This window comes from Blautia sp. OM06-15AC, from assembly GCF_003481425.1.
Classification (GTDB): domain Bacteria; phylum Bacillota; class Clostridia; order Lachnospirales; family Lachnospiraceae; genus Fusicatenibacter; species Fusicatenibacter saccharivorans.
In genome coordinates, this window is the sequence record NZ_QULD01000005.1 from 173015 (window position 1) to 216843 (window position 43829).

53 protein-coding genes and 2 tRNA genes (1 of these 55 cut by a window edge) are annotated in these 43829 nt (G+C 45.7%); 50 read left to right on the forward strand and 5 right to left on the reverse strand.

The window, feature by feature from the left end; genetic code table 11:
* The 11 genes from DXB83_RS08905 to DXB83_RS08955 all read left to right on the forward strand — a co-directional run.
* A protein-coding gene (locus tag DXB83_RS08905) for a phosphotransferase (protein ID WP_117509466.1) crosses the window boundary here: on the forward strand, positions 1-703 show its 3' portion. 275 nt of this gene lie to the left of the window's left edge; only the last 703 of its 978 coding nucleotides appear in the window; the start codon falls outside the window, past its left edge; it ends in the stop codon at positions 701-703.
* 241 nt (positions 704-944) lie between these two features.
* Positions 945-1217: an HU family DNA-binding protein gene (locus tag DXB83_RS08910; protein ID WP_022462103.1), complete on the forward strand. Its 273-nt coding sequence runs from the start codon at positions 945-947 to the stop codon at positions 1215-1217.
* A gap of 10 nt (positions 1218-1227) precedes the next feature.
* Positions 1228-1467, forward strand: a complete 240-nt coding sequence (locus tag DXB83_RS08915) for an RNA-binding S4 domain-containing protein (protein ID WP_022462104.1) — start codon at positions 1228-1230, stop codon at positions 1465-1467.
* 87 nt (positions 1468-1554) lie between these two features.
* Positions 1555-1833, forward strand: coding sequence for a sporulation protein YabP (gene yabP, locus DXB83_RS08920; RefSeq protein ID WP_330410109.1), 279 nt, complete (start codon positions 1555-1557; stop codon positions 1831-1833).
* A 2-nt stretch (positions 1834-1835) separates the two neighbouring features.
* A complete protein-coding gene (gene yabQ / locus DXB83_RS08925; RefSeq protein WP_118697472.1) occupies positions 1836-2243 on the forward strand; it encodes a spore cortex biosynthesis protein YabQ in 408 nt (135 codons plus the stop codon).
* A gap of 100 nt (positions 2244-2343) precedes the next feature.
* Positions 2344-2673, forward strand: coding sequence for an FtsB family cell division protein (locus tag DXB83_RS08930; protein ID WP_022462107.1), 330 nt, complete (start codon positions 2344-2346; stop codon positions 2671-2673).
* A gap of 74 nt (positions 2674-2747) precedes the next feature.
* Positions 2748-4229, forward strand: coding sequence for a SpoIIE family protein phosphatase (locus DXB83_RS08935; protein ID WP_055218705.1), 1482 nt, complete (start codon positions 2748-2750; stop codon positions 4227-4229).
* Between the two features lie 15 nt (positions 4230-4244).
* A complete protein-coding gene (gene tilS / locus DXB83_RS08940; protein WP_055227252.1) occupies positions 4245-5666 on the forward strand; it encodes a tRNA lysidine(34) synthetase TilS in 1422 nt (473 codons plus the stop codon).
* Entirely contained in the window at positions 5663-6199 is a 537-nt protein-coding gene (gene hpt / locus DXB83_RS08945; RefSeq protein ID WP_022462110.1) for a hypoxanthine phosphoribosyltransferase, read from the forward strand. The genes tilS and hpt overlap by 4 nt, the downstream gene beginning before the upstream one ends.
* 9 nt (positions 6200-6208) lie before the next feature.
* The gene (gene ftsH / locus DXB83_RS08950; protein ID WP_055227250.1) at positions 6209-8071 is read left to right on the forward strand and encodes an ATP-dependent zinc metalloprotease FtsH; all 1863 of its coding nucleotides are present in this window, start codon (positions 6209-6211) and stop codon (positions 8069-8071) included.
* 418 nt (positions 8072-8489) lie between these two features.
* Complete coding sequence (locus tag DXB83_RS08955) at positions 8490-10580, forward strand: glycoside hydrolase family 13 protein (RefSeq protein WP_118659192.1); 2091 nt, start codon at positions 8490-8492, stop codon at positions 10578-10580.
* Positions 10581-10706: 126 nt separating this feature from the next.
* Here the strand turns inward: DXB83_RS08955 and DXB83_RS08960 are convergent.
* Positions 10707-10792 (reverse strand) — tRNA-Leu (locus DXB83_RS08960).
* A gap of 3 nt (positions 10793-10795) precedes the next feature.
* A tRNA-Tyr gene (locus DXB83_RS08965) sits at positions 10796-10877 on the reverse strand.
* A gap of 180 nt (positions 10878-11057) precedes the next feature.
* Here DXB83_RS08965 and DXB83_RS08970 point away from each other — a divergent pair.
* The 17 genes from DXB83_RS08970 to guaA all read left to right on the forward strand — a co-directional run bounded on the left by DXB83_RS08970 (position 11058) and on the right by guaA (position 25560).
* Entirely contained in the window at positions 11058-11867 is an 810-nt protein-coding gene (locus DXB83_RS08970; RefSeq protein WP_118666350.1) for an FAD binding domain-containing protein, read from the forward strand.
* A complete protein-coding gene (locus DXB83_RS08975; protein ID WP_022462114.1) occupies positions 11867-12337 on the forward strand; it encodes a (2Fe-2S)-binding protein in 471 nt (156 codons plus the stop codon). The genes DXB83_RS08970 and DXB83_RS08975 overlap by 1 nt, the downstream gene beginning before the upstream one ends.
* Complete coding sequence (locus DXB83_RS08980; protein ID WP_118697473.1) at positions 12334-14673, forward strand: xanthine dehydrogenase family protein molybdopterin-binding subunit; 2340 nt, start codon at positions 12334-12336, stop codon at positions 14671-14673. The genes DXB83_RS08975 and DXB83_RS08980 overlap by 4 nt, the downstream gene beginning before the upstream one ends.
* Positions 14664-15251, forward strand: a complete 588-nt coding sequence (locus tag DXB83_RS08985; RefSeq protein ID WP_118697474.1) for a nucleotidyltransferase family protein — start codon at positions 14664-14666, stop codon at positions 15249-15251. Before DXB83_RS08980 ends, DXB83_RS08985 begins: the two co-directional genes overlap by 10 nt.
* Positions 15252-15378: 127 nt before the next feature.
* Entirely contained in the window at positions 15379-15960 is a 582-nt protein-coding gene (locus tag DXB83_RS08990) for a xanthine phosphoribosyltransferase (RefSeq protein WP_055218716.1), read from the forward strand.
* 12 nt (positions 15961-15972) lie between these two features.
* Positions 15973-16224 (forward strand): hypothetical protein, encoded by a 252-nt coding sequence (locus tag DXB83_RS08995; RefSeq protein ID WP_022462118.1) that lies wholly within the window; start codon positions 15973-15975, stop codon positions 16222-16224.
* Complete coding sequence (locus tag DXB83_RS09000) at positions 16221-16631, forward strand: ATP-binding protein (RefSeq protein WP_117804143.1); 411 nt, start codon at positions 16221-16223, stop codon at positions 16629-16631. The genes DXB83_RS08995 and DXB83_RS09000 overlap by 4 nt, the downstream gene beginning before the upstream one ends.
* 66 nt (positions 16632-16697) lie before the next feature.
* Entirely contained in the window at positions 16698-16874 is a 177-nt protein-coding gene (locus DXB83_RS16445; protein ID WP_158581100.1) for a hypothetical protein, read from the forward strand.
* On the forward strand, positions 16867-17964 hold the full coding sequence (locus DXB83_RS09005) for a glycoside hydrolase family 172 protein (RefSeq protein WP_118697475.1): 1098 nt from the start codon (positions 16867-16869) through the stop codon (positions 17962-17964). Before DXB83_RS16445 ends, DXB83_RS09005 begins: the two co-directional genes overlap by 8 nt.
* A gap of 278 nt (positions 17965-18242) precedes the next feature.
* Positions 18243-19016, forward strand: coding sequence for a polyphosphate polymerase domain-containing protein (locus DXB83_RS09010; RefSeq protein WP_118697476.1), 774 nt, complete (start codon positions 18243-18245; stop codon positions 19014-19016).
* A 224-nt stretch (positions 19017-19240) separates the two neighbouring features.
* Positions 19241-19474, forward strand: coding sequence for a hypothetical protein (locus DXB83_RS17375; protein ID WP_330422975.1), 234 nt, complete (start codon positions 19241-19243; stop codon positions 19472-19474).
* Positions 19446-19694 (forward strand): hypothetical protein, encoded by a 249-nt coding sequence (locus tag DXB83_RS17380; RefSeq protein ID WP_330410107.1) that lies wholly within the window; start codon positions 19446-19448, stop codon positions 19692-19694. Before DXB83_RS17375 ends, DXB83_RS17380 begins: the two co-directional genes overlap by 29 nt.
* The gene (locus DXB83_RS09020) at positions 19694-21727 is read left to right on the forward strand and encodes a carbohydrate-binding domain-containing protein (RefSeq protein ID WP_118697477.1); all 2034 of its coding nucleotides are present in this window, start codon (positions 19694-19696) and stop codon (positions 21725-21727) included. The genes DXB83_RS17380 and DXB83_RS09020 overlap by 1 nt, the downstream gene beginning before the upstream one ends.
* A gap of 150 nt (positions 21728-21877) precedes the next feature.
* Complete coding sequence (locus DXB83_RS09025) at positions 21878-22378, forward strand: GreA/GreB family elongation factor (protein ID WP_022462124.1); 501 nt, start codon at positions 21878-21880, stop codon at positions 22376-22378.
* Positions 22379-22406: 28 nt separating this feature from the next.
* Entirely contained in the window at positions 22407-22886 is a 480-nt protein-coding gene (locus DXB83_RS09030; RefSeq protein WP_022462125.1) for an S-ribosylhomocysteine lyase, read from the forward strand.
* Between the two features lie 90 nt (positions 22887-22976).
* Entirely contained in the window at positions 22977-23855 is an 879-nt protein-coding gene (locus DXB83_RS09035; protein WP_118697478.1) for an aldose 1-epimerase family protein, read from the forward strand.
* A gap of 160 nt (positions 23856-24015) precedes the next feature.
* The gene (gene guaA, locus DXB83_RS09040) at positions 24016-25560 is read left to right on the forward strand and encodes a glutamine-hydrolyzing GMP synthase (protein WP_117801446.1); all 1545 of its coding nucleotides are present in this window, start codon (positions 24016-24018) and stop codon (positions 25558-25560) included.
* A 113-nt stretch (positions 25561-25673) separates the two neighbouring features.
* On the opposite strand, the gene DXB83_RS09045 is transcribed toward guaA, so the two are convergent.
* Both DXB83_RS09045 and DXB83_RS09050 read right to left on the reverse strand, forming a co-directional pair.
* Entirely contained in the window at positions 25674-26261 is a 588-nt protein-coding gene (locus tag DXB83_RS09045) for a helix-turn-helix domain-containing protein (protein ID WP_117639246.1), read from the reverse strand.
* Between the two features lie 143 nt (positions 26262-26404).
* Entirely contained in the window at positions 26405-26947 is a 543-nt protein-coding gene (locus DXB83_RS09050) for a helix-turn-helix domain-containing protein (protein WP_117650635.1), read from the reverse strand.
* A 166-nt stretch (positions 26948-27113) separates the two neighbouring features.
* Between DXB83_RS09050 and DXB83_RS09055 the strand changes: the two genes are divergently transcribed.
* The 12 genes from DXB83_RS09055 to DXB83_RS09110 all read left to right on the forward strand — a co-directional run bounded on the left by DXB83_RS09055 (position 27114) and on the right by DXB83_RS09110 (position 34434).
* Positions 27114-27308, forward strand: a complete 195-nt coding sequence (locus DXB83_RS09055; RefSeq protein ID WP_081017244.1) for an ICEBs1 excisionase — start codon at positions 27114-27116, stop codon at positions 27306-27308.
* 20 nt (positions 27309-27328) lie between these two features.
* The gene (locus DXB83_RS09060; RefSeq protein WP_055066092.1) at positions 27329-28384 is read left to right on the forward strand and encodes a site-specific integrase; all 1056 of its coding nucleotides are present in this window, start codon (positions 27329-27331) and stop codon (positions 28382-28384) included.
* A 2-nt stretch (positions 28385-28386) separates the two neighbouring features.
* Positions 28387-28764, forward strand: a complete 378-nt coding sequence (locus DXB83_RS09065; protein WP_004611807.1) for a plasmid mobilization protein — start codon at positions 28387-28389, stop codon at positions 28762-28764.
* A 102-nt stretch (positions 28765-28866) separates the two neighbouring features.
* On the forward strand, positions 28867-29847 hold the full coding sequence (locus tag DXB83_RS09070) for an AAA family ATPase (RefSeq protein WP_117639242.1): 981 nt from the start codon (positions 28867-28869) through the stop codon (positions 29845-29847).
* Between the two features lie 104 nt (positions 29848-29951).
* Positions 29952-30185 carry a complexin-2 gene (locus tag DXB83_RS09075; protein WP_118697479.1) on the forward strand — a complete coding sequence of 78 codons (234 nt, stop codon included), beginning with the start codon at positions 29952-29954 and terminating at the stop codon, positions 30183-30185.
* Between the two features lie 109 nt (positions 30186-30294).
* Positions 30295-30522 carry a hypothetical protein gene (locus DXB83_RS09080; RefSeq protein ID WP_243108892.1) on the forward strand — a complete coding sequence of 76 codons (228 nt, stop codon included), beginning with the start codon at positions 30295-30297 and terminating at the stop codon, positions 30520-30522.
* A gap of 185 nt (positions 30523-30707) precedes the next feature.
* Positions 30708-32138 (forward strand): MobA/MobL family protein, encoded by a 1431-nt coding sequence (locus tag DXB83_RS09085; RefSeq protein WP_055066095.1) that lies wholly within the window; start codon positions 30708-30710, stop codon positions 32136-32138.
* Between the two features lie 17 nt (positions 32139-32155).
* Positions 32156-32533, forward strand: coding sequence for a TnpV protein (locus DXB83_RS09090; RefSeq protein ID WP_117650634.1), 378 nt, complete (start codon positions 32156-32158; stop codon positions 32531-32533).
* Positions 32534-32656: 123 nt separating this feature from the next.
* Positions 32657-32920, forward strand: a complete 264-nt coding sequence (locus DXB83_RS09095) for a hypothetical protein (protein WP_117650633.1) — start codon at positions 32657-32659, stop codon at positions 32918-32920.
* Between the two features lie 152 nt (positions 32921-33072).
* The gene (locus tag DXB83_RS09100; RefSeq protein ID WP_117650632.1) at positions 33073-33480 is read left to right on the forward strand and encodes a DUF6941 family protein; all 408 of its coding nucleotides are present in this window, start codon (positions 33073-33075) and stop codon (positions 33478-33480) included.
* Between the two features lie 2 nt (positions 33481-33482).
* Positions 33483-34067, forward strand: a complete 585-nt coding sequence (locus tag DXB83_RS09105; RefSeq protein WP_117650631.1) for a hypothetical protein — start codon at positions 33483-33485, stop codon at positions 34065-34067.
* The gene (locus DXB83_RS09110) at positions 34060-34434 is read left to right on the forward strand and encodes a hypothetical protein (protein WP_117650630.1); all 375 of its coding nucleotides are present in this window, start codon (positions 34060-34062) and stop codon (positions 34432-34434) included. Before DXB83_RS09105 ends, DXB83_RS09110 begins: the two co-directional genes overlap by 8 nt.
* Positions 34435-34815: 381 nt before the next feature.
* Here DXB83_RS09110 and DXB83_RS09115 read toward each other — a convergent pair whose 3' ends face one another.
* Positions 34816-35376, reverse strand: a complete 561-nt coding sequence (locus DXB83_RS09115) for a helix-turn-helix domain-containing protein (RefSeq protein WP_118697480.1) — start codon at positions 35374-35376, stop codon at positions 34816-34818.
* 361 nt (positions 35377-35737) lie between these two features.
* Between DXB83_RS09115 and DXB83_RS09125 the strand changes: the two genes are divergently transcribed.
* The 10 genes from DXB83_RS09125 to DXB83_RS09170 all read left to right on the forward strand — a co-directional run bounded on the left by DXB83_RS09125 (position 35738) and on the right by DXB83_RS09170 (position 43538).
* The gene (locus DXB83_RS09125) at positions 35738-35917 is read left to right on the forward strand and encodes an HTH domain-containing protein (protein WP_118697482.1); all 180 of its coding nucleotides are present in this window, start codon (positions 35738-35740) and stop codon (positions 35915-35917) included.
* A 15-nt stretch (positions 35918-35932) separates the two neighbouring features.
* Positions 35933-37024, forward strand: coding sequence for a site-specific integrase (locus DXB83_RS09130; RefSeq protein WP_118697483.1), 1092 nt, complete (start codon positions 35933-35935; stop codon positions 37022-37024).
* Positions 37009-37332, forward strand: coding sequence for a plasmid mobilization protein (locus DXB83_RS09135; protein WP_118697484.1), 324 nt, complete (start codon positions 37009-37011; stop codon positions 37330-37332). The genes DXB83_RS09130 and DXB83_RS09135 overlap by 16 nt, the downstream gene beginning before the upstream one ends.
* On the forward strand, positions 37329-38483 hold the full coding sequence (locus DXB83_RS09140) for an AAA family ATPase (RefSeq protein WP_118697485.1): 1155 nt from the start codon (positions 37329-37331) through the stop codon (positions 38481-38483). Before DXB83_RS09135 ends, DXB83_RS09140 begins: the two co-directional genes overlap by 4 nt.
* 115 nt (positions 38484-38598) lie before the next feature.
* A complete protein-coding gene (locus DXB83_RS09145) occupies positions 38599-38832 on the forward strand; it encodes a complexin-2 (RefSeq protein WP_118697486.1) in 234 nt (77 codons plus the stop codon).
* Positions 38833-39160: 328 nt separating this feature from the next.
* Complete coding sequence (locus DXB83_RS09150) at positions 39161-40675, forward strand: MobA/MobL family protein (RefSeq protein ID WP_442857933.1); 1515 nt, start codon at positions 39161-39163, stop codon at positions 40673-40675.
* 9 nt (positions 40676-40684) lie between these two features.
* Positions 40685-41125 (forward strand): TnpV protein, encoded by a 441-nt coding sequence (locus tag DXB83_RS09155; RefSeq protein WP_118697488.1) that lies wholly within the window; start codon positions 40685-40687, stop codon positions 41123-41125.
* A gap of 184 nt (positions 41126-41309) precedes the next feature.
* Entirely contained in the window at positions 41310-41789 is a 480-nt protein-coding gene (locus tag DXB83_RS09160) for an MGMT family protein (RefSeq protein ID WP_118697489.1), read from the forward strand.
* Positions 41790-41819: 30 nt separating this feature from the next.
* Positions 41820-42407: an MBL fold metallo-hydrolase gene (locus DXB83_RS09165; RefSeq protein WP_158581101.1), complete on the forward strand. Its 588-nt coding sequence runs from the start codon at positions 41820-41822 to the stop codon at positions 42405-42407.
* Positions 42408-42512: 105 nt separating this feature from the next.
* Positions 42513-43538: a PDDEXK nuclease domain-containing protein gene (locus DXB83_RS09170; protein ID WP_118697491.1), complete on the forward strand. Its 1026-nt coding sequence runs from the start codon at positions 42513-42515 to the stop codon at positions 43536-43538.
* Positions 43539-43829 lie beyond the last annotated feature (291 nt).

Genomic DNA, 43829 nt, shown 5'->3' on the forward strand with positions numbered 1-43829 from the left:
CCCGGGCCGGGAATGTGAGACGGGAAACAGTGAGGATCTTATCCGCGCCTCGGACGCGCTGGCGCGGCTACATACGGCAGCTCATCTGCCGGTGAAAATGGAATACCGGAGGGAATCCATCGTGGAGGAGTGCATCCGCCACAATGTGGAAATTCGAAAGATCCGAAAGTATTTGCAGACAAAAAAGAAGAAAAATGAGTTTGAAAAACTGCTGCTGGCAAGCGCCGGTCCGTATCTGGAACAGGGAGAGCGGGCGGCCGCGGAAATGAAAGCTTCTTCCTATGAAAAACTGCGGCAGCGGGCGGACGAAGAAGGCGCCGTCTGCCACGGGGAATTCAGCCAGCACAATATTCTGCTGGAAAACGGCAGAGGCGAAACGGCGGTCAATTTCGACAAGTGGAACTTCGATCTCCAGGTGGCAGATCTTGGCTATTTTATGCGGAAAATTCTGGAAAAACACGGCTGGAGCGAGCGCGCGGCAGAACGGATCTTAAACGCCTACAGCGCCAGACGGCCGCTCGATGAGGGGGAAATCGAGACACTCCGCCTCTATCTTTCCTATCCGTGGAAATACTGGAAACTGGCAAACCGCTACTACGGAAGCAGAAAATCGTGGATATCCGGGCGGAATACGGAGAAACTAAAAACACTCAATGCGCAGCAGGCAGACTGGTTGCGGTTTGTTAAGGGATCCTTCTTTTAACCGTGCGGTGGAAAAGAGTCTGTTTTGGGCAGAAATCGCCATAAAACCGCTGGTATGGGGGACTTTTTTCTTGACAAGAGAGACGCATTAGTATATAAATATATACAGCTACGCGAAAAAGCCGGTCAACGTAACAGACTGATCATCCGGAAGAAAAACAGCCGGCAGGGCAGGTCGTGTGTATCAGCGGGCCCGCGTACCATGTAAAAAACAAATGTAAGATACAGGAGGAGTAAAACTCATGAACAAAACAGAATTAGTTGCAGCTATGGCTGAGCAGACAAATTTATCCAAAAAAGATGCAGAGGCTGCTTTAAAAGCATTTATCGATGTAGTATCTGAAGAATTAAAGAAAGGTGAGAAAGTTCAGCTGGTAGGCTTTGGTACCTTCGAAGTATCCGAAAGAGCAGCAAGAGAAGGAAGAAATCCGCAGACTGGCGAGACCATGGAAATCAAAGCTTCCAAAACTCCGAAATTCAAAGCAGGAAAAGCTTTAAAGGACATGATGAACTAAGTAAAAATCTATGCGCTTAGATAAATTTTTAAAAGTATCAAGACTGATCAAGCGGCGTACCGTAGCCAATGAAGCCTGTGATGCAGGCCGTGTCCTCGTCAACGACAGACCGGCAAAAGCATCCGCACAGGTCAAGGCAGGAGATGTACTGGAAATTCAGTTCGGAAGTAAATCCGTCAGGGTAGAAGTGCTGAATGTGCAGGAAACCGTGAAAAAAGAAGAAGCACAGGAGCTTTACCGCTACTTATAAGAAGTGCGGCAGGATTCATGTGCAGCGAATAAAAAGAGAAAACCTTCATATAATGGGTGTATAGACCATTGTATGGAGGTTTTTTGTATGGGGGAGATGAACGAACAGGCGCACCGCCTTTTGCTGGAACAGCGGAAAACACTTTCTCTTGGCGGAGTGCAGGATGTGAAAAGCTTTGATGAGAACGAAGTTCTGCTCGTGACCGTCTGCGGTGTTCTTACCATCCGCGGAAAAGAGCTGCATGTGGGCCGCCTGGAGCTGGAAAAGGGAGAGGCGGATATCGAAGGCAGCATCGACAGCCTGGTCTATACGGAACATGGGCCGCTGCAGAAGAAGGGGTCTGCGCTTGCGCGGCTGTTCCGGTAAAAATGAGTGCGTATGTCACCCGGGAGCTGATTCTGTTCGCCTGTTCCATCTGGCAGGGGGCAGTCCTGGGGTTCTGGTACGATCTGATCAAGACAGTGCGGAAACTGATCCGCCACAGCCATGCGGCGGTATCTGCAGAGGACCTCTGCTACTGGATTGCGGCAGCGCTGTATCTGTTTGTACGGATTTACGGAGAGAACAGCGGCGTTCTCCGCGGGTATCTGTTTGGCGGCATCCTTGGGGGCGCTGCATTGTACCACGCATCGTTTGGACGCTTTCTTCCGGAACTTCTGGCAAAGGAAATCAAAAAAGCAGGGCGAATCCTCGCTTTTCCAGGAAAATGGCTGGTAAAAAGTATGAAAAAACGGAGAAAAAGGTTGAAATTTCATGGGAAGAACGGTAAGATGTAACTACACATGTAAGAACAAAAGAAACAAGTCTGCGGACGAAAAACAACAGATAGTTTGGCTGCAGACGGTTGGAAAATAGAAAGCAAGGGTAAAGAAAAGAATGAAAGAAAGGGAAGAAAAGAATTCTGGCCGAAAGAAAAAAGTCAGAAAGAAGAGCCGTACAACAGAGTTCTCAATTACCGTAGTCCTGTGCTGCCTGGTTGCAGTCCTTACCGTAAAGGGAATCAGCCTTCAGCAGAAGGTCAATGCAAATGCATCCCGTCTTTCCAGTCTGGACAGCCAGATTGAAGAGGAGAAGCAGCGCACCGATGATATTACCGCCTTGAAAGAATACATGCAGACCGATGAGTACATAGAAAAAACGGCAAGAGAAAAACTTGGCATGGTAAAGGATAATGAGATTTTATTTAAAGAATCCCAGTCGAAATAAACAAAACAGATAAAGAAAGGGCATGATTTCGCAGTCCCCTTTGAAGTCCAGAACAAAGAGAGGAGGAGCGGAACATGCCGGAGTGGATCATTGCCATGTTCCTGATCGGCGCATTGCTGTCAGCAGGGGACATGGCTAAAATTTTTTTGGAAGCCAGAAGAAGCCGCCGGGAAGCGGCCGTCTATGACAATCATCCGCAGAAACTGCAGATGGAGCACTACGCCGATTCGTTCCGCGTTCTGGCAGAGAGCTTTTACCAGATGCCGTCAAAAAGTGTGATGCCGGAGACGGGCCGGGTGGACAAGATTCTGGAAAAAGAACAGCAGGAAGTCTGTAGCCGCTGTGCGAAGGCGTCGTGGTGCTGGGAGCAGTACGGAAACCTGACGCGCGAGCGGTGCCAGGAACTTCTTCAGACAATCGCCGACGGGGATGAGGACGAGATCAGCCGTGCAAAAGGCGAATGGAACGCCTCCTGCCTGAACGGCTCCCGCTTTCTGGAACTGTTCTGGAACCGCTACCAGCAGGAACGCCAGACGGCGCTCTGGTCGGGGCGTGTGGCGGAGAGCCGCCGCGTGGTGGCAGAACAGTTAAGTGAAGTCGCCGGGATTATGGACCGCGCCGCGTGTGATCTGTACAGCCTCAACAGTCTGCCGGACGAGCTCTCGGAAAAAATCTGCCGCCAGATGAAGAAAAACGGGGCTTTCGTCCAGAAAATCTGGCTCCAGGAGCGGCCGAAAGAGCATTTACAGATCTATATGACGGTCAAAGCGGGCCGTCACTGCCGGATCACGCTTCGCCAGACGGCGGAACTGATCGGTTCCCTGTGCGGAATCCCGATGGTTGCGGTACGCGACGGGGCACAGGTCTTAAGCGGAGAATACCAGACGGTGCTGTTTCAGGAGGATGTGAAATTCCAGGTTCTCTACGGTGTGGGACGCATCACCAAGGAGCAGGAGAGTATCTCCGGGGACAATTACAGTGTGCTCTGCGAAAACGGCCAGTTTGTCCTCTGCCTGTCGGACGGCATGGGTTCCGGGATCGAGGCAAACAGGGAGAGCGAGACGGTGGTGGAGCTGTTTGAACAGTTCCTGCGCGCCGGATTCCCGCGGATCATGGCGGCACGGATGATCAATTCGATGCTTCTGCTGCAGCCAAAGGAAGGGATGTTTTCCACGTTTGATGTTGCTTCGATTAATCTCTACACAGGCGTCTGCAGCTTTTTGAAAGGAGGTGCATCGCCGACGTTCCTTAGGCGGGATACGTGGGTGGAGGTTGTGGAGTCGACCAGTCTTGCCGCAGGTCTCGTTTCCCAGACGGATTTTGATACCACAACGAAAAAGCTGTACGACGGTGATTACCTTGTGATGATGACGGACGGAGTGCTGGACGCGCTGCCCGGGGACAGGACGGAGCAGATGAAGCAGCTTCTTCTCGAAGTGAAAAACAGCGAGCCGCGGGAATTTGCCCGGGAGCTTTTGGAACGCGTGCTGCGCCTCGGCGGCTGCCGCGCACGGGATGATATGACGGTTCTGGTCGCCAGAATCTGGAAAAAATAGGAGTAAAAACGAAGGATGCGAGAGAAAGTAAGAGCCTTTATGGAACAGTATCATATGGTAACGGCAGGCGAACGCGTGCTGCTCGGCCTTTCCGGCGGCGCGGATTCCGTCTGCCTGTTTCATCTGCTGCGGGAACTGCAGGAGCCGCTTGGCTTTTCGCTGCTGGCTGTCCACGTCAACCATAATCTGCGCGGCGCGGAAGCCGGGCGGGATGCGGCATTTGCAGAAAATCTGTGCCGGGAATATGATGTTCCGTTCTATCTCTATTCCTGTCCCGTGGAGAAGATCGCAAAAGAAAAGCATCTCTCGACGGAGGAGGCGGGACGCGCGGCGCGGCAGGAAGTTTTTGCAGCGTGCGCAAAGGAGCAGAGGGCAGTGAAAATTGCGCTCGCCCATCACCAGGATGACGTTGCGGAGACGATGCTGCATCACCTGGCACGGGGAACGTCGCTGGCCGGACTTGCCTCCTTACGCCCCGTGCGGGGGAATGTGATCCGTCCGCTTCTCTGCGTCGGACGAAAAGAGATCCGGCAGGAACTGGAAAGCCGTAAGTGTTCCTGGTGTGAGGACAGCACGAATGCAGAGGATGCTTACACGAGGAACGGAATCCGCCACCATGTGCTGCCGTATCTGACCGAAGAGGTCAATCCGCGTGCCGCCGCGCATATGGCACAGACATCGCTGGACCTGCTGGAAACGGAGGAATATCTGGAGCAGCAGACGGATCAGCTGATGGAGCGGTATGCATCCGCAGAGAAAAATGCGGTTGTGCTGCGTGATGCGGTGAGCAGCGAAGCGCCTCTTCTGCAGCGCTACGTGATCCGGCGCGTTCTGGAACAGCTGGCGGGAAAACGGAAGGATCTTACCAGGGAGCATCTGGAATCTGTGCGGGAACTTTTTGAAAAGCAGGTCGGAAAAAGTGTCTGCCTGCCGTATGGAATCACCGCCGTGCGCGGATACGAGACGCTCCGCCTGGAAAAGCAGGGAGTGCATTTAAAAGAAGAACGGAAAAGGAAAAGCGGCGAAGAAGTTCCAATTCCGGTTCCGGCCGGGTGGGAAGAGGAAAAAAGTCTCGCATTTGCAGAAAATCCAGTCACGATTGTGAAAAAAACATCGGTTTTTCCCGAAAGAATTGAAGAAAAAAAGTATACGAAATGCTTTGACTGTGATAAAATAAAAGACGGTCTTGTCCTCCGCACGAGAAGAAGCGGAGATTATCTGAGAGTAACCGCAAAAGGCGGGAAAAAGAAACTAAAAGATTATATGATTGATGCCAAGATACCGAAAGAGGAGCGGGATTCCATTCTGCTGCTCGCCGACGGACCGGAGATCTGGTGGGTCGTGGGGTATCGCAGAGGAGAGAGCGGCCGTGTCGGGGAAGACACGAAAGCAGTTCTGCAGATACAGATTGGCGTTGGTAAGGAGGAAAACAGATGAAAGAGACAATCAGAGTATTATTAAGCGAAGAAGAAGTAGACAGACGAATTAAAGAAGTAGCAGACCAGATCAACCGCGATTACGCAGGAAAAGAAGTGCACCTGATCTGCGTTTTAAAAGGCGGCGTATTCTTTATGTGCGAGCTGGCAAAACGCATCACAGTGCCGGTAAGCCTTGACTTTATGTCCGTATCAAGTTACGGCGATGACACCAAGTCCAGCGGAGTTGTCCGTATTGTAAAAGACCTGGATCAGCCGCTGGAAGGAAAAGACGTTCTGATCGTGGAGGATATCATCGATTCCGGAAGAACGCTTTACTATCTGATCGACATCCTGAAAAAGAGAAATCCGAAATCCGTACACCTGTGTACTCTGCTCGACAAGCCGGAGCGCAGAGTGCGCGATGTCAAAGTAGATTATACCTGCTTTAATATCCCGGACGAGTTCGTCGTAGGCTACGGTCTGGATTACGCACAGAAATATCGGAATCTTCCATACATCGGAGTAGTGGAGTTTCACGAAGACGAGGAGTAAAAAGAAAATATGAACAGACAGCGCAGTGGATTTGGACTCTACGCGGCGTTTATGGTGATTATCGTGCTTGCCATGTTCTATATCACCGGAAAAATCAGCGCAGGCAGCAGCCCAAGTCAGCAGAAATTTGAAACCGCCGTAAAAGACGGCAAAGTGACATCCGCGCAGATTGTCCAGAACAAAGAAGTGCCGACCGGCTCCGTCGTGGTACAGGAGCAGGGCGGTGACAGTTATACGGTCAATGTGACCGACGTAAACGCAGCTATCAGCCTTCTGGAGGATGCTGATGTAACGTACACCGTGCAGAATGTCCAGAGAGACAGCATTTTCATGACATCCGTCCTGCCGGCCCTGCTGCTCGGTATGATCCTTCTTTTCGGCATGTCGATGATGAACCGCTCCATGGGCGGCGGTGGAGGCGGCGGAAACAAAATGATGAATTTTGGAAAAAGCAACGCCCATATGTCCACCGACAAAGACAAAAAAGTCCTGTTCCGCGATGTTGCGGGCTTAAAAGAGGAAAAAGAAGACCTTGTTGAGGTGGTCGATTTCCTGAAAGCACCGGAGAAATATACACAGGTCGGCGCAAGAATCCCGAAAGGAGTTCTTCTTGTGGGCCCTCCTGGAACCGGTAAAACCCTTCTGGCGAAAGCTGTTGCAGGAGAGGCAGGCGTGCCGTTCTTCAGCATTTCCGGATCGGATTTCGTGGAAATGTTCGTCGGCGTCGGCGCTTCCCGTGTCCGCGACCTGTTTGAGGAAGGAAAAAAACATGCGCCGTGCATCATCTTCATCGATGAGATCGACGCCGTGGCAAGACGAAGAGGCACCGGCATGGGCGGCGGCCACGATGAGAGAGAGCAGACATTAAACCAGCTTCTCGTTGAGATGGATGGTTTCGGCGTCAATGAGGGCATCATCGTGATGGCAGCGACGAACCGTGTCGATATCCTGGATCCGGCGATTCTCCGTCCGGGCCGTTTTGACCGCCGCGTGGTTGTAGGACCGCCGGATGTCATGGGCCGTGAGGAAATCCTGAAAGTCCATGCAAAGAACAAACCGCTGGCCGAGGATGTGGATCTGAAACAGATCGCGCAGACGACCGCAGGCTTCACCGGCGCAGAGCTGGAGAACCTGCTGAACGAGGCAGCGATCATGGCGGCAAAGGACCGCAGAAGATTTGTGCGCCAGTCCGATATCAAGTCTGCTTTCATCAAAGTGGGCATCGGTGCGGAGAAGCGCAGTAAAGTCATTTCGGATAAAGAAAAACGGATCACCGCATACCATGAGACAGGCCATGCGATCCTGTTCCATATGCTGCCGGATATGGAGGCGGTTTACACGATCTCCATTATCCCGACAGGTCCTGGCGCAGCGGGCTACACGATGCCGCAGCCGGAGAATGACGATATGTTCCAGACGAGAGGCAAAATGATGCAGTACATCACCGTATGCCTCGGCGGCCGTGTGGCAGAGGAGTTGATCTTCGACGATATCACAACGGGCGCATCACAGGATATCAAACAGGCGACGGCTACCGCGCGTTCCATGATTACGAAGTACGGTATGTCTGAGAACCTTGGTCTTGTCGCTTACGATTCCGACTCGGATGAGGTCTTCATCGGCCGCGACTGGGGCCATACGAAGAGCTACAGCGAGAATGTAGCCGCAGCCATCGATGAGGAAGTCCGCCAGATGATCGAGAAATGCCACGATCAGGCGAAACAGATTATTCTGGAGCATTCCTATGTGCTGCATGAGTGTGCAAAGCAGCTGATGGAAAAAGAGAAGCTGAGCCGTGCTGAATTCGAAGCCATTTTTGAGCAGGAAGCACAGATGACAGGAACAGCACCGGAAGTTTCTGGAGAAATCTGATATCTTTTTATTTGCAATAGAAAACCTGCAGAGAACAAAAAAAGTTTTTTGCAGGTTTTTTTCTGTGATTTTACGGGCGTTTGTGCAAATTAAAACAGAAAATCCGAAACGCCGGAAAAATTCATCGTTATTTTGAATAAGAATCAAATGAAAAAAAATCGCGATTTGTGCAGACTTTTCGAGGGACGTATGGTACTATAATAACTGTAAAAACCCCCCAATACATTATATAGTTTTTGCTACACCCCATAAGAGAAATACCTTCTCCAAAAGAGCCAGCGTACCCCGCTGGCTCTTTTACTATATAAAAATCCAATAAACACAATCGTTACATGTGTTCAGAAAAAGGTTGTATTACATGGCGGTGTGGGGTAAAATATAAGGAATGAATGATTGAGAAAGACAGAGGCGTTAGTTCATGGATAAAACAAGAATGCAGCAGTATATGTCACAGATGCGGGCGATGTTCAACAAGCATGCGCTCTACAGCGATGAATCCCCGCAGTATCAGATTCCGTTTGAGCCGAACCCGGGCGACACGGTGAAGATCCGGTTCCGTACCCTGAAAAATAATGTAGATGCGGTTTATTTCATCAGCGGTTCCACCCGTGCACAGATGCAGGTCGGTTTGGTCCGGAACGGTTTTGATTATTACGAGATCGAGATTCCGGTCGGAAATGAGCCGATCCGCTATTTTTTTGAGATTCAGGCAGGCCGCGTGGTCTGTTATTACAACAAGCTCGGCGTGACAAGAGAGCTTCAGGAGATGTATTCGTTTGGTATTATTCCAGGTTTCCATACGCCGGACTGGGCGAAGGGCGCTGTCATGTATCAGATTTTTGTGGACCGCTTCTGCAACGGAGATCCGTCCAACGATGTGCTGACGGGAGAGTACAGCTACATCGGTGAGCAGGTCAACAAGGTGGATGACTGGAACCGCTTCCCGGAGCAGATGGATGTCCGCAATTTCTACGGCGGCGATCTGCAGGGCGTCATTGACAAGATGAATTATCTGCAGGATCTCGGTGTGCAGGTCATTTATCTGAATCCGGTGTTTGTTTCGCCGTCGAACCATAAGTATGATATTCAGGATTATGACTATATTGATCCGCATTTCGGAAAGATTGTCTCCGACGAAGGCGATCTGCTCTGGCCGGGCGACAAGGACAATACGCGGGCAACGCGGTATATTGACCGTGTGACGAACAAGGCGAACCTGGAGGCGAGCAATGAACTGTTTATCCACCTGGTGGAGGAGGCGCACAAGCGCGGCATGAAGGTGATTCTGGACGGCGTTTTCAACCACTGTGGTTCGTTTAACAAATGGCTGGACCGCGAGCGGATTTATGAGGCCGGAAAGGGCTATGAGCCGGGCGCGTATGTGGCGCAGGACAGTCCGTATCACACGTTTTTTAAGTTTTATAATGAGCATAACTGGCCGTACAATGAGTTTTATGACGGCTGGTGGGGCCATGATACGCTGCCGAAGCTGAACTACGAGGGTTCGGAGAAGCTGATGGAGGATATTATGCGCATCGGCGCGAAGTGGGTTTCTCCGCCGTTTAATGCGGACGGCTGGCGGCTGGATGTGGCCGCTGACTTAGGACACAGCCCGGAGTTTAACCACAAGTTCTGGAAGGAGTTCCGGCGCGTTGTGAAGGAGGCGAATCCGGAGGCGATTATTCTGGCGGAGCACTACGGCGATGCGATGAGCTGGCTGCAGGGCGACGAGTGGGATACAGTGATGAACTATGATGCGTTTATGGAGCCGGTTTCCTGGTTCCTCACGGGTATGGAGAAGCACAGTGATGAGTTTAACCAGGGGCTTCTCGGAAACAGTGAGAGTTTTATCGGGGCGATGACGTATCATATGCCGGCGTTTTATGCGCCTTCGCTGTATACGGCGATGAATGAGCTGGATAATCATGATCATTCGCGGTTCCTCACGAGAACGAATCATCGTGTGGGGCGTGTGGCGAATGTTGGGCCGTATGCGGCTGCGGAGAATACGAATAAGGCGGTGCTGCGCGAGGCGGTTGTGATTCAGATGACGTGGCCGGGGGCGCCGACGCTGTATTATGGGGATGAGGCCGGCCAGGTCGGGTTTACGGATCCGGATAACCGGAGGACGTATCCCTGGGGACAGGCGGATCAGGAGCTGATCCGATTCTATAAAGAAATGATTGCGGTGCATCGGAGATTTCCGGTGCTGGCGATGGGATCGCTGAAATTTTTGTACCATGATTATAATGTGCTTTCTTATGGACGGTTTAATCAGGAGGAGCAGGTAATTGTGGTGATTAATAACCGGAATGAGAGGGTGCATGTGGAGATTCCGGTGTGGCTTACCGGGATTAACCGGAGTTCGGTGGCGAAGCTGACGCAGGTGTTTGCGACGGATGCGGTGGGATTTTCTTCGGAGGAGAAAGAAATCGAGGCACCGGCGGGCATACTGGAGATGGATTTGCTGCCGTTATCGGGAGTGGTACTGCATAGATGCGAGGAGTGACGGACGCCTCGCCGCCGCATCACGCAAGACTGAACGGGCGGCGGCGAGGCTGGTAGTGGGGACGGGAGGTTGAAAAATAGAAATGGAAAAAGAGCTCCGATTCGTATGAATCAGAGCTCTTAATCGTGCCGCAAACCGGGATCGAACCGGTACGGGTATCACTACCCACGGGATTTTAAGTCCCGGGCGTCTGCCAGTTCCGCCACTGCGGCATATGGACGGAGATGGATTCGAACCATCGAAGCAATTTGCAGCAGATTTACAGTCTGTCCCCTTTGGCCACTCGGGAATCCGTCCATGTATTTTGTTTTGTGTCAGAATGACTTCCGACATTGAATGATTATACTGGATGTGGAGGGAAAATGCAAGGGTTTTTTTGAAAAAAATAGAAAAAAGTTGAAAGGGGGGAGCAGGTCGGGTATAATATCAAATATATGGGCTTCTATATTGAGTAAAAATGGAGGATATAGGGTAAGTATGATTAAGATTAAGGATTATGTCCGGGTGGGGTCGCTGGAGGAGGCGTATGAGCTGAATCAGAAGAGAAGCGCCTGTATCCTGGGCGGGATGCTCTGGACGAAGATGGGGCAGAGGCAGGTGCAGACGGCGATTGATTTGTCCGGGCTGGGACTGGATCAGATTGAAGAGTCCGAGGAGGAGTTTTCGATTGGATGTATGGTGACGCTGCGGCAGCTGGAGGAGCATGAGGGGCTGAATGCTTATACCGACGGTGCGGCACGGGAGAGTGTGCGGAGTATTGTCGGGGTGCAGTTCCGGAATCTGGCTACGGTGGGAGGCAGTATTTTCGGCAGATTTGGATTTTCGGATGTGCTGACGCTGTTTCTGGCGCTGGATACGGAGGTGGAGCTGGTTCATGCGGGACGGATGCCGCTGGCGGAGTTTGCCTGTTCAAAGAGAGACAGGGATGTGCTGGTGAGGCTGATTGTGAAGAAGCATGAGGGTGTTACGGTTTATCAGAGTCATCGAAATTCCAGAACGGATTTCCCGGTGCTGACGTGTGCGGTGCGGGTGGAAGACGGAAAAGGATGTGTGGTGCTTGGGGCAAGACCGGTGAAGGCGGCACGTGTAGAGCTTCCGGCGGAGCTGGCGGAAAAGCTGGCGGCTGGAAAGGCATCTGCGGAGGAGCTGAAGGCAGCGGCTTCGGAGATTTCTGATCAGTTTACGTATGGCAGTAATATGCGCGGAAGTGCAGAGTATCGTCATCATCTGGGACGGGTGCTGCTGCGCAGATGTATGGAAGAAATTCAGAAGAAGGAGGAGCAGTGATGAAGATTTCGATGATCTTAAATGGAAAGAAGACGGAAGCGGAGATCGATGCAGACATGCTCCTGATCGATTTTGTGAGAAGCCAGGGATGCTACAGTGTGAAGCGCGGCTGTGAGACGTCGAACTGCGGGCTGTGTACGGTTTTTCTGGAGGGAAAACCGGTGCTGTCGTGTTCGGTGCTTGCGGCGCGGGCGAATGGATGTAAGGTGGATACGCTGGAAGGCCTGCAGGAGGAAGCAGAAGAATTTGGTTCCTTTATTGCCGGACAGGGCGCCGAGCAGTGCGGGTTCTGCAACCCGGGGATGATTATGAACGCGATTGCGCTGTTCCGGGAAAATCCGGATCCGAGTGAGGAAGAAATTAAAGAATATCTGGCGGGAAATCTCTGCCGCTGTTCCGGATATGAAGGACAGCTTCGGGGAATTTTGAATTTCCTTGCCTGGAAAAAGCAGCAGGGAGGTGCGTCATGAGCAGAGAAAATCATATCTATGAACCGGATTGGTCGGGAAGAACCGATCAGCTCTGCAGTGTGAATAAGCCGGTGATCAAAAAGGATGCCCTCGCGCTGGTAACCGGAAAGCCGGTTTATGTAGATGATCTGGCGCCGAAGGATTGTCTGATTGTCAAGGTACTGCGGAGTCCGCATGCCAATGCAATCGTAAAATCCGTGAAAAAGACGGCAGCAGAGCGTGTTCCGGGCATTGAGGCGATTTATACCTGGGAGGATGTGCCGAAACAGCGTTTTACAATGGCAGGACAGACCTACCCGGAACCAAGCCCGTATGACCGTCTGATCCTCGATCAGCATGTGCGCTACGTGGGAGATCCGGTGGCGATTATTGCCGGAAAAGATGAAAAATGCGTGGACCGTGCGCGGAAGCTCCTGAAAGTAGAGTACGAAGTGCTTCCGGCCATTCTGGATTTTCATCAGTCCAAGGATAATGAACTGCTGGTGCATCCGGAGGAAAGCTGGAAATCGCTCTGTCCGGTCGGTGCGGACAATCAGAGAAATCTCTGTGCAAGTGCGGAAGATCACAACGGAGATGTGGAAGCCGTGCTCGCAGAGTGCGATGAGGTCGTAGAGCATACGTATCATGTACGCGCAGCCCAGCAGGCGATGATGGAGACGTTCCGGACATACTGCTTTATGGATACCTACGGACGGCTGAATGTGCTGAGCTCGACCCAGATCGTTTACCATGCGCGCCGCATTCTGTCCAATGCACTCGGCATTCCGAAATCGAAGATCCGTGTTTCCAAGCCGAGAATCGGCGGCGGATTCGGAGCGAAGCAGACGGTGGTTGCCGAAATTTTCCCGGCGTTTGTAACCTGGAAAACCGGAAAACCGTCGAAAATGATCTTTACGAGAGAAGAGTCCCAGACAGCATCCACACCGCGCCATGAGATGGAAGTAACGATCCGCCTCGGTGCGATGAAGGATGGAAGAATCCGTGCGATCGATCTGTATACACTTTCCAACACGGGTGCATACGGCGAGCATGGACCGACAACGGTCGGCCTTTCCGGCCACAAATCGATTCCGATGTATGGATCTCTTGAGGCTTACCGGTTTGCGTATGATGTTGTGTATTCCAACGTAATGTCAGCCGGTGCTTACCGCGGATACGGTGCGACGCAGGGTATCTTTGCCGTAGAATCTGCTGTCAGTGAGATGGCAGCGCGTCTTGGCATCGATCCGATCCGGATCCGGGAGCAGAACATGGTCCGTGAGGGACAGTTCATGCCGGCTTACTATGGCGAAACGGCAAACAGCTGTGCGCTTGACCAGTGCGTGGAGCGTGCGAAAGAGATGATCGGCTGGGATGAGAAATATCCGTGCCGTGATATGGGAGATGGAAAGGTGCGCAGCGTCGGCATTGCGATGGCGATGCAGGGTTCCTGTATTTCCAATCTCGATGTCGGATCGGCAACGATCAAAGTCAACGACGACGGCGGCTATACGATGCTGATCGCAGCGGCCGATATGGGAACCGGCTGCGATACGATTCTGTCCCAGATGGCGGCAGAGTGTCTGGAGTGTGATGTGGATGACATTACCGTTGTCGGCGCAGATACCGATACGTCCCCGTATGACTCCGGTTCCTATGCATCGAGTACGACGTATATTACCGGAAAAGCGGTGGAAAAAGCCTGCATGACGCTTCGGAAACGAATCTGTGCCCTGGCGGCAGAGCGGATGAACGTGCCGGAAGATGAGACAGAATTTACCGGTACCGGCGTCGTGCATGAAAAGAGTGGAAGCAGCATGACGATGGAAGAAATCGCAACAGCGGCCATGTGCAATAACGGCATCGCGCTGGAAGCGACGGAAAGCAACTGCTCTCCGGTATCGCCGCCGCCTTATATGGCTGGTGCGGTCGAGATCGAGCTGGATAAAGAGACCGGCGAGGTCAGGATTCTCGATTATGCCGCCGTTGTCGACTGCGGAACCGTCATCAACCCGAACCTTGCGCGCGTACAGGTCGAGGGCGGTCTGGTGCAGGGCATCGGCATGACGCTGTTTGAAAATATCCGGTACACGGACAAGGGTCAGATGATCAATAATTCGTTTATGCAGTATAAAGTGCCGACCCGCCTCGATATGGGCAGGCTGCGCGTCGAGTTTCGGAGCAGCTACGAGCCGACCGGTCCGTTCGGTGCAAAATCGATCGGCGAGATCGTCATCAACACACCGGCTCCGGCGCTGGCACATGCAATCTACAATGCGACGGGTCTGTGGTTCCGCGAACTGCCGATCACGAGCGAGCAGATTGCAATGGGAATTGCGGAAAAAGAATGCGAGTAACGATACTTTATCTGGCAGCCGGGAACAGCAGACGGTTCGGGGAAAATAAGCTGCTCTATCCGCTGGATGGAAAGGCGGTGTACCGCCATCTGCTGGACCGGCTGGCCCAAATTGCCGGAAGGCATGAGAACTGGGAACTGCTGGTTGTGACGCAGTATGAAAGGATTCTGGAGGAGCTTGCGCCGCTGGTAAAAGCCGGGCGTCTGCAGACGGTGTTTTCGCCGGACAGCGAAAAAGGAATTTCCTATACAATCCGCGCGGGAATCGAGGCGGCGGAGAAGCAAAATGCCGATGCCTGTGCGTGTTTTGCGGCGGATCAGCCGTACCTGAAGGAAGAGACGGCGGAGCGCTTTCTGGAATCCATGGAGATGCAGAAGGCTCCACTTGGCTGCGTTTTCTGCGGCGGCGAGAGCGGCAATCCGGCGTGGTTCTCAAAACCTTATTTTTCAGAACTAAAAGAACTTTCCGGCGACTGCGGCGGAAAAAAGGTGCTGAAACGGCACTGGGAATCGGTAATTCCGTTCCGGGTCGAAGCCGCGTGGGAATTAAAGGATCTGGACCGGAAAGAGGATCTCTGATGCAGAGACACCGGCGGCTGCCATGAATAAAATTTGAGACAGTGCGAAATTTGATGGATTTGGACTTGCATTTCCAGTGAGAAGTAAGTACAATGGGTATAATAAAAATTCGGGAGGCTTCAAAAAAATGCAGTTATTGGAAGACAGAATCCGCAAAGACGGAAAAGTACGCGAGGGAAATGTCCTGAAGGTGGACAGCTTTTTAAATCATCAGATGGACGTCAATCTGTTCCGGGAAATCGGAAAAGAGTTTCAGCGTCGTTTTGCGGGAGAGGAGATCACGAAAATTCTGACCATCGAGGCATCTGGAATCGGAATTGCCTGTGTTGTGGCTGAAATTTTTAATGTTCCGGTTGTGTTTGCAAAGAAAACACAGACCAAAAATATCGCCGGCGATGTTTATACCACAAAAGTAGAATCTTTCACCCATGGAAGAGTTTATGATATCATTGTTTCCAAAGAATTTCTGGGAAAAGGAGACAAAGTTCTCCTGATCGATGATTTCCTGGCAAACGGAAAAGCGCTGGAAGGACTGGCAACCCTGGTACAGGATTCCGGTGCAGAGCTCGTAGGAGCAGGCGTTGTCATCGAAAAAGGGTTCCAGATCGGAGGAAAACTGCTGCGTGACCGCGGCATTCATCTGGAATCTCTTGCCATCGTCGATGGTATGGATGATAAAACCGGGGAAATTACCTTCCGGAAACAGTAAGGAGGCGTCAAAATGGCAAATCTGATTGCAAGAATTGCCGTTCTTCTGGTTCTGGCGGCCGCAGGAATGGTGCTGGCCGACAGAAAAGAAAAAATTGATCTCAGTGTGTCACTGCTGCTGTTTCTGGCGGCAGTCAATGTGACCTCTTTTTTCAGCCTGAAAGATAACAGGATTGTAGTTGTCATGATTCTGACGGTATATTTTCTGTTGTACGCAGGCGCAAAAGAGCTGCTGCGGAGACGGGCAGAGAAAAAAAGAAAATGAATGCAAACCGAACATCCGGCTGCGAGCACCCATGCAAAAGTGCCGGTCGGATGTTTTTTGAATTTTCCTGTAAATTCAAAAAACATCCGGGCAGGATCGCGCTGCAGAGCGATATTGCAGAAGAACTCCATATGGAAGGAGATGCCGCAAGAATCCACCAGCTCGTTTCTCTTCTTGTGGATAACGCCGTTAAATACACTCCGGAGGGTGGAAAAATCCACATTTTCTGGCGAAAAAACGGCAAAAAAGCAGAATTTTCGGTGCAGAATACCTGCGATACCCTGCCGGAAGGTGATCTCAACCGCCTCTTTGGCCGCTTCTACCGTGCGGATGCGTCGCGGGCCAGGGGAAAGAGGCGGCTATGGAATCGGCCTTTCCGTGGCTGCTGCAATTGTAAAGGCACATAAGGGAAAAATCACCGCAGAGCGGACACGAGATGGCATCTGTTTTAAAGCAGTCTTTCCGGCAAAAGGATGAAAGAAACAAAATTCCGGAAAAACGGAAAAATGACGGCAGGGCAGGAAAGGCAGACACACAAAAAAGCAGAAATCAAAAGCTTCCAAGAGAGAAAAAACAAAAGAAAACAAAAGAAAACAAAAGAAAACAAAAGAAAACAAAAGAAAACAAAAGGAGGAATATATGATGTTTGATTGTGGTTTACAAAACATTTTCCAGCTGAAAAACGGACAGTCCCGTTCTATTAACTGGGAAAACCGGAATGGAGAAAAAGGAAAAGGCGGCATGGCATCCAGCGATCTTGGTCCGTCCAGAAAAGGTTCCCCGTGTATCCCGAAAATAGAAGCAGGAGAGACCGTAACACTTGGTGAGATCCAGGGAGAAGGCATCATTCAGCACATCTGGATCACCGTCACAGACCGTACCAGTGAACGTAACCGTTATGTTCTGCGGGATCTTGTTCTGCGCATGTACTGGGACGATGAAGAATTCCCATCCGTTGAATGCCCGCTTGGCGATTTCTTCTGCTGCGGCTTCGGTGTTTCCTACCAGGTAAACTCAGTCCCGATTGCTGTCAATCCGACCCGTGGTTTCAACAGCTATTTCCCGATGCCGTTCCGTAAAAACGCCCGTATTACCATTGAAAATCAGTGTGATGAGCCGATTCCGGCCTTCTTTTATCAGATCGACTATTGCCTGACAACGGTTCCGGAGGATGCTGCCTATTTCCATGCCCAGTGGCGTCGTCAGCGCATAACGGAAAAGGCAAAAGACTACGTTGTCCTCGACAACATCAAAGGGAAAGGCCAGTACGTTGGAACGTATCTTGCACTTACCAGCCTCGAACGCTACTGGTACGGAGAAGGTGAGATGAAATTCTACATCGATGGAGACAAGGATTATCCAACCATCTGCGGAACCGGAACAGAAGATTACTTCGGTGGTGCCTGGAGCTTTGCAACACAGCAAAATGGCCAAACCGTTGAAAATCAGTACTGCACTCCGTATCTTGGATATCCTTACTACTCTACCCACGATACCTTCCTTCATAATGATTACCACAATGATGATCAGATGCCACAGCGCAGCTTCTACCGCTGGCACCTTCTTGATCCTATCCTTTTTGAGAAGGATCTTAAGGTAACCCTTCAGCAGATTGGCGTCAGTCATGGAGGTCTCTTTGAACGTCAGGATGATGTCGCTACCACAGCTTACTGGTACCAGACGCATCCTCATGTACCATTCGCGCCACTCATGTCCAGAAAAGAGCGCTGGCCAAGATGATTTTTGACGCTTTTCCTATTTTATATGTTTCATGACGTTGCATAGCGGCTGCAAGAGTCCGTTCCGAACAAATTCGCTTTCAACGAATTTGTCCGGAAAAGGGCTCTTTCTTTTTTTATATGGTATTCAAAAAGCGATCCGGATTACAGAGGTCCGTCTTTTCACAAACCTTTCACATTTTCTGTCCATTCTTTAAGGTTCCTTTAAAGTTTCCTCATTATACTTAAAAATGTAAAAAACATTTCCGGAAGTAAATCAAACGAAAGGATCAATCGATTATGATGCAAAGCCAACAGATTCCCATGACCTTCCAACGGTATGAAACAAAATACATGCTTTCCCCGATCATGGTCCGCAAGCTTCGCAAGAGCCTTCCGGGTCATCTGCAGATGGATGAATACGGCCTTGATACCATCTGCAGCCTCTATTACGATACCCCGGATCACCAGCTCATCCGCCGTTCGCTGGAAAAACCCGTCTACAAAGAAAAACTGCGACTCCGCAGTTATGGTCCGGTCAAAGAGACCAGCCCCATATACGTAGAACTAAAGAAAAAATATGAAGGAATCGTCTACAAACGCCGCGAGCGCATGATATTATCAGAAGCGGTTCCCTATCTTGCGGGAAAATCAGAACCGGGCTTCGACAGCCAGATTCTCCACGAAATCACTTGGTTTCGCAACTACTACCGGGGGCTTGCTCCCGCTATGTACATCGCCTACGACCGCATCGCCTGCTTCGGCACGGAAGACAGGAACTTTCGTGTTACCTTCGACACCAATATCCGATGGCGTACCGACAATCTGTGTCTTGACGGTCCAACGGAAGGAACCAGGCTTTTAGAACCAGGCTGGTATCTCATGGAGGTGAAATCACCAGGTGCTGTGCCCCTATGGTTCAGCAAAATTCTGGATGATCTTGCAATCTATCCGGCATCATTTTCTAAATACGGCTTTGCCTATCAGATCGAAAATCAGAAAGTATCAGAAGAAAAAGCTTTCATACCATTCACAGATATCCGGCAAACCGTATCAAAAACAGCATTCCGTTAGCTGAATCAGGTAAGTCCTCTGCGGCCATTGCGAAAAGCAAGAAGCAGTGGGTGGACTCACAGCTTGCGAAAAGCCTTTTTCAAACATAATCTGCTTCACAAAAAAGAAAATGTAACTATTCAGAGCCATGCAAAATAGAAGCAACATCGCGATGTAGCGTAAGCGGAATCGAGATGGGGCTCTGAATAGACAAGAAAATAAAAAAATTCTGGGAGGAATTTGCTATGCTTAACGCAATATTCAGTTCCGTTTTTACAGAAACAACCGCCGCCTTCACCTTTGGTCAGTTCCTTGCCTGCACAGCAGTGTCTCTGATTCTGGGACTGTTGATCGCTGCTGTTTACAGGTACAAAAGCGAATGCACCAAAAGCTTTGCTGTCACGCTTGTTCTGATGCCTGTGATCGTACAGATGGTGATCATGCTCGTCAATGGAAATCTTGGAACCGGAGTCCCTTGATTATACCAGTGTTTTTGACGATATCTTTGCCAGGTATCTGACCCGTTGCGAGCTTGTACAGGTAAAAACCACGAATATGGGAAGTCTTTTCAAGCTGGAGTATCGCATCGTATTCCGCGAGGAAGGCGAAGAGAAAAACATGATTGACCAGCTCCGCTGCAGAAACGGAAACCTTGAAATCCTGTGCAGTCGTGCGCAGACCGGAAGGGAGGAATTATAATGAATCGAAACAGAAAGAAAAAAAACAGAAAAAAAGAGACCGGTGCAGTCGTCAGCCTGCTTCTTGCATCATCGCTGGCCTTCGGCGGATGCGGCACAGCAGTGACATCTTCCAGCTCTGTAAATGCCGAATCTGCCCGTACAGAGTCAACCGGCGAAACATCTGCCGACAACGCGGATACCACATCAGAGAGCACAGATTCGGAAAATGCAATGGAAAGTGCTTCCGATATTAATTTTGACCTGGAACTGACCGAATCCACTATCGACACCGAATTCACAGACCGTGAGAAGAGCGGAAGCTATAAAGCATCAGAAGCCGTAAAAATTACACTTAATAAGACGACAGCCACCGTCTCCGGCAGCGGAGCCAAAGCAGACGGCAGCACAATTACCATCACGGAAGAAGGTGTTTACGTCGTAAGCGGAACACTTGAGGATGGCCAGATTATCGTAGACGCATCCGATTCCGACAAGGTTCAGATCGTACTCGATGGAGTCCATATCAACTGTGAGACAAATGCTGCCATCTACGTTCGCGAAGCGGACAAAGTTTTCATCACGCTTGCTGAAAACAGCAGCAACACGCTTGGCGATGGAAACGAGTACACTCAGATTGACGACAACACGGTAGACGGCGTTATCTTCTCCAAATCAGATCTTGTCTGCAACGGGACAGGAAGTCTGACCATCGAGGCAGACTACAAGCACGGGATTGTATCCAAAGATGACCTTGTGATTACCGGCGGAACCTACAAAATCGCCGCTGCGGACAACGGGATCACAGCCAAAGATCAGATTAAAATTCTGGATGGAAGCTTTGATATTGATGCTGCAAACAGTGCGGTCAAAGCGAAGAATACGGATGACACAGAGCTTGGAAATATCTATATTGCCGGTGGAATTTTTACGATCGAGGCGGAACAGGACGGCTTCCATGCAACCGGCAGCATTGTTGTCGATGACGGAACCATCACCGTAAACTCCGGTGATGACGGTTTCCATGCGGATCTCGACACCGTCATTCATGGCGGAACGATCCTTGTTGAAAAAAGCTACGAAGGACTGGAAGGAAAACGCGTTGTGGTCAATGGTGGTGACATTACCATAAACGCCAGCGACGATGGCATCAATGCCGCAAATTCCGGCGACGATGGCGCCAACGCCATAAATCCTGGCGCCAATGCGGCCGGTTCCGGTGACGATGACAGCAATGCCGCAAGCTCAAACAACGATAGCAGTGCTGCCATAAACTCCGGTGATGATAGCAGCATATCCGGTGCGGCAGACGGAAAGGAACCTCCGCAAATGCCGCCTGATACAGAAAACGGCAGCGATATGCAGCCATCGCAGGACTTCGATCCGGAGAACGCTCCGTCTGGCGGAAATGCGCCGCAGAACTTCGATCCGGGGAATGCTCCGTCTGACGGCGATGCTCCACAGAAGATGCAGGGAGGCCCCGGCGGCGAAGGCAACTCTGAGCTTTACATTAAAATTACCGGCGGAACCCTGACCGTATCCGCCGATGGTGATGGTCTTGATTCCAACGGCAGTCTTCTCGTGACCGGCGGAACTACGATCGTGTACGGGCCGACCAGCGATGGTGACAGTGCCCTCGATTACGACGGAAGTGCAATTGTGACCGGCGGAACCTTAGCTGCTATCGGCAGTGCCGGCATGACGGAAAGCTTCGACGAAGCTTCCACCCAGCCCGTTATCACCTATTACAGTACGGAAACCCAGTCCGCTGACACTACCATCACACTGACAGACAGCGATGGAAGTGCCCTCTTCACGGTTACACCTGAAAAAGCCTACGCCAGCATCGTTTTGACCTGCCCCGAAATGAAACTGGACGCAACGTATACTCTGACTGCCGGTACCGACAACGAAGAGATCACCCTCACGGACATCATCACCACCGCCGGAACCCGGTCTGTTAAAACGATGAGCGATCCCAAAGGTGGAAAAATGCCAAATAACAGCGACAACAAAGGAACTCCGCCTTCAAAACCAAGCGACACGGCTGAGTGAACCGTTATAGTTCATTCAGCACCGGAACATTTGCTGTTCCGGTGCGTAAGAAAGTGATTCTACTCATGATTCTACCGTGGCTGTCTTCCTACTTCCAATTTGCCGTATTCTGTGCTAAAATAACCTCACAAGAAAAGAGGTAGAAAAATCATGTATGATAAACTGACCGAAAACGATATTAAAAAAATGCAGGAAGAAATCGACTACCGCAAACTGGTTGTCCGTCCAAAAGAACTCGAGGCTGTAAAAGAAGCCCGTGCCCAGGGCGATCTCAGCGAAAACTTTGAATACAAAGCTGCCAAACAGGACAAAAACCGCAACGAAAGCCGCATCCGCTATCTGGAAAAAATGATCAAAACCGCTCACGTTATTTCAGATACCTCAAAGGACGACGAAGTCGGCATCAACAATACCGTCCAGGTTTACATCGAAGAAGATGATGAGACAGAAACCTACAAACTTGTCACCACCGTTCGTGGTAATTCTCTCAAAGGATACGTCAGTATCGACTCGCCATTAGGAAAAGCCATTCTGGGTCATAAAGTCGGCGACCGCGTCACTGTAAAAGTAAGCGATGCCTATAGTTATGATCTCATCATCAAATCCATCGAAAACACTGCGGATACCGATGATGAACTCCGCAGCTATTAAAGGACAGAAAGAAAGGAAAATACCAGTCATGGAAAAAATTGCAAGCTTTACGATCGACCATATCAAACTTAAACCAGGCATCTATGTTTCAAGAAAAGATCACGTAGGTGACAGTGTCATCACAACCTTCGACCTGCGCATGACATCTCCAAACGATGAGCCTGTTATGAATACCGCTGAGGTCCACACCATCGAGCATCTTGGCGCAACGTTCCTTCGCAATCACGAAGAGTGGAAAGATAAAACCGTATATTTTGGTCCAATGGGCTGCCGTACAGGATTCTACCTGCTGCTGGCCGGTGATTACAGCTCGAAAGATATCGTTTCACTCGTAATAGAAATGTATGAATTTATCCGCGATTTCAAGGGCGAAGTCCCGGGTGCATCCCCGAAAGACTGCGGAAACTATCTGGATATGAATCTGTCCATGGCAAACTACCTTGGCAAAAAATACCTGGATGAGGTTTTGTACGGAATTGATGAATCCCGTCTCGTCTATCCGGAATAAATTCTAAAAATGGTAACTATTCAGAGCCATACAATTTCGCATGGCTCTGAATAGTTACAAAAAATGAAAGAAAACAGGGGGAAACAGAGTATGAGAACCATGGAAAACGAAAAACTGCGTGTGCAGATCAGCGATCACGGCGCAGAACTTAGCAGCATCTACGATAAAGCGGCTGACCGTGAGGCAGTCTGGATCGGCGATCCGGCCTTCTGGAACCGCCACGCACCGGTCCTGTTCCCGTTCGTCGGAAAAGTAAACGGCGGCTTCTACACCCATAAAGGAGTCAAATATCCGATGGGCCAGCACGGTTTCGCCCGCGACAACGAATTCGAGTGCATCGAAAACACCGAAAACAAAACAGTACACCGCCTGGTATCGACCGAAGAAACAAAAAAAGTCTACCCGTTCGATTTTGCCTTCACCGTAACCCAGGAACTCTCCGGCAGAACCCTGACCATAACCTGGAACGTAGAAAACACCGGTGATGATGACATGTACTTCTCCGTCGGCGGACATCCTGCATTCATGATTCCGGAACAGTATGACATCGTCTTCAACAAAGGCCTGGAAAACCACACTGAGACCGAACTCGAATACGTCCTGATCGACCCGGAAACAGCAGGCGTCGATGCCGCACATCCGAGAAAACTGAAACTTCAGGACGGCAGAATCCCGTACACCAGAACTCTTTTCGACGAGGACGCCCTGATCTTCGACAACACCCAGGTCGAGCGCGTCGGCGTAGAAGTTGATGGAAAACCGTATGTCACTCTCACCTGCAAAGGCTTCCCGAGCGTCGGCGTATGGTCCAAGCCAAAAGCAGATGCCCCGTTCGTGTGCCTCGAGCCATGGATCGGCCGCTGCGACAACGTCGGCTTTGACGGCGAATTAAAAGACAAATACGGCGAACAGCACCTGAAGGCCGGGGAAACCTTCCAGGCAGGCTACACCATCACCATCGGAGAATAAGGACCCGAAAAAAAGAAAAACCTCCGAAGTACAGCGAAAAGAACACGATTCCTGTACTTCAGGGGTTGAAATTTTACGGTTTCTTTACTATAATTAGCATCAAACCCAAAAAACGCATGTAGTTCATCATGCACAGAAGAAAAAACAGGAGGGAACGTTCTTGAAAAGAGAAACGGTTATCGTACTTGATTTTGGCGGTCAGTACAATCAGTTAATTGCAAGACGTGTACGTGAGTGCAACGTTTACTGTGAGATTTATTCTTACAAAACAGACATCGAAAAGATCAAAGAAATTCAGCCGAAAGGTATTATCTTCACCGGCGGCCCGAACAGCGCATATCTGCCGGATTCCCCGACCTATACAAAAGAAATTTTCGAACTTGGAATTCCAATCCTCGGCATCTGCTACGGATCACAGCTGATGATGCATCTGCTGGGCGGAAAAGTAGAAGTAGCTCCGGTCAGAGAATATGGAAAAATTGAGGTAACTGTAGATACCAGTTCCGCACTGTTTGAGAACGTATCCGAAAAAACCATCTGCTGGATGAGCCACAACGACTACATCTCCAAAGCAGCTCCGGGATTCGAAATCATCGCCCATACGGATGACTGTCCGGTAGCAGCCGTTGCAAACGTAGAGAAAAACCTCTATGCAACCCAGTTTCATCCAGAAGTTCTGCACACCAAAGAAGGAAAGAAAATGCTTTCCAACTTTGTATACAATGTCTGCCGCTGCGCCGGCGACTGGCACATGGACTCCTTCGTAGAAGAATCCATCAAAGCTATCCGCGAAAAAGTAGGCGACGGAAAAGTCCTCTGCGCACTGTCCGGCGGAGTCGATTCCTCCGTAGCAGCTGTTATGCTTTCCAAAGCAGTCGGAAACCAGCTGACCTGCGTATTCGTAGATCACGGCCTGCTGCGTAAAAACGAGGGCGATGAAGTAGAAGCAGTCTTCGGACCGGACGGCCCATACGACCTGAATTTCATCCGCGTTAACGCACAGGAGCGTTTCTATGCAAAATTAAAAGGCGTAGAAGAGCCGGAGAGAAAACGTAAAATCATCGGCGAAGAGTTCATCCGCGTCTTCGAAGAAGAAGCAAAGAAAATTGGTGCTGTAGACTTCCTGGTACAGGGAACCATCTACCCAGACGTTGTAGAGAGCGGCGTCGGCGGAGAATCCACCGTCATCAAATCCCATCATAACGTCGGAGGACTGCCGGACTACGTAGATTTCAAAGAAATCATCGAGCCGCTGCGCAACCTCTTCAAAGACGAAGTAAGAAAAGCCGGTCTTGAGCTCGGCATCCCGGAATACCTCGTATTCCGTCAGCCATTCCCGGGCCCGGGACTTGGCATCCGTATCATCGGCGAAGTAACCGCCGAGAAAGTCAAAATGGTACAGGACGCCGACGCGATCTGGCGCGAAGAAATCGACAAAGCCGGAATCGCCCACGAAATCGGCCAGTACTTCGCAGCCCTGACCAACATGCGCTCCGTCGGAGTCATGGGAGATGAAAGAACCTACGATTACGCCATCGCCCTCCGCGCCGTAACCACTACCGATTTCATGACAGCCGAAAGCGCAGAAATTCCGTGGGATGTCATCGGAAAAACAACGAGCAGAATTGTAAATGAAGTAAAACACATCAATCGCGTTATGTATGATTGCACCGGAAAACCACCGGCAACGATCGAGTTTGAATAACGGACAAAAAACCTCGGATGCCCATTTTACAAGGGTTTCCGAGGTTTTGTTATGTCTGTTGGCTCTATTTTGGCTCTATTTAAGAAATTTTGATAGGTAAAAACGTCGACGGATTAAAAAATATAGGATTTGAGCAACCAAACAAAAAACATAGATATAATAAATCCGATTGTGGCACTTAGTAAAGCTGAAAGCAGTTGCTGATAAGGACGTTTTCCTTTTTCTTGTGCTTTTTCAATTTCATCTAATTGCTTTCCTTCGGTGAATGCCACAATTTCTTTGTACGTCATAATATCATTTTCTTTTTTGAACTTTTCTACTCTTAAAGCGTAATATATCATAATTAAGAAAAGAATTCCCCAAACGATATATCCACAATATCCTAAAAATACTGCCAATGGCACAGCTGCAATGACAGTTAATATTAAAAGTACTGTAAAAATAGCTCCATCACGATTAAATTTCTGTATAGCTTCTTTGCTAATTTCTTCTTTCATAGTAGTAATATCTCCTTTGATTAGTTGATCAAGAGAGATGTGAAATGTTGAACTTAACAGTAGCAGGCTATGAATATCTGGATAACTTTTATCATTTTCCCAATTAGAAATAGTTTGTCTTGTGACATATATTTTTTCTGCAAGTTCTTCCTGAGATAAATTCATATCTGTTCGATATCTTTTTATCTGTTTATACAGTTCCAATGCGCGTCCTCCTTTTTACGTGTTTTTTCTCTCGACCTAGACATATCGTATTAAATGTTAGTAAATGATTCTATCAAAATGCTTTTACATAGAGTAAATTCAATAGTCAAAGGTCTTTTACATAGTAGAATGAGAGGTTATATCTATTGTGGAAATACTTTTACAGTAATTCTGTTGGTTCCTTTTTTGACAACCATATTATCATCTACTAGATGATTTTTTATATCTTCTATGTTCTGCTCAATCTCAGTGATAGTTTCTGCATAATTATCTTCGGCACTCAATTTATTCTTGGAGTTTTCCAGATTTTCTTTTATTTGCTTTGCTTTAAGATAGGTGCAAAGTTTATTGTTGATAGCAGCGTTCTGAAAAGAAAATTTCACAGTAGAAGGGATAAACTCTCCATTTTCATCTCTTTCTGCTTCAAATTTCATATCTACTTGCTCATCTAATTTAAACAGTAAAGAAAGTACATCAGATACAGTTTCTATATCAAAATCCATGAATAGATTAATGCTGATGCCAAGAGCGTTTGTGATTTTCAGTAATTGATCCGGCTTTGGATTGCGAATACCATACTCATACTTTTTGATAGTAGCCGGATTTATGCCGGAAAGATTTCCCAACATTTCTTGTGATATTCCACGTATATTCCGATAATATTTGATTTTTTCTCCGACAGTCATAGTGTTTCTCCTTTTTGTGCTTTGTGGGTATAGAGATAGTTTAGCACATTGGGACACATTTGTGTATAAAAATTTATGAAAAATACTTGACGAACACAAATGTGTACTATATAATACGAATTACAAGGAACACAAAAGTGTACTAAGATTAAAGAGGAAAGGAGAAATGAATATGGAGAATACGATGAAAATGTATATTACCGCAGATGAAGTTGCTGAATTACTCGGAGTATCTAGAGGGTATGCATATAAAGTTATTCGAGGACTGAATGATGAGTTGAAAGCAAAGGGATTTCGAGTGATTTCAGGGAAAGTGCCAAGAAAGTATTTTCAGGAAAAATATTATGGAATGGTTGTTTAGAAGAAAGAGGGGATGAAGATATGCCGGCAACAAGAGACGGAAAATTATGGCGCAGTCAGTTTTATTATAAAGACTGGCAGGGAGTACGCCGCAAAAAGAACAAACGAGGTTTTAAGACAAAAGGAGAAGCAGATGAATGGGAAAGAAACTTTCTTCAGCAACAGCAGAAGAATCTGGATATCAGTTTTGAGAATTTTGTAGAAATTTATTTTGCGGATATGGAGAACCGTTTACGGGAAAGCACGATTATTAATAAGCGATATGTGTTTGACTTGAAAGTAACTCCGTATTTCAAACATAAGAAAATGTGTGAAATTCAAACTTCAGATATCAGAGCATGGCAGAATGAGTTGATTAAAAAGGGATATGCTCCGACTTATCTGAAAAGTATTAACAATCAGTTGGCAGCGCTTTTTAATTATGCTGTACGCTATTATGATCTGCGTGATAATCCTTGCAGAAAAGCAGGAAGTATCGGAAAGAGCAAGGCTGATGAAATGGATTTTTGGACAAAACAGGAGTTCAAAGAGTTCTTGCCATCTATGGATAGTAAGCCTGAAGCAAGAATGGCATTCCTGCTCTTATATTGGACTGGTATGAGAATTGGAGAATTGCTTGCTTTAACTTATGAAGATATAGACTTAGAAAAACGTTGTATCACGATTAACAAGTCATATCAGCGTTTGAACGGTAAGGATATGATCACGCCGCCGAAGACTCCGAAAAGCAATCGTCAAATATCTATTCCGCCATTTTTAGCGGAAGAATTAAAAGAATATTGCAGTATGTTGTATGGAATAACGGCAAATGAAAGAATGTTTCGATTTACAAAATCATTCATGGAACATGAAATGGTTCGGGGGATAAAAGAAACAGGTGTTAGACGTATCCGTCTGCATGATTTAAGACATTCTCATGCGTCATTGTTGGTTGAAATGGGATTTCAGCCATTGGCGATTGCAGAACGGTTGGGGCATGAGAAGATTGAGACTACCTTGAACACATACTCACATTTGTATCCCAATAAACAAGCAGAATTGGCAGAGAAGTTGGAAATTGCCAATGGAGAGGAGTAGCTATGAGCGGAGTACACAAATACCCAACAATCAGTTTTCGTATTTCCCCAAGAGAGAGGGACGAAATAGAAGCAAAAATCAAAGCGAGCGGTATGCAGAAAAAAGATTATTTTGTACGTTCCTGCATTTATAACAAAGTGTGCGTAGTCGGGAAAAAAGAAGTGATATATCAACTGGTTGAGGAATTACAACTTATGCAGTACAACATTGCGGAAATCCTAAAGCAATTTGAAGAGCAGGAAATCCTGTTATCAGACGAAGGATTGGAGCAGATGAAAAATGACTGTCTGGATATGCTGAAAGCCATTATATGGATGTTAGACGGAGCAAAGTATCTTTGGCAGGGAACTGAAAAAAGTCCTGACAGCGGCAACTGTTAGGACTTACGAAAAATCGGATAACCTTTGTTATCAAGATATTTACAAAATCAGTATAACAGAGGTTCTCCGCAGAAACAACAGAATTTTTGAATGGAGGACTTTATGGAAGAACAGAAAATTGAATTAAAAATTATCAATATGGCAGATATTCAATCGCAGGAAATTGAATGGTTGTGGTATCCGTTTATCCCTTATGGGAAATTGACAATTATTCAAGGCGATCCGGGAGATGGAAAAACAACACTTGTATTGAATCTTGCAGCCAAATTATCAAAGGGTATCGGACTTGATGAAGATATGCAGGTATCAGAGCCTATGAATATTATTTATCAGACTGCCGAGGATGGATTAGCAGATACAGTTAAGCCAAGACTTGAAGTGGCAGATGCTGATTGTGAGAAAATTATGGTTATTGACGAAAGCGAAAAATCTCTTTCTATGATAGATGAACGTTTGGAACAGGCGATTGTTCAAACCAATGCACGATTACTTATTTTAGACCCGATACAAGCCTATCTGGGTGGCGGAATGGATATGAACCGGGCAAATGAAGCAAGAGATATGACTAAGAAATTAGGACTTTTAGCAGAGAAGTATAAGTGCGCGATTATCCTAATTGGTCATATGAATAAGGCTGCCGGAAACAAGGCGGCATATCGAGGAATGGGTTCGATTGACTTTTTTGCAGTAGCAAGAAGCGTTCTTTTAGTCGGCAGAATAGAGGGACAGAAAAATACAAGAGCAGTTGTGCAGATAAAGAATAACCTTGCCGCATTCGGACATTCAAAGGCATTTGAACTGACGGAAGAAGGCTTTCATTGGCTGGGCGATTATGAAATTACGGCAGACGAATTGTTGGGAGGAATCACCCCGAAAGCAAATAAAAAGGAGCGGGCAAAACAACTCATTTATGAATTGGCAGAAACAAACAGCGTGGTAAAAAGTGAGGATATTGTTAACCTTGCCGAAGAAAAAGGAATTTCAAAACGAACATTGGAAAATGCGAAAAAAGAGTTGGGTATTAAAGGAAAACGGATTGGAGAATCATGGTATTGGAAACTTGATGAAATCGTGAAACCGTAGATAAGAACGCAACAATGCAGAGTGTATAGAAATTGCAGAGACGTAAATGTAAGGTTGCAAAAACTAAAGACATTGCATTGTTGCGGAGTTGGAAAGGAGAGCGTATGAAACAAATACAGATACCGGAGCAGTTATTTAGGGAACTTGTAAAATTTCATTTGCTGGATATGGAAGAAAATTTACCAAGTATAAAACAAGGATTAGAAGCGAAATTGGATGCTTTGGTAATGAGAGATTTATATTCAAAATACAAAACTGCGCCCACAGAGGAAGAACGGGAACAGGCGAGAAAAGAATATCTGGACAAACGAGGAGTGCCGGAGAAATTCCGGTGGTAATTCTTCTTTGATGATAGAAACAGGAGCGTCACACGCACCTGTAAATAACAGATAAGGCAGGAAAGGAGTGTTGCGGATGTTGAAGCAGCCGGAAAGAGAAAGCAGAAATGTGAATGCTTTATTTTATGAGATGGAGGGCAGACAGATACAAAAAATGAACAAGGTACTGGCAGACGTGGAACTGACAAAAGCAGAGGAAAAAACTCTGATATGGCTTGCCGGATGGGAAGAAAGTACCGTAGAACATCTGCTGTCAGTCATAGAAAAAGCAGCCCGAATATGGGCAGATCAAAAGGGCGGATACGCCCATAAATATAAGCGTAAGTCCGAGAAGTAATCGGATTTTGTTAAACAAAACAAGCCCTCGGCGCTTGAGAGCGAAATACACCCATCGCACAAACTTTGTTTATGCTCTGTGTATTTCGCCCTGCCGGGAGCTGTACCGCCAACAGGCGGATAAGTTCGTAAACAGGTGCCTATGCACCTACTCACAGCAAAGCTGGCGAGAGGCAGGGAAGGAGGATGCTTATAGGCAGACATTCATTTATCAGACAAAGTAAGCTGTCCGATGTGGCAGGGCGTATTGATTATATCTCCAATCCGAAACGACAGGAGTATCTCTATGAGACCTATCAGACAGAAGGGGCAACACCGGAGTTTTGGAAAAATCTTGCAAGAGAAAATCAGTTGGATTTTAAGGCGAGCGGATCGGCAGGGAAATGTATCGAAGGGCGTGAGTTTATTATTGCACTTCCCGAAAGTTTTGTTCAGTACAGGGCAGGTGATGTGGTAAGACTTTTTACGGAAACTTTCCATAAAAGATATGGTATGGAGTGTAGTGCCGCCCTTCATCATAACAAGACAAAAACGAATTATCATATCCATCTGGTATTCAGCGAACGGAAAATGTTGGAGCAGCCTGAAGTGAAGATTGCCACTCGAAATATGTTTTATGATGAGCAGGGAAAACATAGACGCACGAAAAAAGAGATTTTAGACGAGCAGGGAAATATCCGAGCAGGGTGCAGCATTATCTCGAAAGGGGAAGTTTATGAAAGTCATATCTTCACAAAAAAAGAGGAATGGTTTAAGGACAAATCATTTACTAAAGAAGTGAAGGAACTGTTTACGGATACAATTAACTGCTATGTAAAAGAAGAATCAGAAAAACTTTCTGTATTCCAGCAGGGAGGTGTTTATCTAGCAACGAAGAAAATCGGAAAGAACAATCCGAAGGCAGAGGAGATAAAGGCAGACAATGCGGCAAGGCAGGAATGGAATCGGACAGTTGATGTGGCATTAGTCGAGGGTGTTCCTGAAAAGGATATTTTGAAAATCAAGCAGGAAAAAATCACAGACAAAACCTTGCAATCTATTAGGAAACACGGTTGGCTGCCGGATATGTTCCGTCTGATTATCCGAGGTGCGAAAGACTTTTTACAGGAAGTAATTTTCAAATTTAAACTACCGCCAAAACCTGTGTCAAAGATTGATTTACAGGAGTGGAAAGATATGCAGAAGGTTATGTATGAATTGCAGAGACAGTCCATGGAGATAAAACGCACACAGCAGGATATTTCTTCTTTGAAAAAGCAACTGTCAGAGTTACGAGGGTTCTTTAAAGGCAAAGAGCGAAAATCTCTGGAAGGGCGAATTGAACTGTTAGAGGATTTGGAAAAGCGTCTGCACAGGAGTATGGAGCAGATCGTAAAACGTGAAGGGTATCCAAATGTGCAATCATTTCAGAAGGTCTATAACAAGGCAGAAAAACTGATTATGGAATACAATGAAGAACTGCGAGCATGGAAAAATCAGACGGAGCAGAAGAAAGAAAATCCGTTAGAACAGCCGAAAAAAGCAAGTGTACTGGAAAAACTACACCGCTATCAGCAGGAAGGCAGACAGCAGCCGAAACGGTCAGTTAAGAAAAAATCTATGGATAGAGAACGATAAGAAAGGTGGAAACGATTATGAAAAAAACAATATTTGAAGAAATGGGAGGAATTTATATCAGACAAGGGGATTATTTTATCCCCTGTCTTACCTTGCTGGAGGAAGAAGAACAAAGATTTATAGGCGTATGGGGACAAAGACATTTACGCTATCTGAAAGAATATCGCAGGAGTGTATATTTGAATTTACTTACAAGTGGAAAACTGAATGATTATTTGGCTGATATAGAAGAAGAGGCACAGGAACGCTTTGAAAGGATTGTAGAGCAGATGAAACAGGCACATGGGATCACGGAACAGTTAAAGGCAGAAAATCAGATGAAATGGGTAGGGAGAATGAACAATATACAATCGTGTGCAAGGGAGATTGTGGATAAAGAAATAATTTATCAATAGAGAAGGGGATATGGTGGAAAGCAAGTCTGGAAACGGCGTGATTTTTACTTTACAATGAAGGGAGTTGTTGTATAATTAGGGATGAAAAGAAATAAATTCTAAATAGTCGAGGAGGTGGACGATATGGCAGGTGTAATGATTGGTACTATAATGTGCATTTTAGGTCTATATAGTCTTATTAAAGGGAAACTTCCTTTTATAAAAAAGTATGACGGTGTAAAAAAGATAAATTTACATTCGAGAATTGAGGGGACGGCTGTATTATTAGTAGGGACTATGGTAGTCTTTCAGCATATTATACCAATTAAAACTGTTATTTTAATGATTTCTATTTTACTGATTTGTATTTTGACATTGATACTTGAAATAGTATTGAAAGCAATATAAATCAAATCCCAGTTGGTAGAGGAGATGGATTATGAAAGATAAAAGTATTTTAATTAGCGATTTAATCTATGGAAAAATTTATTTGTAAAAATATAAAATCTATTTTATAATAAACATGAGGAAGTGTTGTTAAAAATGAAAGGAGTTTGGATATGGAGTATATTTCATCATTTACATATTGTGATACAATACAGACAGAAATGACACCACAAGGTCCGCAGCAGCAGATTGTTAAACCATTGCAAGTATTAACACCAATTGCAATACCGGGCAACTTTTCGTTTGCTATTGCATGTAGTATTGCGGGATTTGACACATCGAAAGAAAATAGTGTTAAAATAATGTTTTTAGATCCAAGTAATAATGTGTTGTATGATACGGGTGATGTCAATTTTCAATTGCCAACAGAACAAATCAAGCCAAGTGGAATAGCTAGTATGCAATTTAATATTGATATAAGAAATTTGGTGTTTAGAGAAGCAGGTTTATATTCTACCAAAGTAATATTTAATAATATTGAATTAGGGGAATACAAGATACAAGTGATAGTAGGTGAATAATGATGATGGCGATAAACCGAACACGTGGAACTGCAATAGGAGGCGCACTGTTTGTAAGTTTGTTGATATCGGGAAACAGCGTTTCAACAGTTGAAGCAAATTGCTTGACAGATAAATATACAGAGATTATTCGTTCTGATACAGCAGAGATATGCCAAACTTATACGATAAAAAAGGGTATGAATTATTCTTTACCTGGATATTATATGTATAAGGCAAAAGATTTGAGTGTTGAAAATGTAGTTATGAACGAAGAAAAAATATTTAATTTAAAAAAATTAGATCAAATTGCATATTTAGAAGATGGATGGAACGGCAACACGGCGAGGGCTTTTGAAAAGCAATTGATTTCCATGGTAAGAAGAATAATTACTGCGTTAGATGTTCAGCCGGAGTTATTTCCAACAGCGTGTGATTCCGTACAATTTGAATATGAAAAAGAAAACGGTGCATATTTGGAAATTGAAATAAATTTAGAAGATACATGGGAAGTGTTTGAAGTCAGTAGTGACGGTCAAGAAAAATATTCCTCAATAGAAGCTGATGTAGAAGCTATTGCTAAGGTGGTGAATAGTTTCTATGGATAACACATTTCCTAATTGTGAGAAATTATATAGAGCAGTTTTTCCAGAATCTTATATGCAAATGTTTTGGCGAAAAGATGGAACTGTTTCATCGGCTGCATTCACGGACAAACAGGGCTTATCTGTTGAAAGAGGGGATTTTAGAGAAGATGAGAATGTAATAGAAGAGATGCGCAAATTTTTTCATGGCTGTATTATATCGCTTACAGTTGAACAGTGCAGAGATGTAGATGCAGTAATTAAGTATAAACCAAGTAAAAGAAGTGAGCATCATTCGGAAATTCATGGAAGCGAGGAAGTTCCTTTGCTAAGTAAAAGTCAGAGGAAAAAGTTAGCGGAGAGGGCAAAAATTGAATATTATGAAAAGTAACAGAGTATATTTGAGCATTTTAAATATACTCTGTTTTTTCTTGGGGAAGATTTTAATATAAAAATACTGTATGGCTCTATTTTGGCTCTAATAATTTGGTACGAGAAAAAAATCAGATAGAATTAAGAGAATATGAACATAAAACAACATAAATGTATACTAAAAAGTGCCTAGGTTATCTTATCCGCACCCGAGTTTGAATAAGGTAGAACGCCAAAAGGACCCAGTATTTATGCAACTTCCAAACAAATTTGCTTAAGTATTGGCAACGATTTGGCAACAGTTTTTCCTTATTCAATGAATAAGATTACTTTATGAGCATAAGAAAACCTTACTGATTTTCAGATATGACAACTGAAAATTGGTAAGGTTTTTTCATGCTTATTTTTTCTTTTTGCGTTTGATTTCTTTCTTTTCTTCGTTTTCCATTTCTTTTAATCCGGCGAGAAGCATATCGCTGATTTCTTGTGAAGGAACCTTAGCACGGATTTGGTGTGTATCTAGTTCCGGATATTTATAACGCCAGTTATCATATTCCTCTTTGGTGCTTTCGCCATTCTCCAGCTTTTTAGCTTCGGCGAGCCATGCACGGAGCATTTTATCCATTGAGGAATAGGTAGAATAGTCGGACTTATCCAGACGTAAGACTACTTCACCATCCATTTCGTCAATTTTCAGTCCATACATATCTTCCAATGCGAAAAAGGTATGCATAAGACCGATGTAGGTATCTATATCCGGTACGGTAAGTGCATGGGTGCTGACATCAAAGATACCAGCCATTTCTTTTACGAGATCATGCTTGGGTACTCTTGATTCTGATTCATATTGTGCCATACGGACATCAGAAGTCTTGCCAAGAAAGCCGAGGACTTCTCCAAGCTGCTTTTGTGTCATGCCTTTTCTGTTACGGAAAAATCGAATTCGTTGCCCGATTGCCATAGTAATACCTCCTGTCATGTTGTTGCCATTTATCTGTTAAGTAAAACAGAAACGTTTAAGTAGAGTATAGCATGTGTTAATGAGGATAGCAAGAAGAACTTAAATAAAAATGTTTAAGATTTTTCTGTAAACCACTTGACTTAACGGAAAATGTTTAGTATTATGCAAAACAGAGACTTAAACAAAAAAGTTAAGTTAAAACTGAATGACCATCCGAGCAGATACCATCCGGAAAAATATGCGATGACCGAAAGTGAGCGTACGAAGGGATGGAAACACGACAAAGTACCACACAAGGCAACCTGTCAGGAAGGTGTAAGGGAGAGCGGTAAACAAAATTTTGAAGAAAGGGGGAATCCACATGGAGAATAAGAACTTTATGACGGTGGATGAAGTGGCAAAGGAGCTTAATGTTTCCAAGTCCTATGCATACAAGGTTGTCAGAGAGCTGAATGCGGAAATGCAGAAGCTTGGGTATTTGACAGTTACCGGAAGAGTGAATACCAACTTCTTTCGCAAGAAGTTATGTTACAGCGAATAGAGAGGAGATGATGTTATGGCTGTATATAAAGATGGTGACAAATGGCGTGTCATTTACCGCTATACCAATTATAAGGGAGAGCGGAAACAGACACAGAAACGTGGTTTTGCAACCAAACGAGAAGCACAAGCATGGGAGAGGGAGGTGATGTTAAAAAGTGAGTCAAAGCTGGATATGACTTTTGCCAGCTTCTTTGAGATTTATGAAGCCGACAAGAAAAAACGGGTAAAGGAGAACACATGGGAGTCCAAAAGCCATATTATCCGTACCAAGATACTTCCTTATTTCGGGGAGCGTAAGATTGCGGAGATTGAGCCAAAGGATGTGATTGCCTGGCAGAATGAGCTTCTTGCCTATAAGGGAGAGAATGGGGAAGTGTATTCCCCAACTTACCTTAAAACCATCCACAGCCAGCTCAGTGCCATTTTTAATCATGCAGTAAGATATTATCATTTGCCTTCCAATCCGGCCCAGAGAGCCGGATCGATGGGAAGCGAGGAACACAAGGAAATGCTGTTCTGGACGAAAGAGGAATATCTGAAATTTGCGGATGTGATGATGGATAAGCCTGTTTCCTATTATGCGTTTGAAATGCTCTACTGGACGGGAATCCGGTGTGGGGAGCTGCTTGCCTTTACACCAAAGGACTTTAATTTCGAGCGTCAGGAGCTGACCATCAATAAGTCCTATCAGCGGTTGAATGGCAGGGATGTGATTACCACACCGAAAACCAAGAAAAGTAACCGGACAATTAAAATGCCGAAGTTTTTGTGTGAGGAAATGCAAGAGTATATTGGTATGCTGTATGAGATTGGGGAGGATGAAAGGCTGTTCCAGATTACCAAGTCGTATCTGCACCATGAGATGGACAGAGGGGCAAAGGTTGCAGGAGTCAAGCGTATCCGCATCCATGATCTTCGTCACAGTGCGATTTCACTTTTGATTGAGATGGGATTTTCTGCTTTGGCGATTGCGGAAAGGGTAGGACATGAAAGTATTGATATTACTTACCGGTATGCACATTTATTCCCGACAAAGCAGACGGAAATGGCAGATAAACTGGATGTGGAGAGAAAGGAAGGAGAAGAAGCATGGACAAGAACTTAGATTACAAGGGCAGATGGAGAAACAAGACCGTAGCATTTCGGGTATCCGAGGAAGAAGCGAAGCTCATTGATACGCAAGTAGCTTTATCTGGATTAACCAAGCAGGACTATATCATAAGGCGGTTGCAGTGCCGGGATGTGGTGGTACAGGGGAGTCCCAGAGTGTATAAGGCACTGCGCAATCAGATGGCAGATATTTATGAGGAATTGAAACGTCTGGAGCGTTGCAGTGAAGCAAATGATGAATTGCTTTACACAATCCAACTGATAGCGGAAACCATGAATGGATTGAGAGGAGAGAGTGAATGAGTGTAAAAGAAAAAGCGACTGCTCCGGTTCCATCTGTTGGCGCAGATGGGAAGCAGTCACTATGTAAAACTAACAAGGAAAGTATAGCAGATTTGCCCGATAAGGGCAATCTGCAAGCCACAAATAATCGTGGTTCCGGTGCGGAAGTTACGGCAGAGAAAAGAGATAGGATTGATGGATTAGAGACAGTATCCATGACAGAACTTTACGATACTGCTTATCCACCCAAGATACCGATTGTGGACGGACTGATCTATGCAGGTACTTATCTATTTGTGGGCGCACCAAAGGTAGGAAAATCCTTCTTTATGGCACAGCTCGGCTACCATGTAAGCATGGGGCTTGATTTGTGGGATTATCCGGTGCGGAAGGGCACGGTTTTGTATCTGGCATTAGAGGATGATTATGCAAGATTGCAGAAGCGTTTATCAAGGATGTTTGGTATGGAATGCAGTGAGAATTTCTACTTTGCCACACAGTCCAAAACTCTGAATGAGGGATTGGAAGAACAGCTTAATCAGTTTGTAAAGGTGCATACGGACGCAAGGCTGATTATCATTGATACCTTGCAGAAGGTAAGGGAAGTTGGTGGAGATAAATTCAGCTATGCCAGTGATTATGAGATTGTAACCAAGCTGAAAGCCTTTAGTGATAAGCATGGTATCTGTCTGCTGGTGGTACACCACACAAGAAAGATGGAGTCTTCTGACAGCTTTGATATGATTTCCGGCACAAACGGACTGCTTGGAGCGGCGGACGGAGCATTTGTGATGCAGAAGGAAAAGAGGACGGATAATAAGGCGGTTTTAGAGGTGGCAGGGCGTGACCAGCAAGACCAGCGACTGCTTCTCGATTTTGACAGAGAACAGTGTGTGTGGAAGCTGACAAAAGCAGAAACGGAGCTTTGGAAAGAGCCTGCTGATCCGGTGCTGGAAGCGATTGTAAAGGTGGTATCAGAGGAACAGCCACAATGGAGCGGAACCGCTTCGGAATTGTTACAGCTTTTGCCGGAGATGGATATGCAACCAAATGTTCTGACAAGAAAACTGAACGTTGGTGCAGAGAGGTTGTTTGTGGATTATGGAATCCGTTACGCAAGCAGCAGAGGGCATAGCGGACGGATGATAAAGCTGGAACTTATAAAAGAGTAAGCGTGACGATATGTGACGGTTGTGACGGTATTTTAGGTATCAGGTACGGTATAGAAAATATCGTCACCATCGTCACGACCGTCACGGAAGATGATCGAAAGGATGGATTGATAGATTGAAAAACATACAGATTTCAGAGGAACTGTTCTTCGCACTTTTGAAGTATCACTTGGTGGAAATAGATGATGTTTTACCGGAGATTAAGAAAGGCTTGGAGGACAAACTGGAAGCTATGGTAAGGCGGGATTTATATACAAAATATAAAACGGCACCAACCGAGGAAGAACGGGAAAAGGCACGGCAGGAGTATCTGGAAAAGGTAGGAATGCATCGGGATTTCAGGTGGTAGATTTTTCCCTTCGGTGTGTAGACGGGAGCGTGGCACGCTCCTGTAAATATGGTTAAGGAAAAAGCTGTGTGAGGGAACAAATGGCAGGAGCCGGACTTCTCTCACAAGCCCTCGGCGTTTGAGAGCGAAATACACCCATCGCACAAATCTTCGATTTGTACTCTGTGTATTTCGCCCTTGCAGGGGGCAAAGGTCAGCATAGCTGCCCTTACAAATGCTGTCGCATTTGTGTCCATGCCAGATACGGCAATGAGTTCGTAAACGGACACCTATGTGTCCACTCACAGTGGATAATCGCCATCAGTTTTCAAAGAAAGGGGCAATGCCTATTGTAAGAAATTCATTTATACAGATGTCAAAACTGACAAATTTAAAAGGAAGAATTAACTATATCTCTAGTCACGCAAGGCAGGAAAATTTGTACGCAGTTTATGAAACAACTGACCGTAAATTTTGGACGGAACTTGCCAAGTGCAATCAGGAGGAGTTTAAGAAAAGCGGAACGGAAGGCAAGTGCATTGAAGCAAGAGAACTGATTATTGCACTGCCGGAAAGTTTTGTGGATTATGATCCGGACAAGCTGCTGAAACTTTTTACGGAACACTTTAAACAGAATTACGGTGTGGAGTGTATCGCTGCCCTGCACCACAACAAGCGCAAGACCAACTATCATATCCATCTTATCTTTTCGGAGCGAAAGCTACTTGATGAGCCTGTGGAGAAGATTGCCACAAGGAACATGTTTTATGATGAAACCGGAAAGCATGTGCGCACCAAAAAAGAGATACTGGATGAAGCCGGACAGCTTCGAAGCGGGTGCAGAATTATTGCCAAGGGAGAAGTGTATGAGCGCAATATTTTTACCATCAAGGACAGCCGATTTAAGAGTGACAGTTTTCTTGATGAGGTAAAACGTTCCTATACAGACCTTATCAATATTTATGTGAGGGATGATAAGGAGAAGCTGAAAGTATTTGATAAGAATGGTGTGTATCTGCCCATGAAAAAGGTTGGCAAAAACAATCCAAAAGCAGAGCAGATAGAAGCGGATAATCGGGTTCGTACCATGTGGAACCAGACGGTGGACAGGGCATTAGTGAGTGGTGTGCCGGAGAAACAGATTTTGGAAGTGAAGCAGAGTGAAATCGGGCAGAAAGCAAAGGTTTCCATTCAGAAGTCGGGGAGGAATCCGGCACTGTTCAAAAGCCTAATTATGACGGCTATATATGCTTTGGAGCTTCTGATTAGTAAGGTGTTTAAAACAGCTTTGGAAAAGGCTGATAAGGTGACGGAAACGTTTGTAAAGTCAGAGCCGGAGCAGATGAAAGTTCGGGCAGTCAATGCGCTTGTGATGGCGAAAAGTGAACCGATACCGGAAATGCCGAAGAAGTCTGAGCTCGCTTCCAAGTTTCTGAGACTTGCAGACATCTATAGCAAGCTGGAGAAGCAGAATGCAGCCATTTATCAAAGGGAGCAACAGCTTGCAAGTGTTGAGAAGGAGATTGCCAGAACAAAGGGTATCTTCAAAGGAAAACAGCGCAAGGAGCTTCAGGAACAGGCAGAGCAGTTAAAAACGCAGATAGCCAATATGAAGCAGTATTTATCAAATATTGTGCAAGGATATGGTTATAAGAATGTAAAGGAGTTCTTGGTTGAATACAGAGCTTCTAAAGCAGAGTACAATGATTATCAGTCGGCAGTTGCAAGGTGGGAGCAACAGACCGGAAATAAGGCAGAGTCGGACAGCTTTAGGGCAAGGTTACAGCAGAAGCAAATGGAAGTAAAGGAGCGAGAAAATAACAGACAGAGCCACTATTACAGGAATGACAGAGGTGGCAGATAGGAGCAGATTATGAAGAAGCATATTATTGGAGAAAACGGAATAGGGTACACACTTGGGGCAGACTTGAAAGCAAGCTTTCTCGTTAACTCATCAGGTGAAAGTATGCAAGCATCCTTTCCTGCTGATGAGTTATATTATCCGGATTTAGAATTGCCGGAGGGTACGCACTATGAGATTGGAAAATATGGACGGATGCGGTGGGAGTATTTGAAAAACCACCGCAGAGGGGAATATATCAGGCTTCTTATGGACGGAAAATTAAATGAGTACCTGCATGAGGTTGATGAGGAATGTTATCAGAGAATGGAGATTCTTGTGGAGCAGATGAAAGCTGGTGCAGGGATTACGGAAGATATAAAGGCAAGTGATCAGATGAAGTGGGTAGGACTTATGAATAATGTGCGGAGTGCGGCGGAGGGGATTGTAATAAGGGAGCTGATATATGTGTGATAAGGGTGCGGGGCATAATGCTCCGCATTTATTAAATCCTAATGCGGATTAACTGATGTTATGATATAATCAGAGCAATAGACTGAAAAGGTTGAGTCACTGTAAAATTTATTGATCATTTTTAAAACTGTCTCATTGCATAGAAGTGTTTAAATGCTTATTCTTAAAGGAGGAGGTGGCAGATATGGCTAATGAAAATAAAAAGGATTTTAATGCTATGTTGCATGATAGCAAAGATATGCCAAAGTTTCAGATTATTACAGACAAAAAAAGTATTGAGAAATACGGTGGAAATAAAATGTACTTTGCTCCACCGATTGACTATGACAAGGTAATGAAACAAATTCCTTGTGGCAGAGTAATTACTGTTGGCAAAATACGGGAGCATTTTGCAAAACTAAATGGTGCAGATTTTACAGAGCCCATTACAGCAGGTATTTTTGTTTCCATTGCTGCGTGGGCAAGCTACCAACGCTCCAATGATGAAACACCATATTGGAGAACATTAAAAGCAAATGGCGAGCTAAATGAAAAATATCCCGGTGGTGTAGAAGCACAGAAAGAAAAGCTGGAAGCTGAAGGACACACAATTCTTCAAAAAGGACGCAAAAACATCAAGTATTATGTAAAGGACTATGAAAGTGTTCTTGAAGATTTGGAGTAAACAAAACTGGAATATGCGGAGGTGGTGTTTGTGGTAAGTAAGTTGAAATACGGCAATACAAATACATTTTTTGTTCGTGGAATAAACGGTAATTTGCTTGTTGATACTGACTATGCAGGAACATTGCCTGCATTTTATAGGGCGATTAAAGAGCACAACATAAAAATCAGTGATATTACTTATGTTTTGGCAACACATTACCATCCTGACCATATTGGTCTTATAAGCGAACTTATGGAACTGGGTGTAAAACTTCTGCTGATTGATACACAAGTCGAATATATTCATTTCTCTGATGAAATATTTAGTAGGGATGCACGGATGAAATATGTGCCAATAAACAAAGAAGATGCTGTTTTGGTTAAATGTAAAGAAAGCAGAGTATTTCTTCACAGCATAGGAATTGAAGGTGAAATTTTATCTACGCCAAGTCATAGTAAAGATAGTATTTCTCTCATTTTGGATGATGGATTTTGTTTTGTTGGCGATTTGGAGCCTATAGATTATCTTGACGCTTATGATAACAATGTAGAGCTTAAAGAAGATTGGAAAATTGTCATGAGTCGTAATCCTAAAGTTATTTTTTATGCACACGCAAATGAAAGAGTAGTATTGTAATCGGCAAATTCTATATTTATTTGTGAGTATAAAACGATGTCTTGATGCGATAAGCTGATAGTGAAAATCGCACCATTGGTGCGAGAAATGGAAATGGTGAGGTATATGGAAAAGAATGAAATTGTGGGATATGAGCCTTTGGTGGATGATTTAAAGCATTTAATACAGGAAAAACAGTATCATGTGTTAAAAACGATTAATTCTGAAACTATAAATTTATATTGGGAAATCGGTGAAGAGATTTATAGACAACAGCAGGAAAACGGCTGGGGAAAATCAATTGTACAAGTCTTATCAAAAGAATTGCAAAAAGAATTTCCCGGAGCTAAAGGATATTCAGCAGCAAATTTATGGAGAATGCGAAATTTCTATTTGACATATTGTGAATCTGAAAAACTCGCACCACTGGTGCGAGAAATTAGCTGGAGCAATAATATTGTCATTATGGAAAAATGTAAAGATGATTTGCAACGAGAATTTTATATTCAAATGGCAAAACGCTATGGCTGGACAAAGCGTGTGCTGACAAATTTTGTAGAAGCACAAACATATGAAAAATATTTATTAAATCAGACCAATTTTGACGTGACACTTCCGGCAGAACGCAGAGTACAGGCAAAATTAGCAGTTAAGGATGAATACACATTTGATTTTGCAGAGTTATCACCGGAATATTCAGAGCATGAATTGGAAATGCAGTTGGTTAATAATATTAGAGCATTTCTTATAGAAATGGGTGGGGATTTTACTTTCATAGGTAATCAGTATCACTTAGTAGTGGGAAGCAGAGATTTGTATATTGATTTATTGCTTTTTCATCGCAGACTTAGAAGTTTAGTTGCAATAGAATTGAAAATAGGCGAGTTTGAAGCGGAATATGCTGGAAAAATGCAGTTGTATTTAACCGCATTGGATGAGCAGATAAAATTACCCGACGAGAATCCGTCTATTGGTATTATTATTTGTAAGAGCAAAGACAAAACATTTGTAGAGTATGCTTTGAAACAAACGAATGCCCCGATTGGTGTTGCTACCTATCAGTTGCGAAATACAGTACCAGAAGATATGAAAGCAATGCTGCCGGATCCGGATGAGATTGCGAAACGGTTGAAAATATTTGAGGAAAAATAGTCAGTATGATTATCAGCATAGATATGTAATCAAGAGAGCGGGTGAAGTAATGAATTTGTATAGAATTATCAGTTTGGAAACATTTATAGATTTGTTACATAATAAGAGAGAACGCTATGTACGTCCGGCAACATGGGACGATAATTACGAAGGATATTTGTTTAGAAGAATTGAAAATCCCGAGGATAGACGAAAAATAATAGAGGATATGTATTATAATGTTTGTCCAAGAAATTACGTAAGTGCAAAATAATTCGACGGATTGTGTTGCCCTAAAAAATATCCCATAAT

Bases quoted from the DNA above. Each gene is read 5' to 3' on its own strand.
- DXB83_RS08910 (WP_022462103.1), top strand. From the start codon at position 945: ATGAACAAAACAGAATTAGTTGCAGCTATGGCTGAGCAGACAAATTTA.
- DXB83_RS08915 (WP_022462104.1), top strand. From the start codon at position 1,228: ATGCGCTTAGATAAATTTTTAAAAGTATCAAGACTGATCAAGCGGCGT.
- yabP (WP_330410109.1), top strand. From the start codon at position 1,555: ATGGGGGAGATGAACGAACAGGCGCACCGCCTTTTGCTGGAACAGCGG.
- yabQ (WP_118697472.1), top strand. From the start codon at position 1,836: ATGAGTGCGTATGTCACCCGGGAGCTGATTCTGTTCGCCTGTTCCATC.
- DXB83_RS08930 (WP_022462107.1), top strand. From the start codon at position 2,344: ATGAAAGAAAGGGAAGAAAAGAATTCTGGCCGAAAGAAAAAAGTCAGA.
- DXB83_RS08935 (WP_055218705.1), top strand. From the start codon at position 2,748: ATGCCGGAGTGGATCATTGCCATGTTCCTGATCGGCGCATTGCTGTCA.
- tilS (WP_055227252.1), top strand. From the start codon at position 4,245: ATGCGAGAGAAAGTAAGAGCCTTTATGGAACAGTATCATATGGTAACG.
- hpt (WP_022462110.1), top strand. From the start codon at position 5,663: ATGAAAGAGACAATCAGAGTATTATTAAGCGAAGAAGAAGTAGACAGA.
- ftsH (WP_055227250.1), top strand. From the start codon at position 6,209: ATGAACAGACAGCGCAGTGGATTTGGACTCTACGCGGCGTTTATGGTG.
- DXB83_RS08955 (WP_118659192.1), top strand. From the start codon at position 8,490: ATGGATAAAACAAGAATGCAGCAGTATATGTCACAGATGCGGGCGATG.
- DXB83_RS08970 (WP_118666350.1), top strand. From the start codon at position 11,058: ATGATTAAGATTAAGGATTATGTCCGGGTGGGGTCGCTGGAGGAGGCG.
- DXB83_RS08975 (WP_022462114.1), top strand. From the start codon at position 11,867: ATGAAGATTTCGATGATCTTAAATGGAAAGAAGACGGAAGCGGAGATC.
- DXB83_RS08980 (WP_118697473.1), top strand. From the start codon at position 12,334: ATGAGCAGAGAAAATCATATCTATGAACCGGATTGGTCGGGAAGAACC.
- DXB83_RS08985 (WP_118697474.1), top strand. From the start codon at position 14,664: ATGCGAGTAACGATACTTTATCTGGCAGCCGGGAACAGCAGACGGTTC.
- DXB83_RS08990 (WP_055218716.1), top strand. From the start codon at position 15,379: ATGCAGTTATTGGAAGACAGAATCCGCAAAGACGGAAAAGTACGCGAG.
- DXB83_RS08995 (WP_022462118.1), top strand. From the start codon at position 15,973: ATGGCAAATCTGATTGCAAGAATTGCCGTTCTTCTGGTTCTGGCGGCC.
- DXB83_RS09000 (WP_117804143.1), top strand. From the start codon at position 16,221: ATGAATGCAAACCGAACATCCGGCTGCGAGCACCCATGCAAAAGTGCC.
- DXB83_RS16445 (WP_158581100.1), top strand. From the start codon at position 16,698: ATGAAAGAAACAAAATTCCGGAAAAACGGAAAAATGACGGCAGGGCAG.
- DXB83_RS09005 (WP_118697475.1), top strand. From the start codon at position 16,867: ATGTTTGATTGTGGTTTACAAAACATTTTCCAGCTGAAAAACGGACAG.
- DXB83_RS09010 (WP_118697476.1), top strand. From the start codon at position 18,243: ATGATGCAAAGCCAACAGATTCCCATGACCTTCCAACGGTATGAAACA.
- DXB83_RS17375 (WP_330422975.1), top strand. From the start codon at position 19,241: ATGCTTAACGCAATATTCAGTTCCGTTTTTACAGAAACAACCGCCGCC.
- DXB83_RS17380 (WP_330410107.1), top strand. From the start codon at position 19,446: ATGGAAATCTTGGAACCGGAGTCCCTTGATTATACCAGTGTTTTTGAC.
- DXB83_RS09020 (WP_118697477.1), top strand. From the start codon at position 19,694: ATGAATCGAAACAGAAAGAAAAAAAACAGAAAAAAAGAGACCGGTGCA.
- DXB83_RS09025 (WP_022462124.1), top strand. From the start codon at position 21,878: ATGTATGATAAACTGACCGAAAACGATATTAAAAAAATGCAGGAAGAA.
- DXB83_RS09030 (WP_022462125.1), top strand. From the start codon at position 22,407: ATGGAAAAAATTGCAAGCTTTACGATCGACCATATCAAACTTAAACCA.
- DXB83_RS09035 (WP_118697478.1), top strand. From the start codon at position 22,977: ATGAGAACCATGGAAAACGAAAAACTGCGTGTGCAGATCAGCGATCAC.
- DXB83_RS09050 (WP_117650635.1), bottom strand. From the start codon at position 26,947: ATGACTGTCGGAGAAAAAATCAAATATTATCGGAATATACGTGGAATA.
- DXB83_RS09055 (WP_081017244.1), top strand. From the start codon at position 27,114: ATGAATATGGAGAATACGATGAAAATGTATATTACCGCAGATGAAGTT.
- DXB83_RS09060 (WP_055066092.1), top strand. From the start codon at position 27,329: ATGCCGGCAACAAGAGACGGAAAATTATGGCGCAGTCAGTTTTATTAT.
- DXB83_RS09065 (WP_004611807.1), top strand. From the start codon at position 28,387: ATGAGCGGAGTACACAAATACCCAACAATCAGTTTTCGTATTTCCCCA.
- DXB83_RS09070 (WP_117639242.1), top strand. From the start codon at position 28,867: ATGGAAGAACAGAAAATTGAATTAAAAATTATCAATATGGCAGATATT.
- DXB83_RS09075 (WP_118697479.1), top strand. From the start codon at position 29,952: ATGAAACAAATACAGATACCGGAGCAGTTATTTAGGGAACTTGTAAAA.
- DXB83_RS09085 (WP_055066095.1), top strand. From the start codon at position 30,708: ATGCTTATAGGCAGACATTCATTTATCAGACAAAGTAAGCTGTCCGAT.
- DXB83_RS09090 (WP_117650634.1), top strand. From the start codon at position 32,156: ATGAAAAAAACAATATTTGAAGAAATGGGAGGAATTTATATCAGACAA.
- DXB83_RS09095 (WP_117650633.1), top strand. From the start codon at position 32,657: ATGGCAGGTGTAATGATTGGTACTATAATGTGCATTTTAGGTCTATAT.
- DXB83_RS09100 (WP_117650632.1), top strand. From the start codon at position 33,073: ATGGAGTATATTTCATCATTTACATATTGTGATACAATACAGACAGAA.
- DXB83_RS09105 (WP_117650631.1), top strand. From the start codon at position 33,483: ATGATGGCGATAAACCGAACACGTGGAACTGCAATAGGAGGCGCACTG.
- DXB83_RS09110 (WP_117650630.1), top strand. From the start codon at position 34,060: ATGGATAACACATTTCCTAATTGTGAGAAATTATATAGAGCAGTTTTT.
- DXB83_RS09115 (WP_118697480.1), bottom strand. From the start codon at position 35,376: ATGGCAATCGGGCAACGAATTCGATTTTTCCGTAACAGAAAAGGCATG.
- DXB83_RS09125 (WP_118697482.1), top strand. From the start codon at position 35,738: ATGGAGAATAAGAACTTTATGACGGTGGATGAAGTGGCAAAGGAGCTT.
- DXB83_RS09130 (WP_118697483.1), top strand. From the start codon at position 35,933: ATGGCTGTATATAAAGATGGTGACAAATGGCGTGTCATTTACCGCTAT.
- DXB83_RS09135 (WP_118697484.1), top strand. From the start codon at position 37,009: ATGGACAAGAACTTAGATTACAAGGGCAGATGGAGAAACAAGACCGTA.
- DXB83_RS09140 (WP_118697485.1), top strand. From the start codon at position 37,329: ATGAGTGTAAAAGAAAAAGCGACTGCTCCGGTTCCATCTGTTGGCGCA.
- DXB83_RS09155 (WP_118697488.1), top strand. From the start codon at position 40,685: ATGAAGAAGCATATTATTGGAGAAAACGGAATAGGGTACACACTTGGG.
- DXB83_RS09160 (WP_118697489.1), top strand. From the start codon at position 41,310: ATGGCTAATGAAAATAAAAAGGATTTTAATGCTATGTTGCATGATAGC.
- DXB83_RS09170 (WP_118697491.1), top strand. From the start codon at position 42,513: ATGGAAAAGAATGAAATTGTGGGATATGAGCCTTTGGTGGATGATTTA.